Source organism: Paucilactobacillus oligofermentans DSM 15707 = LMG 22743 (assembly GCF_001434315.1).
GTDB classification, from domain to species: Bacteria; Bacillota; Bacilli; order Lactobacillales; family Lactobacillaceae; genus Paucilactobacillus; species Paucilactobacillus oligofermentans.
In genome coordinates this window covers 1-57671 of record NZ_AZFE01000002.1, presented here as the reverse complement: position 1 = coordinate 57671, position 57671 = coordinate 1, and the positions used below count along the sequence as shown (strand labels likewise).

Annotated in this window: 58 protein-coding genes, 2 tRNA genes and 1 pseudogene (1 of these 61 running past the window's edge); 52 read left to right on the top strand and 9 right to left on the bottom strand. The window is 35.8% G+C overall.

The features are described 5' to 3' along the window. The 8 genes from rsmG to guaB all read left to right on the top strand — a co-directional run. Positions 1 to 593, top strand: the 3' portion of a protein-coding gene (gene rsmG / locus FC70_RS00600; RefSeq protein WP_057889105.1) for a 16S rRNA (guanine(527)-N(7))-methyltransferase RsmG. Its footprint begins 142 nt before the window's first position; only the last 593 of its 735 coding nucleotides appear in the window; its start codon lies off the left edge, out of view; the stop codon is at positions 591 to 593. Between the two features lie 9 nt (positions 594 to 602). Then, complete coding sequence (gene noc / locus FC70_RS00595; protein ID WP_057889104.1) at positions 603 to 1532, top strand: nucleoid occlusion protein; 930 nt, start codon at positions 603 to 605, stop codon at positions 1530 to 1532. Between the two features lie 17 nt (positions 1533 to 1549). Beyond that, the gene (locus FC70_RS00590; protein WP_057889103.1) at positions 1550 to 2317 is read left to right on the top strand and encodes a ParA family protein; all 768 of its coding nucleotides are present in this window, start codon (positions 1550 to 1552) and stop codon (positions 2315 to 2317) included. Then, entirely contained in the window at positions 2307 to 3185 is an 879-nt protein-coding gene (locus FC70_RS00585; RefSeq protein WP_057889102.1) for a ParB/RepB/Spo0J family partition protein, read from the top strand. The genes FC70_RS00590 and FC70_RS00585 overlap by 11 nt, the downstream gene beginning before the upstream one ends. A gap of 14 nt (positions 3186 to 3199) precedes the next feature. After that, a complete protein-coding gene (locus FC70_RS00580) occupies positions 3200 to 3385 on the top strand; it encodes a DUF951 domain-containing protein (protein ID WP_057889101.1) in 186 nt (61 codons plus the stop codon). 40 nt (positions 3386 to 3425) lie between these two features. Then, complete coding sequence (ychF, locus tag FC70_RS00575; RefSeq protein WP_057889100.1) at positions 3426 to 4526, top strand: redox-regulated ATPase YchF; 1101 nt, start codon at positions 3426 to 3428, stop codon at positions 4524 to 4526. Positions 4527 to 4589: 63 nt separating this feature from the next. Continuing rightward, positions 4590 to 5363, top strand: coding sequence for a DUF1129 domain-containing protein (locus tag FC70_RS00570; protein WP_057889099.1), 774 nt, complete (start codon positions 4590 to 4592; stop codon positions 5361 to 5363). A gap of 186 nt (positions 5364 to 5549) precedes the next feature. Further along, the gene (guaB, locus tag FC70_RS00565; RefSeq protein WP_057889098.1) at positions 5550 to 6692 is read left to right on the top strand and encodes an IMP dehydrogenase; all 1143 of its coding nucleotides are present in this window, start codon (positions 5550 to 5552) and stop codon (positions 6690 to 6692) included. Between the two features lie 229 nt (positions 6693 to 6921). On the opposite strand, the gene FC70_RS00560 is transcribed toward guaB, so the two are convergent. Next, positions 6922 to 7752 carry a DegV family protein gene (locus FC70_RS00560; protein WP_057889097.1) on the bottom strand — a complete coding sequence of 277 codons (831 nt, stop codon included), beginning with the start codon at positions 7750 to 7752 and terminating at the stop codon, positions 6922 to 6924. Between the two features lie 164 nt (positions 7753 to 7916). Here FC70_RS00560 and FC70_RS00555 point away from each other — a divergent pair, with 164 nt between their 5' ends. Then, the gene (locus FC70_RS00555) at positions 7917 to 8399 is read left to right on the top strand and encodes a DUF1836 domain-containing protein (protein ID WP_112278708.1); all 483 of its coding nucleotides are present in this window, start codon (positions 7917 to 7919) and stop codon (positions 8397 to 8399) included. A gap of 36 nt (positions 8400 to 8435) precedes the next feature. Here the strand turns inward: FC70_RS00555 and FC70_RS09200 are convergent. Continuing rightward, a pseudogene (locus tag FC70_RS09200) lies at positions 8436 to 8605 on the bottom strand (IS3 family transposase); the annotation flags it as partial. Positions 8606 to 8778: 173 nt separating this feature from the next. Next, a complete protein-coding gene (locus tag FC70_RS00550; RefSeq protein WP_057889096.1) occupies positions 8779 to 9345 on the bottom strand; it encodes a sigma-70 family RNA polymerase sigma factor in 567 nt (188 codons plus the stop codon). A 221-nt stretch (positions 9346 to 9566) separates the two neighbouring features. Here FC70_RS00550 and FC70_RS00545 point away from each other — a divergent pair, with 221 nt between their 5' ends. The 27 genes from FC70_RS00545 (at position 9567) to FC70_RS00415 (ending at position 34306) form a co-directional block, all read left to right on the top strand. After that, the gene (locus FC70_RS00545; protein WP_057889095.1) at positions 9567 to 10301 is read left to right on the top strand and encodes a hypothetical protein; all 735 of its coding nucleotides are present in this window, start codon (positions 9567 to 9569) and stop codon (positions 10299 to 10301) included. A 209-nt stretch (positions 10302 to 10510) separates the two neighbouring features. Next, positions 10511 to 11509, top strand: coding sequence for an LCP family protein (locus FC70_RS00540; protein ID WP_057889094.1), 999 nt, complete (start codon positions 10511 to 10513; stop codon positions 11507 to 11509). A gap of 187 nt (positions 11510 to 11696) precedes the next feature. Beyond that, complete coding sequence (locus FC70_RS00535; RefSeq protein WP_057889093.1) at positions 11697 to 12566, top strand: YveK family protein; 870 nt, start codon at positions 11697 to 11699, stop codon at positions 12564 to 12566. 12 nt (positions 12567 to 12578) lie between these two features. Continuing rightward, positions 12579 to 13328, top strand: a complete 750-nt coding sequence (locus FC70_RS00530; RefSeq protein WP_057889092.1) for a CpsD/CapB family tyrosine-protein kinase — start codon at positions 12579 to 12581, stop codon at positions 13326 to 13328. A gap of 42 nt (positions 13329 to 13370) precedes the next feature. Further along, positions 13371 to 14147 (top strand): tyrosine-protein phosphatase, encoded by a 777-nt coding sequence (locus FC70_RS00525; RefSeq protein WP_057889091.1) that lies wholly within the window; start codon positions 13371 to 13373, stop codon positions 14145 to 14147. Between the two features lie 34 nt (positions 14148 to 14181). After that, positions 14182 to 14835, top strand: coding sequence for a sugar transferase (locus FC70_RS00520; protein WP_057889090.1), 654 nt, complete (start codon positions 14182 to 14184; stop codon positions 14833 to 14835). A 30-nt stretch (positions 14836 to 14865) separates the two neighbouring features. Next, a complete protein-coding gene (locus FC70_RS00515) occupies positions 14866 to 15690 on the top strand; it encodes a glycosyltransferase (protein WP_057889089.1) in 825 nt (274 codons plus the stop codon). Positions 15691 to 15740: 50 nt separating this feature from the next. After that, positions 15741 to 16817, top strand: coding sequence for an EpsG family protein (locus FC70_RS00510; protein ID WP_057889088.1), 1077 nt, complete (start codon positions 15741 to 15743; stop codon positions 16815 to 16817). Positions 16818 to 16833: 16 nt separating this feature from the next. Further along, positions 16834 to 17817, top strand: a complete 984-nt coding sequence (locus tag FC70_RS00505) for a glycosyltransferase family 2 protein (protein WP_123827744.1) — start codon at positions 16834 to 16836, stop codon at positions 17815 to 17817. A gap of 15 nt (positions 17818 to 17832) precedes the next feature. Beyond that, positions 17833 to 18912 (top strand): glycosyltransferase, encoded by a 1080-nt coding sequence (locus tag FC70_RS00500; protein ID WP_057889086.1) that lies wholly within the window; start codon positions 17833 to 17835, stop codon positions 18910 to 18912. A gap of 169 nt (positions 18913 to 19081) precedes the next feature. Beyond that, positions 19082 to 19906, top strand: coding sequence for a LicD family protein (locus FC70_RS00495; protein WP_057889085.1), 825 nt, complete (start codon positions 19082 to 19084; stop codon positions 19904 to 19906). A gap of 16 nt (positions 19907 to 19922) precedes the next feature. After that, complete coding sequence (locus FC70_RS00490) at positions 19923 to 21317, top strand: lipopolysaccharide biosynthesis protein (protein WP_083478582.1); 1395 nt, start codon at positions 19923 to 19925, stop codon at positions 21315 to 21317. A 13-nt stretch (positions 21318 to 21330) separates the two neighbouring features. Then, positions 21331 to 22041 carry an IspD/TarI family cytidylyltransferase gene (locus FC70_RS00485; protein WP_057889083.1) on the top strand — a complete coding sequence of 237 codons (711 nt, stop codon included), beginning with the start codon at positions 21331 to 21333 and terminating at the stop codon, positions 22039 to 22041. Further along, a complete protein-coding gene (locus tag FC70_RS00480; protein WP_057889082.1) occupies positions 22041 to 23093 on the top strand; it encodes an NAD-dependent epimerase/dehydratase family protein in 1053 nt (350 codons plus the stop codon). Before FC70_RS00485 ends, FC70_RS00480 begins: the two co-directional genes overlap by 1 nt. 199 nt (positions 23094 to 23292) lie before the next feature. Then, positions 23293 to 24354, top strand: a complete 1062-nt coding sequence (locus FC70_RS00475; protein ID WP_057889081.1) for an acyltransferase family protein — start codon at positions 23293 to 23295, stop codon at positions 24352 to 24354. A 148-nt stretch (positions 24355 to 24502) separates the two neighbouring features. Beyond that, on the top strand, positions 24503 to 25378 hold the full coding sequence (gene rfbA / locus FC70_RS00470; protein WP_057889080.1) for a glucose-1-phosphate thymidylyltransferase RfbA: 876 nt from the start codon (positions 24503 to 24505) through the stop codon (positions 25376 to 25378). A gap of 1 nt (position 25379) precedes the next feature. Further along, positions 25380 to 25961 (top strand): dTDP-4-dehydrorhamnose 3,5-epimerase, encoded by a 582-nt coding sequence (gene rfbC, locus FC70_RS00465; protein WP_057889079.1) that lies wholly within the window; start codon positions 25380 to 25382, stop codon positions 25959 to 25961. 10 nt (positions 25962 to 25971) lie between these two features. Beyond that, the gene (gene rfbB, locus FC70_RS00460) at positions 25972 to 27000 is read left to right on the top strand and encodes a dTDP-glucose 4,6-dehydratase (RefSeq protein ID WP_057889078.1); all 1029 of its coding nucleotides are present in this window, start codon (positions 25972 to 25974) and stop codon (positions 26998 to 27000) included. Positions 27001 to 27142: 142 nt separating this feature from the next. Beyond that, complete coding sequence (rfbD, locus tag FC70_RS00455) at positions 27143 to 27988, top strand: dTDP-4-dehydrorhamnose reductase (RefSeq protein WP_057889077.1); 846 nt, start codon at positions 27143 to 27145, stop codon at positions 27986 to 27988. 210 nt (positions 27989 to 28198) lie between these two features. Next, positions 28199 to 29032, top strand: a complete 834-nt coding sequence (locus FC70_RS00450) for a hypothetical protein (RefSeq protein ID WP_057889076.1) — start codon at positions 28199 to 28201, stop codon at positions 29030 to 29032. A gap of 125 nt (positions 29033 to 29157) precedes the next feature. After that, positions 29158 to 29847, top strand: a complete 690-nt coding sequence (croR, locus tag FC70_RS00445; RefSeq protein ID WP_057889075.1) for a response regulator transcription factor CroR — start codon at positions 29158 to 29160, stop codon at positions 29845 to 29847. Positions 29848 to 30112: 265 nt separating this feature from the next. Beyond that, positions 30113 to 31252 (top strand): sensor histidine kinase, encoded by a 1140-nt coding sequence (locus tag FC70_RS00440; RefSeq protein ID WP_057889074.1) that lies wholly within the window; start codon positions 30113 to 30115, stop codon positions 31250 to 31252. Positions 31253 to 31318: 66 nt separating this feature from the next. Continuing rightward, positions 31319 to 32551, top strand: coding sequence for a serine hydrolase (locus FC70_RS00435; RefSeq protein WP_057889073.1), 1233 nt, complete (start codon positions 31319 to 31321; stop codon positions 32549 to 32551). 336 nt (positions 32552 to 32887) lie between these two features. Continuing rightward, positions 32888 to 33619: an AzlC family ABC transporter permease gene (locus FC70_RS00430; protein ID WP_235804058.1), complete on the top strand. Its 732-nt coding sequence runs from the start codon at positions 32888 to 32890 to the stop codon at positions 33617 to 33619. A 65-nt stretch (positions 33620 to 33684) separates the two neighbouring features. Continuing rightward, positions 33685 to 34014 carry an AzlD domain-containing protein gene (locus tag FC70_RS00425; protein ID WP_235804057.1) on the top strand — a complete coding sequence of 110 codons (330 nt, stop codon included), beginning with the start codon at positions 33685 to 33687 and terminating at the stop codon, positions 34012 to 34014. A 91-nt stretch (positions 34015 to 34105) separates the two neighbouring features. After that, positions 34106 to 34176, top strand: a tRNA-Gly gene (locus FC70_RS00420). Positions 34177 to 34218: 42 nt separating this feature from the next. Then, positions 34219 to 34306: transfer RNA gene (locus tag FC70_RS00415), tRNA-Ser, on the top strand. A 167-nt stretch (positions 34307 to 34473) separates the two neighbouring features. Here the strand turns inward: FC70_RS00415 and FC70_RS00410 are convergent. Continuing rightward, positions 34474 to 35931 (bottom strand): sugar porter family MFS transporter, encoded by a 1458-nt coding sequence (locus tag FC70_RS00410; RefSeq protein ID WP_057889070.1) that lies wholly within the window; start codon positions 35929 to 35931, stop codon positions 34474 to 34476. A gap of 305 nt (positions 35932 to 36236) precedes the next feature. Then, positions 36237 to 37424, bottom strand: a complete 1188-nt coding sequence (locus FC70_RS00405; RefSeq protein WP_057889069.1) for an SAM-dependent methyltransferase — start codon at positions 37422 to 37424, stop codon at positions 36237 to 36239. 210 nt (positions 37425 to 37634) lie between these two features. Between FC70_RS00405 and FC70_RS00400 the strand changes: the two genes are divergently transcribed. From FC70_RS00400 to FC70_RS00390, 3 genes are all read left to right on the top strand, one after another. Then, the gene (locus tag FC70_RS00400; RefSeq protein ID WP_057889068.1) at positions 37635 to 38675 is read left to right on the top strand and encodes an AI-2E family transporter; all 1041 of its coding nucleotides are present in this window, start codon (positions 37635 to 37637) and stop codon (positions 38673 to 38675) included. Positions 38676 to 38794: 119 nt separating this feature from the next. Further along, positions 38795 to 39991 carry a hypothetical protein gene (locus FC70_RS00395; RefSeq protein WP_057889067.1) on the top strand — a complete coding sequence of 399 codons (1197 nt, stop codon included), beginning with the start codon at positions 38795 to 38797 and terminating at the stop codon, positions 39989 to 39991. A 170-nt stretch (positions 39992 to 40161) separates the two neighbouring features. Then, complete coding sequence (locus tag FC70_RS00390) at positions 40162 to 40848, top strand: 2,3-diphosphoglycerate-dependent phosphoglycerate mutase (protein WP_057889066.1); 687 nt, start codon at positions 40162 to 40164, stop codon at positions 40846 to 40848. A 61-nt stretch (positions 40849 to 40909) separates the two neighbouring features. Here FC70_RS00390 and FC70_RS00385 read toward each other — a convergent pair whose 3' ends face one another. Continuing rightward, entirely contained in the window at positions 40910 to 41389 is a 480-nt protein-coding gene (locus tag FC70_RS00385; RefSeq protein ID WP_057889065.1) for a DUF3955 domain-containing protein, read from the bottom strand. 163 nt (positions 41390 to 41552) lie between these two features. On the opposite strand from FC70_RS00385, the gene FC70_RS00380 reads away from it, so the two are divergent. From FC70_RS00380 to ndk, 3 genes are all read left to right on the top strand, one after another. Next, positions 41553 to 42332 carry a TraX family protein gene (locus FC70_RS00380; RefSeq protein WP_057889064.1) on the top strand — a complete coding sequence of 260 codons (780 nt, stop codon included), beginning with the start codon at positions 41553 to 41555 and terminating at the stop codon, positions 42330 to 42332. 9 nt (positions 42333 to 42341) lie between these two features. Continuing rightward, on the top strand, positions 42342 to 43391 hold the full coding sequence (locus FC70_RS00375; RefSeq protein ID WP_057889063.1) for a YdcF family protein: 1050 nt from the start codon (positions 42342 to 42344) through the stop codon (positions 43389 to 43391). A 109-nt stretch (positions 43392 to 43500) separates the two neighbouring features. Further along, a complete protein-coding gene (ndk, locus tag FC70_RS00370; RefSeq protein ID WP_057889062.1) occupies positions 43501 to 43926 on the top strand; it encodes a nucleoside-diphosphate kinase in 426 nt (141 codons plus the stop codon). A 40-nt stretch (positions 43927 to 43966) separates the two neighbouring features. Here the strand turns inward: ndk and FC70_RS00365 are convergent, their stop codons facing one another. Then, on the bottom strand, positions 43967 to 45112 hold the full coding sequence (locus FC70_RS00365) for a VanZ family protein (protein ID WP_057889061.1): 1146 nt from the start codon (positions 45110 to 45112) through the stop codon (positions 43967 to 43969). A 344-nt stretch (positions 45113 to 45456) separates the two neighbouring features. Here FC70_RS00365 and FC70_RS00360 point away from each other — a divergent pair, with 344 nt between their 5' ends. From FC70_RS00360 to FC70_RS00325, 8 genes are all read left to right on the top strand, one after another. Next, positions 45457 to 46107 (top strand): MIP/aquaporin family protein, encoded by a 651-nt coding sequence (locus FC70_RS00360; protein ID WP_057889060.1) that lies wholly within the window; start codon positions 45457 to 45459, stop codon positions 46105 to 46107. A gap of 146 nt (positions 46108 to 46253) precedes the next feature. Beyond that, the gene (gene deoC / locus FC70_RS00355) at positions 46254 to 46925 is read left to right on the top strand and encodes a deoxyribose-phosphate aldolase (protein ID WP_057889146.1); all 672 of its coding nucleotides are present in this window, start codon (positions 46254 to 46256) and stop codon (positions 46923 to 46925) included. Positions 46926 to 46964: 39 nt separating this feature from the next. Further along, positions 46965 to 48152 (top strand): phosphopentomutase, encoded by a 1188-nt coding sequence (locus tag FC70_RS00350; protein WP_057889059.1) that lies wholly within the window; start codon positions 46965 to 46967, stop codon positions 48150 to 48152. A gap of 18 nt (positions 48153 to 48170) precedes the next feature. After that, positions 48171 to 48878, top strand: a complete 708-nt coding sequence (deoD, locus tag FC70_RS00345; protein WP_057889058.1) for a purine-nucleoside phosphorylase — start codon at positions 48171 to 48173, stop codon at positions 48876 to 48878. Between the two features lie 92 nt (positions 48879 to 48970). Next, entirely contained in the window at positions 48971 to 49924 is a 954-nt protein-coding gene (locus tag FC70_RS00340; protein WP_057889057.1) for a sugar-binding transcriptional regulator, read from the top strand. A gap of 109 nt (positions 49925 to 50033) precedes the next feature. Further along, entirely contained in the window at positions 50034 to 51335 is a 1302-nt protein-coding gene (locus FC70_RS00335; RefSeq protein ID WP_057889056.1) for a pyrimidine-nucleoside phosphorylase, read from the top strand. A 216-nt stretch (positions 51336 to 51551) separates the two neighbouring features. Then, entirely contained in the window at positions 51552 to 52499 is a 948-nt protein-coding gene (locus tag FC70_RS00330; protein WP_057889055.1) for a hypothetical protein, read from the top strand. A gap of 560 nt (positions 52500 to 53059) precedes the next feature. Beyond that, positions 53060 to 53809 carry a hypothetical protein gene (locus FC70_RS00325; RefSeq protein ID WP_057889054.1) on the top strand — a complete coding sequence of 250 codons (750 nt, stop codon included), beginning with the start codon at positions 53060 to 53062 and terminating at the stop codon, positions 53807 to 53809. Between the two features lie 90 nt (positions 53810 to 53899). On the opposite strand, the gene srtB is transcribed toward FC70_RS00325, so the two are convergent. Beyond that, positions 53900 to 54709: a class B sortase gene (gene srtB / locus FC70_RS00320; RefSeq protein WP_057889053.1), complete on the bottom strand. Its 810-nt coding sequence runs from the start codon at positions 54707 to 54709 to the stop codon at positions 53900 to 53902. Positions 54710 to 54842: 133 nt separating this feature from the next. Next, positions 54843 to 55319, bottom strand: a complete 477-nt coding sequence (locus tag FC70_RS00315) for a nucleoside 2-deoxyribosyltransferase (protein WP_057889052.1) — start codon at positions 55317 to 55319, stop codon at positions 54843 to 54845. Between the two features lie 212 nt (positions 55320 to 55531). Here FC70_RS00315 and FC70_RS00310 point away from each other — a divergent pair, with 212 nt between their 5' ends. Beyond that, positions 55532 to 55780, top strand: a complete 249-nt coding sequence (locus FC70_RS00310) for a hypothetical protein (RefSeq protein WP_057889051.1) — start codon at positions 55532 to 55534, stop codon at positions 55778 to 55780. 309 nt (positions 55781 to 56089) lie between these two features. Beyond that, the gene (gene tyrS / locus FC70_RS00305) at positions 56090 to 57343 is read left to right on the top strand and encodes a tyrosine--tRNA ligase (RefSeq protein WP_057889050.1); all 1254 of its coding nucleotides are present in this window, start codon (positions 56090 to 56092) and stop codon (positions 57341 to 57343) included. The last annotated feature ends 328 nt before the right edge of the window (positions 57344 to 57671 follow it).

Genomic DNA, 57671 nt, shown 5'->3' with positions numbered 1-57671 from the left:
AAGAAGTGTATTTAAAACATTTCTATGATTCGATTTTACCGGCGTTAAGTTTTGTACCATTACAAACACAATCATTAACATTGTGTGATGTTGGTGCAGGCGCTGGGTTTCCATCACTGCCAATGAAAATTGCTTTTCCACAGCTAAAAATTACGATTATTGATTCTCTGAATAAACGGATTAATTTTTTAACCGGACTAGTGGAACAACTCGGCTTAACGGACGTTACTTTAATTCATGATCGAGCTGAAACTTTTGGGGGATTAACTAGTCAATATCGTGAGTCATTTGATGTTGTCACGGCCCGAGCAGTCGCTAGGTTGTCAGTATTAAGCGAATTTTGTCTACCGTTGGTTAAGCTGGATGGTCATTTTATGGCATTAAAGGCAAGCCAGTCGTCAGACGAGTTAGAAGAAGGCCAATTTGCGATTGATACTTTAGGTGGTCAGGTTGAGTCAGTAAAACAAGCTGAGTTGCCAATTAGTAATGAGCCACGGACAATGATTCTAATTAAGAAAACAATGGCGACACCGGACAAATATCCACGACGCCCAGGGGTTCCGCTAAAGAAACCAATTCAAGCAAAGAAGTAGGTGAAGAGGATGGCATCATTTTCAATTTTTGGGAACTCTGGTAATAAGAAACGTAAGGCAACTAATCAAGTGATTGAAGTTAATCGAGAAGACATTACGCCGAACCGGTTCCAACCACGTAAAGTGTTTGATCAAGACTCAATTAAAGAATTAGCCGAGACTATTCAAGAACATGGCTTATTACAACCAATTATTATTCGTGAATATGAAGCTGGTAAGTATGAAATCATCGCCGGTGAACGACGTTTCCGTGCAATGACCGAACTTCAGTGGGAAAAGGTTCCAGCAATTGTTGAGAAGTTAAATGACAAAGAAACAGCCAGCTTAGCGTTGATTGAAAATCTTCAACGCGAACAATTAACTTCAATTGAAGAGGCGCAAGCTTATCGTAATTTGATGGAATTAAATGGCTTAACGCAAGCTACGTTAGCTAAAGGAATGGGTAAAAGCCAATCTGCAGTTGCTAATAAAATTCGCTTATTGAAATTAATTGCTCCCGTTCAAAATGCCATTTTAGATCATCGAATCTCAGAACGGCATGGCCGGGCGTTGTTAGAATTATCTGAAGATCAACAACGTGAAAGCTTAATGGAAATTGTAAATCGTCATTTGACGGTTAAACAAACCGAAGAGCTAGTTGCGGTGCTGACTGGTAAAGTGCTCGCTGATGAAGAACCGGTATTTACCAAAAAAACAACTCCAGTGGCAAAACCAAGTCGTAAAAAGTCATCAACTAAAGGGTTAACTGCTGACACGCGAGTTGCCGTTAATACGATTAAGCAATCAGTTAAGCTGATTAAAGATAATGGTATGAAGATTAAGACCCATGAAGAAGACATGGGCGATCATTATCAAATTGTGATTGAAATTCCTAAAAATCCAGTTGATATCAAAAAAGCAAAACCAACTAAAAAAGTAACTAAAAAAGCGAATAAATAAAAGGGAGGCATAAGAAAATGGGATATGTGATTGCGTTAGCTAATCAAAAAGGTGGTGTCGGTAAAACAACCACTAGTGTTAATTTAGGCGCATGTTTGGCCGAAATGCATCAAAAAGTATTATTAATTGATCTAGATCCACAAGGAAATGCAACGAGTGGAACGGGGATTGAAAAACCCACGATTGAAGAAGATATTTACGATGTGTTAGTTAATGATGCTGAACTTAAAAATGTTATTTTAGAATCTGCTCATCCAGGTCTTGATATCGCCCCAACGACGATTCAATTGTCAGGTGCCGAGATGGAATTAACCTCCATGATGGCTCGTGAAACTCGTTTGAATGATGCCATTAAAACCGTTAGTGATCAATACGATTACATTTTAATTGATTGTCCACCATCGCTTGGTTTACTTACAATTAATGCCTTTACTGCCAGTGATTCAATCTTAATTCCCGTTCAAAGTGAATACTATGCTTTGGAAGGCTTGAGTCAATTATTGAATACCATTAAGTTAGTCCAAAAACACTTTAATCCCGATTTGAAAATTGAAGGGGTTTTACTCACCATGTATGATGAACGGACTAATTTAGGTCAACAAGTTAAAGAAGAAGTTCAAAAATTCTTTGGTGATAAAGTCTATGAAACTATCATTCCACGAAATGTTCGGTTAGCTGAAGCACCAAGTCATGGCCTACCAATCATTGATTATGACCCACGATCAAAGGGTTCTCTAGTATATGTAGAATTAGCTAAGGAGGTCGTTGCAGCTCATGGCAAGTAATAAAAAAGGTCTTGGACGTGGTTTGTCAGCACTGTTTGAAGAAAATGATGTTTCGGCCAATGAAGAAAATGTTCAAGAATTAAAATTAAACAATATTCGTCCGAATCCTTATCAACCACGGAAAATTTTTGATTCTAAAGGAATCGATGAATTAGCCGCTTCGATTAAAAAATCAGGGGTCTTCCAACCAATTATTGTGCGCCAACCCGACGCTAAGATGCACCGTTATGAAATCATTGCGGGTGAACGGCGTTATCGTGCATCAAAATCAATTGAGAATGCGACAATCCCAGCCATTATCCGTAACATGACGGATGAAGAAATGATGGAAGTAGCAGTGTTGGAAAATCTTCAACGTGAAGATTTAACTCCGCTTGAAGAAGCGCAAGCCTATCAAACCTTGATGGATAAATTATCATTAACGCAAGCCCAAGTTTCTGAACGTCTAGGTAAGAGTCGTCCATATATTGCTAATTACTTACGACTCTTAGGTTTACCTAAGATGGTTAAAGAAATGTTGCAAAAAGAACAACTTTCAATGGGACAAGCACGAACATTGTTAGGTTTAAAAGATAAAGATAAGTTAGTTGCACTAGCTCGACGGGTGGTTGAACAAAACTTAACGGTTCGTCAGTTAGAACAACTAGTCAGTCAAATGAATGGTACGAGTAAAAAGCCAGCTAAGAAGGCTGAGAAAAAGTCAGTTTACTTGAAGGCAGCTGAAAGCTCATTACAATCACACTTTGGAACGAAGGTTTCATTGGCACAATCAAGTGCGAAAAAAGGTGCTGGTAAGATTGAAATACCATATGTTTCAGACGATGACTTAACCCGAATTTTAGAAATATTAGATATCAACTTAGACTAGTTGAGGTGAAAATTATGTATGATTTAGGCGACGTTGTAATGATGAAAAAACAACATCCATGTGGAACTAATGAATGGGAAATCATTCGAATGGGTGCTGACATTAAAATTAAATGTTTGGGTTGTGGTCACATCGTGATGTTATCACGCCGAGATTTTGAAAAACGCTTCAAAAAAATGTTACAGAAAAAAGCAGATTAACAGTTTCCTAAAAATTAATTAAAGAAAGAGTGACTAACAAATGGCTTTAACAGCTGGAATTGTTGGTTTGCCAAACGTTGGTAAATCAACGCTATTTAACGCAATTACAAAGGCAGGAGCCGAAATGGCAAATTACCCATTTGCCACAATTGATCCTAATGTGGGGATGGTTGAAGTTCCTGATGCTCGTTTGGCACGGATTCAAGAATTGATTCCAGCCAAAAAAGTTGTCCCAACGACGTTTGAATTTACTGATATCGCCGGAATCGTTAAAGGCGCAAGTAAAGGTGAGGGACTTGGTAACAAGTTCTTGGAAAATATTCGTCAAGTTGATGCCATTGTGCACGTGGTTCGTGCGTTTGAAGATGACAACATTACCCATGTTAACAACAAGGTTGATCCGCTTGATGATATCGAGACGATTAACCTAGAATTAGGCCTAGCTGATTTAGAAACGATTGATAAGCGCTTGGCTAAAGTTGAAAAAGCGGCTAAGGGTAGTGATAAAGAAGCTAAAGCTGAACTATCAGTGCTTGAAAAAATCAAACCAGTGCTTGAAGCCGGTAAAGGTGTTCGGACGATTGAATTTGATGAAGATGAAATGCCAATTGTGAAGGGACTTTTCTTATTAACTTCGAAGCCAGTGCTGTACGTAGCTAATGTTGGTGAAGATGAAATGGGCGATCCTGAAAGCAATCAATTCATCAACCAAATTCGTGATTACGTTAAGGATGAAGGCGCTGAAGTGATTGGCGTTGCCGCTGCTAGTGAAGAAGAAATTGCCTCAATGGAAGAAGCTGATAAAGCCGAATTCCTTGAAATGGAAGGCGTGGAAGAACCTGGATTGAATCGCTTAATTCGGGCTTCATATAAACTTCTAGGATTAGAAACCTTCTTTACTGCTGGTGGGAAAGAAACCAAAGCTTGGACGTATCATAAGGGTACCAAAGCACCGCAAGCAGCCGGAATTATTCATTCTGACTTTGAACGAGGTTTCATTCGCGCTGAAATTATGGGCTTTAATGATTTGGATAAGTATGAAACCCATGCAGCTGTTCGTGAAGCTGGTCGCCTTCGTCAAGAAGGTAAAGAATACGTCATGGAAGATGGCGATATCGTTGAATTTAGATTCAATGTTTAATCGTTACTAAAATAGGTTTAAAAGACAGCATTACAAACATAGGAGTCGGAAGGGGCAATATTCGTGAGTGAAGAAAACCAATCAAGAAACGCACAAGCAGGACAGAAACAACGCGAACAAATGCAAAAAGAGAGCGTTGCAACACATCACGAACTAAGTGATCAAGGATTAACTAAGCGAAATGAAGAATTTATGTTCCAATTAGGTAAACAATTAGATGCTTTGAATGCTAAGGCTGACAAGAAAGCTCAAGTGATCGAAGAAACGATGACAGCGCTGGTTGAAGGCCAAAAAAAGGGTACAACGGCCAAGCAATTATTTGGGACACCAACCGCTTATGCTGCTGAAATTGTTAATGGACCAGTTCGTCGGGGACCTCAACCACAAAGTAGTTATAAACTATTGGCCTTAGATAATGGTCTAATGTTCTTTAATATCTTTGCCTTTATGTTTGGTTTGATGTCAGTCTTCTCACCCAAATCAATGGCTGCTGATCAAACAGGTACATCAGGGATTCTAGCAATTATCTTAGTTGCTATTTCGGGTGGATTATTGTTCGCCTGGGTTACTAAGGTCTTGTCACCAGCTAAAAAGGGTGAAGAAAAGAAGCCAGTTTGGTATAAAATTTTATCAGTTGTTGCTGCACTAGTTGCTTGGATTGCAATTTACTTTGCCGCAAGTTTACTACCAGGAATGATTAATCCAACGCTTCCTGGAATTGCTTATATTGTTTTAGCAGTTCTTGGATTCTTAGCCGACATGTATGTTCGTCGTCGTTATAATATTGTTGGTGGTGCCTTTGCTGGTGGCCAAAATCAACAAGCACGTAAAAAATAATATCTATCAAAAGTTCATTCAGAAGAATGAGCTTTTTATTTACCAGAAAAAGGTAATTTCACAAGATAATGTTCGGGTTTTACGCTTTAATATTAGAATTTGATTACAGTTTGTGAGAAACATTTGACGTGCGTCTTAAAGGCTAGTAAAGTGATACCAACTTACAATTAATAGGAGGAATTATTCGTGTCAGAATGGGAAACAAAGTTCGCTAAAAAGGGATTTACTTTTGATGATGTTTTGCTGATTCCAGCAGAAAGTGATGTATTGCCCAATGAGGTTGATTTGGGTGTCGATTTAACTGATAAAATTCATTTGAACTTACCGTTCCTAAGTGCCGGAATGGATACAGTGACTGAAAGCCAAATGGCAATCGCCATGGCTTTACAAGGTGGAATGGGTGTTATCCATAAGAACATGACTAGTGCCGAACAAGCCGCTGAAGTGGCGAATGTTAAGGGTGTTGAATTAGGTGGTAACTTTGATAAAGCTGCCGTTGATGAAAACAACCATTTACTAGTTGCGGCTGCCGTTGGGGTTACTTCTGATACATTTGATCGTGCCAAAGCGTTACTTGATGCTGGGGTTGATGCAATTGTGATTGATACTGCGCATGGTCATTCAGCAGGTGTTCTTCGTAAAATTTCTGAAATTCGTGAACATTTCCCAACTGCTACGTTGATTGCTGGTAATATTGCCACAGCTGAAGGTACCCGGGCTTTGTATGAAGCAGGGGTTGATGTTGTTAAAGTGGGAATTGGACCTGGTTCAATCTGTACGACGCGAGTAGTTGCGGGCGTTGGAGTTCCTCAATTAACAGCAATCTATGATTCAGCTAGTGTGGCTCGTGAATATGGTAAAACGATTATTGCTGATGGCGGTATCAAGTATTCTGGTGATATCGTTAAAGCTCTTGCTGCTGGTGGAAATGCAGTGATGCTTGGTAGTATGTTCTCAGGAACCACTGAAGCACCTGGACAAGTCTTTGAAGATGCCGGTGTTAAATATAAGTCATACCGTGGGATGGGTTCAGTTGCTGCCATGTCTCAATCACATGGTTCATCTGATCGTTACTTCCAAGGTGGCGTTAATGAAGCTAACAAGCTAGTTCCTGAAGGAATTGAAGCCCGTGTTGAATATAAGGGTGATGTTTCGGATATTATCTTCCAACTAGTTGGTGGTCTTCGTTCAGGAATGGGCTATACTGGAGCCGGAACAATTAAAGACTTAATTGAAAAAGCTCAATTTGTCCAAATTTCTGGAGCCGGCTTGATTGAATCTCATCCACATGATGTTCAAATTACTAAGGAAGCACCTAATTACAAATAAATCAATTTGACGGAATCAGAAGTGTTTAACTTCTGGTTCTTTTTTTTGTAAAAATAGCCATCCAAACCTGAATTGGGATCGCTAAGAGTACGTTTTGATAAATGATTATAATTTTTATAGAATTAAAATAAAGTTGGGCTATAAAAGTCCGGTTAAATCCCGAATTTTTATAACCCAAAAAGTCGCTTAAAGTTTCGTCCAATATTGTGGGGGCTTACTTCAATGGTGTTTATTGTATTTCAAATCCTAACATAATACCGCCATCTTCGGCATAATAACTACATAACGCTGTCGTTGCTACAATTTGAATTTCCTTTGTATTAAATCGCTCCATAATCAATTGCTTTAACTTCTCAGCGCCATCCAAATGATCGTGATGAGCAATTTGAACTTTTCCACTTGAATAGCCTGATTTTGCCATTTCGTTCAATATATCTTTAAACGCTTTTTTCTCACCACGATGCTTTGCAATCATTTCAAATTCACCCGCAGTGCTTGAGCGTCCAACGACACGAATCCCCATCATACCTGTTACTTTTGCAAGCAATGGGCTAACTCTACCATTTTTAGCTAAATTGGTTAGTGATGAAAGCACAAAAAGGAGTTCAGTTTTTCGTTTTGCCTTCTCAATCTCCGTGGCAATCGCCTGAGGGTCCATTCCATCAGCAATTAATGCTGTAACTTTTTCAACAAGCAATGCCATCTTTGGACCAGCTGATTTTGAATCAATGACATAAACTTGACGATTAGGATAAGTCTCCTCATATGTTTCTTTTGCAAGCATTGCACTTGCGTAATTACCTGATAAGGCACCGGTTATTGTAATGCAAAAAACGGTCTCGGCATCTCCAAATGCTGCCATCCAATCCATGACGCTTGCACAAGCCGTTCCGGATTTTTCACACTGTTGTAATTTCACCTTGAACTGATCTAAATTAAGCGTGGCATCGTCCACATAATCGACACCATCAATAATCATGTGTAACGGAACGCTACTGCTATTTTCAATAGCGGGTTTTATAACATTGGCAGCTGAATCATAGACAATTTTATAAGTCATAATATCTCCTTTTATAAAAAGCTTAGTAAAAACTGTTCTTCGGTTTTTGTAAAACCGATAACTTTAATTTACACAGCCAGGTTATCCTTGTCAAGCGTTTTTCAAAAATCTTATTGACGATTATAAAAAGCTTTTGTAAACTTAAAAAAAAGGAGTCGTCTCTTATGGCACATACATTATTTAAGTTTCACATTCCTAGATATCAGGAAATACCAGATATCGGGCTTTATCTTGAGCAAACTACTAAATATATCAATGGCTTCCTAATGCCCTTAGGCTGTCTAGAAATCACTTCATCAATGATCAGCAACTATGTTAAAAAAGGGTATATTAAAAGCCCAGTAAAAAAACAATATAACGCTGAACAAATTGCTTCATTATTTTTCATTACACTCGTTAAAAAAGTACTCTCGATGGAAAATATCGAGAAGTTGTTTAGAATTCAAGAAGAAACGGCTGATAAACAAACCGCATATAATTCCTTTTGTGAAGAATTTGAAGTGACACTTTCAGCACTTTTTGATACACATATAATCGAACCCACTTTTATTGACCAAGGTGACGATGGAAAAAAAATTTTGCATAGTACTGTTACGGCGGTTGCACATGTCATTTATCTCAATCAATGGTTTGATGATGATAAATAGCATAATTCTTAGTAAATAAAATACCAACCTTTCAGTGGCTTTTTGGGTTGTAAAAATTCGGGATTCAACCGGACTTTTATAACCCAGTTTTTTTTAATTCTAGAAAAATTATAATTATTTATCTAAACCGATATTTATGAAACTAACGTTTCATAGGTATCGGTTTCTTTTTGATAGAAAGTTTTAACTTTCATAATATGAAAAAAGAGAAATCTGTACAGAATAATTGGGACGACAAAATAAACGATAGGTGCCAAAATTTAATATCTATGAAAGCAACATAAAAACCCCTAGTAATTTAAATTACTAGGAGAAAAAATATTTTTTCTGTCTACTTGACAGGGAGTGGTTTATAAATCAGAGTTGGCTAGTTATTTCACTAATCTAGTTGGGATAGTAATTTTGCTTTTTGAGTGACTTGTTGTTTCCATTTATTGACCGCTTGTCGGCTAACATTATAGTAGTTTGCGATTTCGGCACCATTAAGGCCTTTTAAAAAAGTACCGGTCAGGTAACGGCGTTCCTGCTGATTACAAATTGTGAATAATTGATTGAAAAAATCATTGGTTAGTACTTGAGTAACGTGATTACTATGATCGTTGTGATCAATCAAAATTTCATCAATGACTTCACGAGAAATTAATTCGTTATTTAGTGAGAAGTCAACGTATGATTTTTGTTTAGTTTGGCGATTTAATAAGTCATTCAGTTGCCATTTGACGCGTTGATAGGCATAGGCTTGGAAGTTGTCATAATCTTTACTGGGTTTATCGACAAAGCGACAATAGGCATCAACAAAGGCTAACTTGCCTTCTTGTGCGAGATCATCATAATTAGGGTTTAAAGGATTAATATGGAAATGTTTTAGTACTCCAAAAATTATTTTTTCGTTCTCATCAGTTGTTAATAATTCAAATCCACGTTGGATATTTTCGACGTTATTCATGTGAATCTCCAGTAATCATAATTTCGAAGGCCTTCGATAGACATATGATATGTAATATACAAATGGATTGCTAACTCCATAAATGGATAGATTAAAACCAAATGAGCAAGTTTGTGATTATTTTGGCATAGTAACGGTAGTAGTTTGTAGTAGTAATTGAAATTTGGTAGATAGTAAGTTAGTTTAGTTATCAGTAAAAAAATTATTATTAGGGGATGACTATGTTAAAAGAGACAATCAATCTAGAACTGTTAGATCAAATGGTATTAAAGGATGTCATGGATTCAACGACTATTTCATGGGAGCAAACATTAGTAATCTCTCAATTAGAATTGGCAGGAATAACATATTCATGGGTTTTAAATATTGACGGTAGTCAGTTAATTATTCGTAAAAGCACTCGTGAATTAGTGAGCGAATTTGCGGAACAAATGGGTATTTTGGATTATGAGATGCGCGTTTTTGCAGACTTATATAATTTTGATCATGGGATTCCTTGTGTGGCGGGCGAATATCAATTAGTGCCAACTCGAAATAAACGTAGTAAAAATACAACTTGGGTGATGGCGCATCATGTATCAGTTTATGGTGTGTGTCCGAATGATCAGTTATTGCGGATTATATTCAAGGGTGGCTTATCAATTAAATTGGATATTGCTGATTCAAAATTAAAAACTAATATTAATCGTTCACGAAATATTGGTGCAATTCAAATTGCGGAAGATCGTCAATTCAATATTTTTCATGGGGCGTATGAAGCCGTTAAATCACAATGGGGTGTGCCTAACTTAGATGAAAGTGGCCACCATACGGATGAACATAATAAAACACGGGTTGCAATGGCGATGCGACAAGCGGAATTAAAAATATATTATAAGGAATTATTTGATGAAGAAATTTCAATGGCTGACATGGACCGATGCATGAAAGTTATTTTTAAACCATTTCACGGATAAAATGGAAAATAGTTATTAAAGATTATAAGATTATTAGTATTTAGTTTATAAAAATATTGCTTGATGTTGCTATTATTTAGTTTCAATAGGTTAATCAATTTATATCAAACATGTTACAAATTGGTTGACATCTTGAAAATTTAAGTTTTATGTGTGAAAATTATTTATTGATGAACTAAAAAATTAAACATTTTTATGTGGGGTAAGAAATGGCAGACAAAGGTAGTAATCATTCTGAACATCAGCGTCATCACCACCATCATCATGGACGCAGAAAGCATCTAGTTCGGAATATAATTTTGGTAGTTATAGGAATATTAGTATTAACGGGTGCCGCCTTTGCGGCAGTAGCATTTAATAATATGAATAAAGCTACAACTAATATGTATGAAAAAACAGGGGCTACTAAAACGCGGAGTGCCGCAAGTGCGCTGGGTTCCAAAAAGCCAATTTCAATTCTCTTAATGGGAACTGATACTGGGGCCCTAGGCCGTAATTATAAAGGTCGGACAGATACGATGATTGTCATGACCATCAATCCAAAGACCAAGAAAACGACTATGACGAGTTTACCTCGTGATATGGAAGTTAACTTGCCTGACTACCCTGAATATTCACCAGCTAAGATTAATGCTGCGTATGCTTACGGTAGTTCAAAAGAAGCCATTAATACAGTTCAAAATTACTTAAAAATTCCAATCGACTATTATGTCTTAGTTAATATGGGTGGCTTGGAAAAAGCCATTGATCAAGTTGGTGGTGTAACAGTTACTTCACCTTTGACCTTTAATTATGATGGTCATAGCTTTGTATCTGGTCAATCAAAAACTATGGATGGTGAAACAGCATTAGCCTTTTCACGGATGCGTCACGAAGATCCACAAGGTGATTATGGTCGTCAGACTCGTCAACGGTTAATTATTGCGGCGTTATTGAAGAAATCAGCCAGCTATAAAACGGTGCTTAATCGTACGTTCTTGAACTCAATTTCCAGTGAATTAAAAACTGATTTAACGTTTAATGATATGACGAAGTTAGCTTTGAATTATCGCAATGCATCAGTAACAGTTAAGTCAGATCATGCGCAAGGAACTAGTGAATCAATTGGTGGTCAAAGTTTTGAAGTGGTTTCTAAAACGGAACTACAACGAGTATCGAATATTATTCGAGATAATCTTGGACTTGAACGGGCCAATTTTGGTGAATAACCAGAATTGGTTTTTCCTTGTTTAAAGGCCAGAGAAAGTGTCGGATATTTGTTCAAAAGATGTTAGTTATAATACAAAATCGGTTATTTATATTTCGATTCAAATACAAAATCGATTAATCGGTTGCGTGATAGATTAATTGCATGAATAATAAAAGAATTAATAGGTAATATTCTCGGAGGAAGAAATGGATAATATGTTAGATATTCGTCGGTTGTTTTCGATTTTTAGGAAACATTTGACACTCATTATTTTAAGTATGGTTGGTTGCGCCGTGGTTGCCTTTGGCGTAGCTGAATTTGTAGTAACACCACAATATACATCAACGACCCAAATTTTAGTTAATCAGAAAACCAGTGAAAGCAATGCAGCCACCGCTTATGCAACCCAACAAGCAGATGTTCAAATGATTAGTACGTATAAAGATATTATTACGAACCAAGTGGTCTTAACAGCCGTAAAAAATGATTTAAAGAATCCTACGGTAGTAGTCACACCTGCTCAAAAAGCAAAATATCGAACTGACGCCTATGGTGACAAAGAGTTAGTTAGTGCGGCTAAACCGGCTGTAACTAAAAATTCTGGTCAAGGATATGATATTAGTGTGGCTGAATTACAAGATGCCATTTCAGTTAGTAACCAACAAAATTCACAAGTGTTTGCCTTAGCGGTGAAGACAGATGATCCTGCTAAATCTGCAGCCGTTGCGAATGCCGTTGCGAAAGAATTTAAAAACAAAATTAAAGACATCATGGAAGTTAATAACGTAACCATTGTCTCAAAGGCAGTTGCCAATAATCACAAGACTTCGCCTAAAACAATTATGTTTATTGCAGCGGGTGTGATTACCGGATTTATCTTGAGTGTTGGTTATGCATTATTAGTTGAATTAACGAATACCAGTGTTCGTGATGATGAATTCTTACAGGAACTTGGATTAGCTAATTTGGGTCAAGTTAACCGCATTAATATGGATAGTAAAATTCGTCGTGCTAATAACGCTACTAATACACACGATAATGATTCATTCGGACATCGATCTAGAGCAAGGGTATAGGGGGAAGATAAAATGGCTATTTTTAAAAAACAAAAAAGTAAAAATGATCTTTCCACGGATACGATGGAAAATGGAGTAATGTTAATTACCGAAGTAACCCCGAAAGATGTGGTTTCTGAACAATTTCGGACCATTCGAACTAACGTTGAATTTTCTGCAGTTGATAAGGAATATAAAACGTTGATCTTTACGTCTTCAAATGTTAGTGAAGGTAAATCAACCGTGGCTGCTAATACTGCAGTTACATGGGCTCAACAAGGTAAAAAAGTATTGTTTATTGATGCAGATTTACGTCGCCCTACCTTGCATGCAACGTTTGGGTTACCTAATAATCAGGGATTAACAAATGTCTTAACGAATAAAGAATTAGATTATCATGATGTGATCAAAACAACTCGAGTTGAAAACTTGAGTGTATTGACGAGTGGGCCAGTCCCACCTAATCCATCAGAATTATTAAATTCTGATCGGATGAAAAATTATATTGAACTTTTAAAAGGTGAATATGATTTAATTATTTTTGATGTTCCACCAATGTTACAAGTAACTGATACCCAAATTATGGCAGCCTATGTTGATGGGGTTATCTTGGTAGTTCGTCAAGGAGTTGCGCAACAAAAAGCAGTTACACGTTCAATTGAGTTATTAGAGATGGTACATGCTAATCTCTTGGGATATGTCATGAATGATGTCGCTAGTCGTAATGGTTACGGCTATGGATATGGTTACGGCTATGGATATGGTTATGGCGAAACTAAGTAAATAACTAACATAGAAAATATAAGTTAAAAAGGAGGAACGCAGATGATTGATTTACATTGTCACTTATTGCCAGGAATTGATGACGGTTCTAAAAATATGGATATTTCATTAAGATTGGCACAAGAAGCTGTTGATAATGGTGTCACTCATGCGCTCCTTACCCCCCATCATATGAATGGGGCTTACATAAATCATAAGACTGATGTTTTACGGATGACGGAAGATTTCCAAGCTGCAATTACGGCGGCGGGTATTCCATTAACCGTTTTTCCTGGTCAAGAAGTGAGAATTAATGGTGATTTATTAGATGCGTTAGATAATGATGATATTTTATTTGCAGATGCAGATAATCAGTATATGTTACTCGAATTTCCAGATGATGATGTACCGACTTATACGACGGACATGGTGTATCAATTGCAGATGCGAGGAATTATTCCAATTATTGTGCATCCAGAGCGGAATACGAAAATTATGCGACATCCGGAAATTATATTGCAGTTATTGGAAAAAGGCTGTTTATCACAGGTTACGGCTAGTAGTTTTGTGGGCACATTTGGCGAAAAGGTCGAGACCTTCAGTCGTCAGTTAATAGCAGCTGGGCAAGCGTATGTATTTGCTTCTGATACGCATGATTTACCAGGCCGTAAGTATGAGATGCGACAAGCGTTTGATAAGCTTTCCAAAGAATTCGGGCAAGACGTAGCAGCTGAATTTAAAGCAAATGCGAAGTCGATTATTAATGGTGATCGGGTTGCACCACATGTGTTGAAACCAATACAAATTAAACAAAAAAAGAAGTTATTCGGGTTATTTTAAGGTTTTTGGTATTTTATAAGTTAGGGGTAAACTTATGTATGTTCATTTTTTTAAGAGATTATTTGATGTAATTATTGCAATTATTGCGCTAATTATATTATGTATCCCTTTTATAATTATTGCTATTTTAATTAAGTTAGAGTCAAAGGGTCCAGTAATGTTTAAGCAAAACCGGGTTGGCATTAATGGCAAGACTTTTAAAATATATAAATTTAGAAGTATGTATATTACGGCACCACATGATGCATCTACGAATAGTTTAGAACATGCTGATGATATGATTACTAAAATTGGTAAAGGGTTACGAAAGTCAAGCATTGATGAATTACCCCAATTTATCAATGTGCTTAAAGGTGAAATGAGTGTTATTGGACCACGGCCAGTAATTTGTGCGGAAACGGAATTAATTATGATGCGACATAAGAACGGGACCGAAACGGTATTACCTGGGTTAACGGGATTAGCTCAAGTTCATGGACGTGATCATGTTCCTAATTTGCAAAAGGCCCAGTATGATGGCATATATGCAGCTTCAGTTTCATTTATGACAGATTTTAAGTTAGTGATCAGAACCATGTGGTACGTATTCTTACATATAGGAATACATGAAGGTAAACATAAACCAGAAAATGTTCAACTTACAAAAAAATCAAATGTACTAACTGTGGAAAATACAAAATCTGAATGAAATAATATATTAATTAGAAGGTAGTGCCTAATGGAATTTCCAAAATTTTCAGTTTTAATGTCTGTTTATATAAATGATACTGAACAACAACTATTTCAATCTTTACAAAGTATTTTTAATCAAACATTGCTGCCTAATGAATTAGTAATTGTTCAAGATGGACCAGTTTCAGCTGAAATTATTGATTGCATTAAAACTTTTGAGAATATGAATCTTATAACTATAGTCAATGTAGTTTTAATTAAAAACGTTGGGCTTGGGGAAGCTTTAAGGGTGGGTTCTGAAAGGGTAACTAATAATTGGATAGCCCGAATGGACTCTGATGATATAAACAAACTGCAAAGATTTGAAAAACAAATGTTGTATATTTATGATCATCCAGATATCTCTGTATTAGGCACACAGTTAGATGAATTTTCAGGTAATACGAGTAATTTGATTGGGAAAAGAAATGTTCCATGTGAAAATAATGATATAAAAATTTTTGCTAAAATTCGGAGTCCATTCAATCATCCAACAGTCATATTGAAAAAGAGCACATTATTAGCAGTTGGAGGGTATCTTCCTTTTGCTGGTATGGAGGATTATCATTTATGGACCAGGATAATCACTTCACGATACAAAGTTCATAATTTACCTGAATCTTTGTTGTATATGCGTACAGATCAAGGGATGTATAGTCGGCGGGGCGGGTTCAAATATCTTGTGTCCTATTTTAAATTAAAAAATTTGCAAAAAAAATTGGGACTAATTAATTATTTTGAATTATTATATTGTAGTTTATTAATGACAGTTAGTTCGATCATACCAACTTTTTTAAGACAGTTTGTCTATAAAAAAATACTGCATAAATAATAATATTGATCTAAATAAATTGAAATTTTTCAGATTGGATGAGCAAGTTGATGCTAAATATATATATTTATATACTCATTATTTTAGTCATAGTGGGTATCTTGCAATACCTATTATCATTAAAAAAGCTTGTAATTATTCCGGTATTTTTGTTAACTGTGGTTGCCGGATTACGAGCGTCCAACATTGGACCAGATACAATAAACTATGTAAATGATTATAATTCTATACTATGGGGATATGGATCATACAAACATTTCGAGTTGGGATATACTTGGTTAGAGAAAATATTTTCATTTTTTGGAGCTCAAGTATCAGTCTTTCTTTGTTTTATTTCGTTAATTAGTCTCACTATTATTGCAAGTCGATATGGTAAGTATACACGTTACTCGGTAGTTGCAATGTTGTATTATTATGTTCGATTTTTCTTAAATAGAGATATGAACCAAATTAGGGCAGCATTGGCTGCTGCCATTTTGTTATTTTCAATTAAATATATTGGGGAAAGAAGGATAATTCCAACAATTGGAATTATCCTATTGGCAAGTTCTATACATTCAGCATCATTAATAGCGTTAGCAGTATATCCGTTATACTGGATAATATGGATAAAAATTAATTCAAAAAAGAAAATATTGTTAATATACTTGATTGCAGTATTTTTATTAGTTCCTCTGTCTTACGCAGTTGCGCCGTATGTTGAAACAGTTTTTAGTGGAACAGAAATTGGCAATACATATATAACAACTAGCAGTGGTTATGTTTCTGATAATGGGAATGGATTATTAAATCCAGTTATTTTGATGCAAGTGATAATAAGTGTAATTGGTCTTAGCTTTGTTGATATTGGTGAAAAAAGGCCTTATTTTAAAGTGTTACTTTCATTTTATATGCTCTCGACATTAATATTAATTTTTTTCAATCAATATTATGTTTTAGCAGGAAGACTATCAACAATGCTAGCAACAATTGAACCTTTGATAGTGATTACTGTTTCAGAGAAGATAACTCCTAAATTTATTTCCAGAGCATCATTAATATTTTTGTGTATTTTAGTGTTTTACTTAATCAATATTTCCACAGGTAGTATACAAAATTATTATTTGCCATATTCATTTATGCATTAATTTAAATTGGAATATTTTGGCTGAAGGTATCTTACAAACTGAAGGAGTAAGTATGTTAATTTCAATCATTGTACCTGTATTTAATGGTGATAAGTTCATTAAAACATGTTTAGATTCAGTATACTCTGAATCTAACTCAAACTTTGAATATATCATTGTAAATGACGGTTCAACAGACGATACAGGTGACATTTTAAGAGAATTTAAAGATACGCATGATAATGTTTATATCATCACTCAAAAAAATCAAGGATTATCTGTAGCCAGAAACTCAGGATTAAAAGTAGCTAAAGGTGATTGGATGTATTTTGTGGATTCTGACGATTTTCTTGATTCTGGATTTATAGAATATATATATAGTTCGATTCGAGAAATACCTAATGATATAAAATTGTTAAGTTTGCCAGTTGCAGAAATTAATAGAGGCACAAAAAAAATTCTTCAAAATCCAATTATAAGTACAACAATTACAACAGAAGAATTTGCCAAATTGTTAATACAAGGAAAACGTCAGTTCGGTGTTTGGTCATTTGTTTTTAAAAAAGAATTTCTAGATGAGATTGATTTACTTTTTTTACCAGGCAAAATTTGTGAAGATCAGTACTTTGTGCCTATTGCTCTTACAAACACAAGTTTTATCTATTGTCTTTCATCAAATGGCAATTTTTTTTACAATTATTCTTTTAACCCAAAGTCAATAACGAGATCAAAAAGAACCAACGATAAAATTAAGCAACAGTATGAGGCTGAGCAAACAAGAAATAAAATTTTTTACAATAATTTTTCTGAATTATCTACTATTATCAGGAATAATATGTTGACGGTTGATTTTGGAGCACTGAGGGGATTTTATAAACTTAATAATGTGATAATGGTGCGAAAACTTAAAATGAAAATTAGAAAAGAGAATAGCATAGCTAGCTTAATTTTTGATTATAAGTTATTGATAAAATACATCTTCTCACAGATGCCATTTATGCTGAAAATTTTCGATAGATAATGATGGAGGTAGTTAATGAAAATTTTATTAGTTGTTCCGTCCCTTAGAAAAACAGGCTTAACAGAGGTTGTTAAATCACTAGTTGAATCTATTGATAGAGAACAGGTGGACTTTACTTTAGTTGCTCTTACGAAAAGTAATGACACATTAAATGAAAGTATTTTTAAAAAATTATGTGATGTTGAAATAATTAATTATCAATATTTAGGTATACCATCAATTATAAAATTTTTGAAAATAGTTAATTATACGAAACCAGCAATCATTCATTTTCACGGCTTTAAGGCAGATTTATATAGCATATTTATTAATAAAAATAAAATTAAGCTAATGAGTACTTCCCATAATATTGGTAATGAAGATTTTATTTATAATTATGGACATTTTTGTGGATATTTAATGAATAAAGTTCAAATTTTTATTTTTAAAAGAATGAACGAAGTTTGTGGTGTTTCTCAATATGTAACTAATAATTTAATAAATCAAGGCGTTGTTAAAGCAAGAAAAGTTTTAAATGGTGTAAAGATGAACAAATTAAATAATAACTTTGTGATTAACCAACCGATTGTTAGACCAGTAGGTATTTACGTTGGGAATATCGATAATAGAAAAAATGTATTAAATGTTCTTGATGGTTTTAGTAAACAAAATGAAAAGAAACAAGGAACTTTACTTATTCTAGGGGATGGGCCAGAGTATAGAGACTTGAAAAGAAAATTCGAATCAGAACGAATATTTTTTTTAGGAAGAGTTAATAACGTCGATGACTTTTTAAATATATCTAATTATTTCATTTCAGCCTCCAAATCAGAAGGGTTACCAATGGCTTCCATCGAAGCAATGGGAAATGGATTGGATTTAATTTTGAGTGACATCCAGCAACATAAAGAGCTAAGGATAAGTAATTCACAAAAAATTTATTTCTTTGCTAATAGCGTTAAAAATGATATTCAAATTACTTTAGCTAATTATTTAAGTGAATTTCAAGCTAAATCTGTTAAAGAAAACGAAAATAGTAAAATATTTAGTGAATATTTTACTTCAACTGTTATGGCTTCTAAGTACACTGAAGTTTATAATAATCTGAAAAATTAATAATATGCAGACAGCTTTTTTTAAGTTGATAATTGATTTGCTTCTTTAATGAAATAGTTTTTTTCAAATTATTTTTGTTAATTTGAAAAGGTGTGTACCCCATGGATAAAGTATTGTAATTAATAGATCCTAGAGCTCTATTAAAAAACTATAGAAAATAGGTAAAGTGATGGGTAGAATAAACGACGTCGATTCAAAAAAAATCATATTAGGATTACTACGTGAATTTGATTCAATTTGTAGAAACAATAATATAGAATATTCGCTTTCAGGTGGCACGTTGTTAGGTGCTATTAGACACAAGGGCTTTATACCTTGGGACGATGACGGTGACGTAATGTTAACCAGGAAAAACTATGAAAAAATTAAATACATCTTAAATAATCGTCATTTGGAAAATATGGAATTTTTAAGTGAAGAAAATGTTGGCTATTATTATTTGTTTTCTAAACTAAGTGATTCAAGAACTAGATTGGAAGTACAGTTGCCACAAGATATGCAAATACAAAGCATGGGTATATTTATTGATATTTTTCCAATAGATAAGATTCCTGTTGAACAAAAAGAGTTAAAAGAATACAGCTTTCAACTTATTCAAATGCATAACGATATGAAATTTTCTATTCCTGGCTATTATTATTTTAATTCTAATCCATTCAAACAGTTTGTGAAGTACATTTTAAGATTCAATAAATATAGTAAGTTGACAAAAAAAAATACTAAAGATATTCAAAATAGATTAAAGAATATGTTAACGAAGTACGATACTACAAATGCACTAAATGCCGGTTTTTTATTATCTGAATATCATGAAAAAGAAATAGTTCCATATTCGACATTCTTGAACTATAAAGATGTTACTTTTGAGGGAACAACTTTGAGAATAATAACAGCGTATGATATATATTTACATGCACTATACGGAGACTATATGCAATTACCATCTAAAAAGCAAAGGGATGTAAAACACGCATATAGAAGTTTTTGGAAATGAAAATTAAGGAAATATTATGAAAGATATTGTAAACTTTTTAAAAACTACAGGGATCTATTTAATAGGTAATGTACTAACAAAAGCTATTTCTTTTTTTATGCTACCTATCTACACAAGATACTTGAATCCATCTGATTATGGAACGTATGATGTTAATATTGCATACATCACTTTTTTAAGTTCAGTTCTCTTTTTGGATATTTGGAGCGGAATAATGAGATTCATGTTTGACTACTCTGATGATTCGAAAAAATATGTTCCAATTTTTAGTGGGATAATAATTTTTTGCTGCTCGTCAATTGCATATATTATTTTTACTTTTATCCTAGGTACTTCCATGCATATAGAATATTTATTTTGGGTGTTATTGTATGGATTGATGATTAATTTTCAATCACTATTTGCATATATTGTACGCGGATTCGGTAAAAATTCATTATTTGCGATTTCTGGAATTGTTGGGACTATTGTCACTGTATTGTTTAATGTTATATTTATTGTTTTTAAACATGGAGGATATGAGTATCTTTATGTTTCTAGCATAATTGGAATGGTTATTGCCTGTGTTATTTTAGGGTTTGGAATTAATTTTAAGAAGTTGTCGACTAGTAAAAATTATAATCCTCAAAACATTAAAGAATTGTTTGTTTTTTCCTTGCCATTGATGGTTAACTCAGTGTCGTGGTGGTTCTTAACTGCATTTAATCGTGTGGCAATTTCGAAAGAATTATCTCTAGCTGATAACGGTCTGTATGCGGTTGCGAATAAGTTTTCTGCCATTGTACAGATTGTTGATCAAGCATTTCAAATGGCTTGGCAAGAAATATCATTTATGAAAAGTGGTAATAAAAAAAATAATGATGATTTTTTTTCCGTGTCAATTAATGAATATATTAAATTCATGGTATTGGGTATTAGTTTGTTAATACCAATATTAAAAATTGTATTTCCGTATATTGTAGATGATTCATATGCAGAAGCCATGAATGTAATACCTCTTGCCTTAATTGCCACACTAATGTCATCGATTAGCAGTTTTTTGGGATCTACCTTAACATCTTTAAAAAAAAATAAATATCTTTTTACAACTACTATTACTGGGACAGCTGTAAATGTAATAATCATAGTATTGACAATTAATATTTTTAAAATACAGGCAGCTAGTTTAGCTTTGACTATTGGCTTCCTTATTGTGGATATTCGTCGTTTCATGTTGTTAAAGCGGTATATTAATGTTAAATTTGAGATGAGAAAAAATGGGTATACTTTCTTGATGCTGGCCTTTTCAGTATTTAGCTTTTTAGCTTTTCCTACTGCAGTAAATGCCATTTTATTCTTAATTTTGTTTTTCATTTTTATTTATTCGTATAAAAATATTATAAATCAGTTGTTACGAAGAAATAATAAATAAAGGGGGTTATTATATGAATATTGGATTAATTATAGCGGGTGGTTCTGGGCAACGTATGGGACAAAATGTTCCAAAACAATTTTTAAATGTTAATGATGTACCAATAATAATATACACATTACAGGCATTTCAAAAAAATGAAGATGTTGATGTTATTGCTGTTGTATGCAAAGAAGGTTGGGAACACGTTCTTTCAGCATATGCAAAACAATTCAATATTAATAAATTAAAGCATATTTTTAAAGCTGGTAGTAATGGACAAGAATCTATTAAGAATGGTATTTTTGGCCTTAATGATTACTATTCAAGAAAAGATATTGTTCTTGTTCATGATGCTATTAGGCCAATGGTTTCTCAAAAAATTATTTCTGATTGTTTAAAAGTAACCAAAAAATTTGGTAATGGAATTGCTTCAATCCCTACTATGGAAGCTGTTTTACAAACTAAAGACGGAATTCAATCAAGTATTAGTGTACCTCGAGAGGAGCTAAAGCGTACTCAAACTCCTCAAGGATTTTCATTAGGAACAATTATTGATATGCATAAAGAGGCGCATAAATGTGGAATTACAAACTCCGTTGCCTCATGTACGCTTGCTGTAGAGCTTGGTAAACCAGTTTATATGTCAATGGGATCTGAAAAAAATTTGAAGATAACGACCGTTGATGATTTGGATATTTTTAAGGCCCTACTCGCTACAAAAAGACTCGATTGGATTAAATAATGAGAAATGAATTTATAAATAATCTATACCAATCTGATTTAACTAAAACAGCATCGAATATAAAAAATGTAAATTATTACTTAAATAAGTCAGTTTTAGTAACTGGAGCGACTGGATTGGTCGGATCTTATACTGTTGAAACGCTTGTTAAATTAAATGATTTATTTAATTTGAATATTAATATTTTTGCCGTGGGACGAAACATGAAACGGCTAAGGCATCGATTTGAAAATTTAAAGGAATCTCAGGTAAATTTTATTGAATTTGATATAAATAGCAAAGTTCTAGAATTACCAGATATCAATATTGACGTAATAATACATGCGGCAAGTGCAGCAAATCCTAAAATGTTCGAGAAAGATCCAGTGGGAACTTTGTTAACAAATGTTGAAAGTACAAGTAAATTACTTTTTTGGGCACATCAAAGAAATGTTGAAAAGTTTATTTTTATTTCTAGTGGGGAAGTGTACGGTCAGTTACAGTCAAAATATGTTCCTTTTGAAGAAAGTACATTAGGGTTTATAGATACAATGAATTCAAGATCAAGTTATCCAGTTGCTAAGAGAACGGCAGAAACTCTTTGTGTTTCTTTTATGAAACAGTATGGTCTGGAAACTATGATAGTAAGACCATCGCATTTGTTTGGACCAAATTTTACAAAAGAAGACAATCGGGTAAGTGCTCAATTTTTTAGAGATGTAATTCGACACGAAAATATTTTGATTAAAAGTTCAGGTGGCCAATTAAGGTCGTATTGTTACATATCTGACGCAGTATCTGGTCTATTAACAGTAGTATCTTCTGGAAACACTGGAGAAGCATATAACATTACAAATACAGAAAATGCAATAAGTATGTTAGATTTTGCTAAAAAAATTGCTAGTGAGGCCGGACAGATTGTGGAAAGTGAAGGCAGGCGGCAAAACGTTGGTAATGAAACACCAATTACTTTGGCAGTGTTAAGTGATAATAAATTGAAGTCATTGGGTTGGAAACCCTTGTACGACATTGATAAAGGTATCAATCATACTTATTTGATAATGAATAGCTAAAGGTAATCTTTAAATTTTGATGTGTAAAAAATATAAAAATGCAAAAGTACATATTAAAAATATGTACTTTTGCATTTTTATAAAACGTGGATTCAATTATTGTTAGATTGAAAAATGTAATTTTACTTAGAGGATGATGTAGATAAATATATTTTTCAAAAGTTGTACCTTAATAATTATGCTTAGGATGGTATTAATTGTGGATAATAAACGAAATAGTAGTATAGAGCTTTTAAGAATTTTTGCAATTTTTATGATAGTTATTTCTCATCTGTCATTGTACGGAAACTGGAATGTGAATAATTTAAGCGTAATAAAGAAAACTGAGTTGTTAATGTTTGAACCGCTAGGATCAATTGGAGCAGCAATTTTTTTTATTATAACAGGTTATTTTAGTTATTCTAACCACCAAATAATTAGTTTAAAAATTCAAAAAAGTTTACAGAAAGTTTTAACTATATGGACTGAAGTTATATTTTATTCATTGATCATATGTTTTATTGCAATTTTTTTACTACAGATAAAACCTAATCTGTTATTGATCGCTAAGGCGATATTTCCAATTTGTTTAAATGAGTATTGGTTTGTAACGGCTTATGTATTACTAATGATATTAGAACCATTCATTGTTGAAACTTTAATTACTATTGATAAACGTATTTTTTTGTATTTAATAATCATACTATACTTGTGTTTATTTCTTGGATTAGCCAATAATGATATGATATCTCGATTTTCAATTACAATAGCAAGTTTTTTGATTGGTGCGTACATACGAAAGTATAGTATAAAGATTGACATTTTAAAAACAAAATTTTTATTTTTATTTGTTTGTGTTTTGTACTTGTTTGAACTATTGATACTGTATGTAATGAATTATATTGGTATATCGTTTTTGAATTCGCTATATTTTACTAATTTTGTACTACCTGTATTTATTGCCAGTTTTATTTTTATATTGTCAATTAGGCAAAAAGAATTTAATAAAGCTTCAATAAATTCAATTTCAAAGTGTGTGTTTGCAGTTTATTTGATAACGGAACATCCAATGCTTAGGAATATACTTTGGAATGATGTCGTTAATCCTAGACGGTTTCAAAATTCTTTGTGGTTTCCAATTTTTAGTCTAATAATTACAATATCTATTTTTTTGGTATGCTGTGCTATTGATATGGTTAGACAAAGCATGTTTAAATTGTTTAAAATTAATAAAGTACGAGAAATTATTGTTGCAAGGGTTCTTAAACTAATTTTTAAATAGTTTTAAAATATTTATGAATTATATGTTTATCTAAATTTTTTATAATACTATCCTAATTACAATTAAAACAGTATATAATTAATTTGTATGTATATCTGAAAAAATTGTGTTTGTAAAAAAAATTTATTAGTTCATTGGAGGTATTTTTATGAAGGGTATTATTTTAGCTGGTGGTTCAGGTACACGTTTGTACCCAATCACCAAATCAACAAGTAAACAATTGGTTCCTATTTTTGATAAGCCAATGATTTATTATCCATTATCGACGCTGATGTTGGCAGGGATTAAAGAATTTTTGTTAATTTCAACGCCTGAATATTTAGGCCAATTTAAAGAATTATTGGGTGATGGTACTCAATACGGCATTTCAATTGAATATGCGGTTCAAGATCAACCTAATGGATTGGCTGAAGCATTTATTATTGGTGAAGACTTCATCGGTGATGGCTCAGTGGCGTTGGTGCTAGGAGACAATATCTTTTATGGTGCCGGTCTATCTAAATTATTACAACAATCAGCTCAAAAAGAACATGGTGCTACGGTCTTTGGTTATCAAGTTAAAGATCCAGAGCGTTTTGGTGTTGTTGAATTTGATGAAAATAAAAAGGCAGTTTCAATTGTCGAAAAGCCTGAGTCTCCAAAGAGCGACTTTGCGGTGACTGGTTTGTACTTCTATGATAATGATGTCGTAGATATTGCTAAAAATATCAAACCATCTCCACGTGGTGAATTAGAGATTTCAGATATTAATGCAGAATACTTAAAGCGTGAAACTTTGGACGTAGAAGTGATGGGTCGTGGTTACGCATGGCTTGATACTGGGACGCATGATTCACTTTTGGAAGCCTCAAGCTTTATTTCAACCATTCAAAAGCAACAAAACTTAAAGGTCGCATGTTTAGAAGAAATTTCTTACCGCATGGGATATATTACTCGAGAACAACTTGTAGAATTAGCACAACCACTAAAGAAAAATGATTATGGTCAATATTTATTACGTTTAGCTAAAGAGGATGAAGAATAAAATGGGAAAATTACTAGTTAAAGAAACCAAGTTACAAGATGTTAAGTTGATTACACCAGCCGTCTTTGGTGATAATCGTGGATTCTTCATGGAATCATATTCAGATCAAGATTTTAAGGATGCTGGCATTGATTTTGATTTCATTCAAGATAACCATTCATTGTCTACTCAAGCTGGAGTACTTCGTGGACTTCATTTCCAACGTGGAAAAGCTGCACAAACTAAATTAATTCGGGTCGTAACTGGTGCTGTTTTAGATGTTATTGTTGATGTTCGTGCCGGTTCACCTACGTATGGTCAATGGGAAGGCTACATCTTGTCAGCTAGTAACCATCGTCAATTACTTGTACCCAAGGGATATGCACATGGATTCGTGACGTTAACTGATGACGTTAACTTCCTTTACAAGTGTGATAATCCTTATAATGCGGAAGCTGATGGTGGTATTTCATTCAAAACACCAGAATTAAACATCGACTGGCCAATTGATTTTGATAAAGCCATTACTTCAGAAAAAGATGCTGCACAACCAACCTTTACTGAATTTGAAAAGAACAATCCTTTCAAATATGGTGAAATTTAAGGAGATACTCATGAAAAATATTATTGTAACTGGTGGAGCTGGATTTATCGGTTCTAACTTCGTACATTATGTGGTTAAACATCATCCAGAAGTCCATGTAACGGTGTTAGATAAATTAACGTATGCTGGAAATCGTGAAAACTTGGCAGGTCTACCTGCTGATCGAGTTGAATTAGTGGTTGGTGATATCTGTGATGAAAAACTGGTTGATTCATTAGTTAAAGATACTGATGCAGTGGTTCATTATGCCGCTGAAAGTCACAATGATAATTCATTAAAAGATCCATCACCATTTATCCAAACTAACATTGTTGGTACATCAGTTTTGATTACTGCTGCTGTTAAATATAACAAACGTTTCCATCATGTTTCAACGGATGAAGTATATGGTGATTTACCATTACGTGAAGATTTACCTGGTCATGGTGAAGGTGTCGGCGAGAAGTTTACCCCGGATTCGCAATACAAACCAAGTAGTCCTTACTCATCATCAAAAGCAGCCTCAGATTTGCTTGTTCGTGCATGGGTACGTTCGTTTGGACTTAAAGCAACCATTTCAAATTGTTCAAATAACTACGGTCCATACCAACATATCGAGAAATTTATTCCTCGTCAGATTACTAATATTCTTAGTGGTATCAAGCCTAAATTATATGGTGAAGGTAAGAACGTTCGTGACTGGATCCATACTAACGATCATTCAAGTGCCGTTTGGAAGATTCTAACTGAAGGTAAGTTAGGAGAAACCTACTTGATTGGTGCTGATGGCGAACAAGATAATAAGCATGTGCTTGAATTTATCTTAGAAGCAATGGGTCAACCAAAAGATGCATATGATCACGTGGCTGATCGTCATGGTCATGATTTACGTTATGCAATTGATTCAACTAAACTTCGTGAAGAACTTGGTTGGAAACCAGAATTTACTGATTTCCCAGCTGGTTTGAGGGAAACGATTAAATGGTATACTGAAAATGAAGATTGGTGGAAAGCTGAAAAAGCTGCCACCGAAGCGAAGTATGCCGCTAACAATCAATAAAAGTTAAATCTTAATTAGGGGACCGGTCATTATTTTGTGGCTTGGTCTTTTTTTTAATTAACGCAGGGGTTACAATGTTATGGTGCATAGCGGTTAAAAAGAGTGATTTTGCAAAGATATTGAAGAATATAGGAGAAATTTAATGTCAAAATACATGATTACTGGAATTAAAGGTCAATTAGGTACTGAGTTATCAAAGTTATTAGATGAAAAACAATTACAATATGATGGTTTTGATGCTAAAGATTTAGATATCACGGATCGTGATTGGGTATCAAAGAAAGTTAATGAATTAAAGCCAGAAGTTATTTTCCATTGTGCCGCATATACCGCGGTTGATAATGCTGAAGATGATGGCAAAGATATTAACTGGAAAGTTAATGTTAATGGTACTAAGAACGTGGCTGATGCGGCAGCTGAAGTTGGCGCAACCTTGGTTTACATTAGTACTGATTATGTTTTTGATGGCACGAATGAAGGTCAATATAATGTTGACGATGCGACTAATCCACAAAATGAATATGGCCTTGCCAAATTGGCTGGTGAATTAGCCGTTAAATCAGCTTCAGAAAATTATTACATTATTCGTACTTCATGGGTCTTTGGTGAATTTGGTAAGAACTTTGTCTTTACTATGCAAAACTTAGCTGAAAGCCATGATCAATTAACAGTGGTTAATGACCAAACTGGCCGTCCAACCTGGACTCGGACGTTAGCTGAATTCATGACTTACTTGGTTGAAAATAAAAGTGATCATGGGACTTATCACTTGTCTAATGACAATGAAGCAACTTGGTTCGACTTTGCGACTGAAATCTTAAAGGATACACAAACTAAGGTTGTTCCAGTTGATTCAAGTGCCTTTAAGCAAAAAGCACATCGTCCAGAACATTCAGTTATGAATTTGGATAAAGCCAAAGCAACCGGCTTTAAAATTCCAACTTGGCAACAAGCCTTAGCTGAATTTACGAGCGGTTTAAACAAATAAGTTAATAACATTTTACTTTGATTATTATTTAATAGTGAAGGTAAAATGTTTTTTTGTAAGCTGGACTGTAGAGGTATAAATAATTATAAATATTAAGGATTTATAAATTTTTTATCGTTTGAATAATATATATTATGGTCTGTTGTATGATGTTGAATAATAGGGTAGTAGGGTGTTTCACAAAATCGGAGTATGGGTAGGGTATATATAATGGTAGTTTATTTAATAATTTTAGCAATTTTAGCGTTGGTCTTTTTAGTAATGATGTTTATTAATTATCGACGAGTTGGTCAATCCGGGTTACCAGAACGATTTAGAGTGTTACGAATTGTAGTTAGTTGGGCTTTAGTGTTTGTCATGGTTGGAAGTATTGGTGGGGCAGCCTATGCATCCATACACTCAGGTAATAAAACTGAAACTAAAGTGGTAAAAAAAGCAACCAAATCAAAGAAAAGTAATTCAACTAGTATGAACGAAACACTTGATGTGACATTTAGTAAAAAGAACCCAACACTGGGTGCAGACGGAACAGTAACAATTAAAATGTACGTGCCATCAAAAACCAGTGTCAAAGTTATTGGTCACAATTCGCGAACGGTTTATAAAAAGTTTGCCGCTGGAACGAAGAATAAAACCCAAACCTTTAAATATACTTTTAAGGATGCGGGAACTTATGATGTTGAATTAACTCGTGGTGATACTTCAGTTACTAAGACAATTGAAGTTACTTCAGCAGAATCATCAAGTAGTAGTTCGGAAGAATCATCAGTTACATCTGAAGATTCATCAGTTACTAGTGATGGCGGTGGTAGTGGTACAACCACTACGGGTAATAGTTATAGTGGTGGCACAGTTTATTATGATGATCAAAATGGTTATTATGGTGGAAGTGGTGAAGATCCTGATCCAACACCAACACCTGACCCAACACCAGATCCTGACCCAACGCCAGATCCAGGAGATGGTTCTGAGAGTGGTGAATCTGAATCACCTAGTGCCGGAGCCAGAACATTTAATATGACATCGATATTTGGTTTAATTTAAATATTTTATTAAGTCCGTTACTATTTCGGGCTTTTTTGCTAGTTGTAGTAATATAATATTATTAAGTGATATATAAAAACGCGAGAGTGGATGTTTGGCTCGCAACTGTCGTAAGGAGAAATATTATGCAAGTACTAATCGTCGATGATGATAAAGAAATTGTTCAATTATTAGAGATCTATGTTAAGAACGAAGGGTATGACCCAGTTACCGCTTATGATGGTAAGGAAGCTTTAACTAAGTTAAACACTAATCCTGACATTGCATTAATCATTTTAGATATTATGATGCCTGAAATGGACGGAATTGAAGTTGTTAAACAAGTTCGTAAGGACTCACAGATTCCGATTTTGATTTTATCAGCTAAAACGGCTGATATGGATAAAATCCAAGGATTAATCACGGGAGCAGATGATTATGTAACGAAGCCATTTAATCCATTAGAAGTGATGGCCCGAGTTAAATCATTGTTGCGTCGAAGCGCTAATGATGTAACTAACAGCACACCTGATATATTGGATGTTGGCTCACTAACCATTAATAAAGATTCGCATGAAGTTAAAACTATCAATGGTGATACCATTCAATTGACGGCGCTTGAATTTGGAATCTTATACTTGTTAGCAAGTCATCCAAACCGCGTATTCTCAGCTGATGATATTTTTGAACGGGTTTGGCAACAAGAAAGTATTGTGTCTGCTAAAACAGTAATGGTCCACGTAAGTCATTTACGTGATAAGATTGAAGATGCAACTAACGGTGAAAAGGTAATTGAAACTGTTTGGGGCGTTGGTTATAAAATCGAAAACCATTAAGATATAATAGAGTGCGACACTAATCGTTTTGCTCCAGAGGATTAACCAGACTAACGAAGTAAACGCATTAAGTTTACAAGTTAGTAGCAGTTAAACGTAAGGAGTAGATTAGTGGAGCACGAATAAGGAAAAAGTAGCCCAATCGTTTTGCTCCAGAGGATTAACCAGACTAACGAAGTAACCGCACTAGGTAACATAATTTAATTTGTATAATTGGATGCCAACCTTAAATGGTTGGCATTTTTGATAAAGTGGGAGAAGTAACTTGAAATTAACAGCTGGAGAAAGAAGTTCATTGATATTTGAGGGGATTAGTACTGTAATCCTCTTGTTTTTGTTGAATGTATCATTAGTCGTGATGGCTGATTTTGCGATAAAAAGTAATCCGGGGATGGAAAGTGGTATTTTCATTATCAAACAAGCTTTGCAAATCGGACCTTATCATACGCAAATTTGGAGTTATCAACGATGGGTGGTTGGATTTCTTGTATTGATTGATATTTGGGTAATTGTTTGGCGCTTGCGTCGGCGTTATGCTCAATATCAATTACAACACATCATTCGGGAATTACATTATATTGCTCAAGGTCATTTTGACCACCGCATTTCTTTTAAAGTACGCGGTGAACAGCAACAAGTAATTACGAGTGTTAATTCACTAGTTGATAGTGCAATTCAATCAATGGACGATGAACGTAAAATTGAACAATCTAAGGATGAGCTGATTACTAATGTCAGCCATGATCTCAGAACGCCGTTAACGTCAATTATTGGCTATTTAGGCTTGATTGAAGATGAACAGTATCACAGTCAAGAAGATTTGTTGAAGTACACGCATACGGCCTATGAGAAGGCGACCCAGATGAAGTCGTTAGTTGAAGATTTGTTTGAATATACGAAAGTGCGTCAAACCAGTGCACCACTTAATATCATGAGTGTGAACCTAGATCAGATGCTGGAACAGTTGGCGGCTAGTTTTGAATTGGAAGCAAGTAAGAAGAACATTACAATGTCAGCCGAAACCAAACCCAGTAATCTGATGATTCAGGCCGATGCGGAAAAGCTAGGTCGATTATTTAGTAATTTAATCGCTAATGGACTTAAATATGGGGATGGGGCCACCTACATTAAGTTGACGGCACAACAAAAAAATAATGAAGTGCAAGTTTATGTGTCTAATGATGGAGCTAAAATTCCTGAAAAATCGCAAAATCACTTATTTGAACGCTTTTATCGGGTTGAAGAATCACGATCTAAAGCTACTGGTGGAACCGGTTTGGGATTAGCAATTGTGCAAGGAATTGTTGATTTGCATCATGGAAACGTCAAAGTTGAATCAAATGAAAAAGAAACGAGCTTTGTGGTAACCATTCCAATTGGTTATCAAGCTGATCAAGCAAATTAAATAAGACAATTTGGGGGCTGTAGCAAGAGTATCTTTGCTGCAGCTCTTATAATTAGGAGACGAAAGTTGATAAAAAAATGGTTAATTAGCGTACTAAGCGCATTATTAGTATTGGGCTCGGGAATTGGTGCAATTAATGCACAGGCTGCCGATACAATTACTGGGGTGAATGCTAGTGCAGCGCTGGCAATAGATGCCGATACGGGTCAAATATTGTATCAAAATAATGCCGATCAAGTCTTACCAGTGGCTTCGATTTCAAAACTGCTGGCGGTATTAGTGATTCTGGATGAAATTAAAGCCGGGCAAATTTCCTGGGATACCAAAGTGACAATCAGTGAAGAGATTGCGGCAGTTTCGACGGACACAACGTTATCTAACATTGCGTTAAATGCGGGTCAACAATACACGGTTAAGCAATTAGTGGACGCGGCTTTGATTAAGTCCGCAGACGGTGCAACTTTAGCGTTAAGTACGATGAACGATACGATCAGTTCATTTAACGAAAAAATGCAAACTAAGGCTAAGGCATTAGGAATTAATGATGCTCAAATTTATAATGCCGTAGGTCTTCAAAATAAAGATCTGGGAAGCTTAAAAGTTGCCGAACAGGCTGACGATGTTGAAAATGCAATGTCGGCGAAGGATGTCGCTAAAATCTCCCAAGCAATTGTTGAAAAATATCCTGAAATTTTAAAAATCACAGCTACTAAAACGGCAACGTTTGATACAACTGAAATGACTAATCTTAACGAAATGTTACCAGGTAATGCGTCAGCTGTGGCAGATTACACGACAGATGGCTTGAAAACCGGTACTTCTGATGCCGCCGGGGAATCATTTGCCGGAACCGGAACGTATCAAGGCCACCGAATTATTACGGTGATTTTGCATGCTAACGGAATTAGTCGGTTCACGCAGACGGCTAATATGATCAACGATATTATCGGTAAGTATGATCCCGTTACAATTGATGGAACGACATCATTTGATAAGGCAACGACGGTAACGGTTCCGAATGGTAAATCAGTTAAATTAAGTACCAAATTTGTTGGTAAAACGACTTTGTGGTTACCAAAGGGAACCGGTCTTAAATCGTTAACGCATCAGCTACATTATAAAAATGGAAAGCTTGAAGCACCGATCAAAAAGAATCAAACGATTGGCTCTCTGACGTTAAGTGGGAAACAATTAAGTTTCTTAGACAGCGATAATATTAAAATCGATTTAAAGGCTAAAACCGTCGATGAAAAAGCTAATCTGATTGTAAGAACTTGGCGATCCGTGTTTGGTAGTTAAATTTGTCAGAGATTTAAAATATACGGTTAAATTGAATAAAAGTTCATTTAGTAAATGCCGAATTATTTAGCTATATACCTAGGTATATATTCGTCATTGGCTATATTTATAGAAATATATAGAATTGATTTTTATCAGCGTTCGTATATTGGCTTTGCTCAAATATACACATTGAAGCGAAAAATAATCGTGGCTATTCACATTAAAAAAAACGTGATAAAATGAATGTTGATTGTGTTCCAAAGAATTTGATTAATGTCGCTTAAAACAGACCTCAGTGGGGGAACATTCTTGAAAAGAGAAGAACCGAATTGGTTGGCGGTGTTGAGAGTCTCAATGCCATTGTGTCTTAGTTATCTTCCAATAGGGCTAGCGTGTGGAATTTTACTTCATGCGGCTGGCTTTAATTTCTTTATGACTTTTTTAGTATCCGTCGTCGTTTTTTCAGGTGGTGCACAGTTTTTAATTGCATCACTGTTAACGATTAATGCACCACTATTATCAATTGTGGTGACGTTATTCTTTCTAGAATTACGTTATGCACTCCTCGGATCAAGTCTATCTAAATACATGAGAAATCAGCCACAGCGCTTTATTTGGCTATTTTCCGTGTCATTAAATGATGAAAATTATGCAATTAATTATTTAAAATTTGCTACTGATAAAAACTGGACGCCTCGACAAGCTTTGATGGTTGAACATTATTCGCTAATTTCGTGGGCATTGGCTAATTTAGTTGGTAGTTTAGTTGGTAGTGCCATCTCGATTAATCTAGAAATTGTTGATTTTGCCTTAACTGCACTATTCTTATACATGATTGTGATGCAAGTTAGAAATCGCTTAACATTAATTATTGGACTACTTTCAGCGGTCTTAGCTGCTGTTTGTTTGGTTGCTACTAAGAGTACAATTGGGATTATCATTTCAACCTTGTTAGCATCATTTGTTGGCTTCTTTATTGAGTCACGACTCCGGCATACTAATACGAAAGCTGAAAAGTGGATGTTTGGTAAGGTTCGTGGTCCGGCAATGACTCGTAAAACCATTGAAGAAAAGAATGAAAGTTAGCGGAGGCACTTATGGATAATTTATTACTTAGTGCTCCGGTTATTGCCCAGTCGGTGACGAGCACAATGGATAGCTGGGATCACTTGTTATTAATCGCTTTAGCAGCCGTGGCCGCATTTATTCCACGCTACTTCCCGATGCGATTTTTTACCAAACGTGAAATTCCAGAATGGTTTAATGAATGGATGAAGTATGTGCCAGTTAGTTTGTTCACGGCACTAGTCGTTAAGGGGATCTTTATTGATACTGCGACGTATTCATTCCACTTGTTTGGGCATGTGAACCAAATTATTGCTGCTGTGATTGTGATTATTGTTACTTATATGACACGATCAATGGCCTTATCAGTATTGGCGGGGTTAGCAGCCGTCGCAATTATAACGTTTATGATGTAGGTTTCCGATGTTGGAAACCTTTTTTAGTAAATTGCTTTGACGATTCCGGAAAAGTATTATATGATTTAAGACATGCAAACGTTTTAAATTTGCGGGTGTAGTTCAGTGGTAAAACTATAGCCTTCCAAGCTATTATCGCGAGTTCGATTCTCGTCACCCGCTTCGCTAATATGATCTCGATGTTAGAGTATTACAATGAGTTTTGGGGAAGTACTCAAGTGGCTGAAGAGGCGCCCCTGCTAAGGGTGTAGATGGGTCAAACCGTGCGAGAGTTCGAATCTCTCCTTCTCCGTTAAATATAGATCAAGTTCAGAGGGCCCTAGGAGTAGGTGCTGAACTAACAAAGTCGTAAAGCTGTGCTTAATTACACAGGTTTACGACTTTTGTTTTAAATAATGATAATCATCAATATCAAAAACACACAATCCATGACGGATTGTGTGTTTGTTTGAATTAATATTAGTTTGTATGTGGTTCGCCGTCTTCAGTGTATCCCTTAGCATGTGCTTGAGAACGAAGATCAGCTTCAATTGATTCAAGACTACGGTTACGAGTTTCAATTGTGTATTTGGCAATGAACCAGATAGCAACGAAACATAGTGTTCCATAGATTAAGAATAATTTAGCAATTCCTTGTCCTTCAGCATTAGCTGCGTGTGAAGGTGTAAAGGCGATTAGAAGCATTGGGAATGATTGTGAAACAGCGAAGTTAGCTGTCCAGTTAATCACGGCCCCAAATGAATTACCAAGTCCACGAATGTTAAGTGGGAAGGCTTCACCAATCATAACCCACATTACAGGGCCCCATGTAGCTGAGAAGAAGGCAATGTAAAGGGTAAGTGCAATAACACAGACCCATGAACCAAGGTTACCGTCACCGGCTTTAAGAAGTAACATTGCTGCTGACATAACAAACAATGAAACACCCATTCCAATAGCACCAAAGGTTAACATCTTTTTACGGTCAATCTTATCCATAATCATTACGGCAACTGCAGTAACAATCACGTTGAAGATACCGATGATGATATGTGATTGAAGTGCGAAATGTTCGCTAAAACCAGCAGAGATAAAGATGGTAGGAGCATAATATAGCACGGTATTACATCCCATGACTTGTTGGAAAATTGCTAATCCAAGCGCCATAATTAAAACAGGACGTGACATATGACCGAATAATTCTTTGAAACCACCAGAAGGAATTGAAGCTTGTAACTTAATATCGTGCATTTCTTCTTCAACCATTTTTTCATCAGGGTTGATTTGAAGTAAAACTCGATGAGCTTCTTCCATCTTTCCGTTTTTAACTAAGAAACGTGGTGATTCGGGTAAAGCTAAACCACCAAAGAATAAGATAGCAGCAGGAACAGCAGCTAAACCTAACATCCATCTCCAACCAACAGCTGATGATAGACCGAACATACCTTGTGGTGATAGCCATTCGTTAGAAACGTAAGCTAAGAAGATACCGGTCATAATCATTAATTGGAATAAAGTACCAACCCCACCACGCTTGTCAGCGGGTGAAAGTTCGGCTAAGTAAGTTGGAATTAAGGCTGAAGCAGCCCCAACGGCAACCCCAAGCAAAATCCGTGAACCAACTAAGACGTAATAATCAGGTGCAAAACCTGAACCCATTGCACCAACGAAGAAAATAATAGCAGCAGTCAATAGTAACTTTTTACGTCCGAGCTTATCTGAAAGTGGTCCGATAATTGCAGCACCTAAAATAGCACCTAACAGAACTGAAGCAGTAATAAAACCATTTGCAAAGGAACCAGCTGCGATATCTAGCTCCTTGTTGATAAATAGCATAGCACCTGAGATAACCCCTGTATCATAACCAAACAGTAGCCCACCCAGAGCACCAAAGAAATATATAAACTTAGTTGACATATGTTTCTTAGAATTTGTCATAAGTATTCCCCTTCCATATTACGATCCAAAATAAAAGCTTGAGATGCGGTTCACATTGCGTAACCGCTTTCAGAAATCAGTATAACTCATTTAGTTTGTTCCTTCAACCAACTAAATAAAAAAGATGAAACCGCTGCCAATTAAATTGGACATGTTAGTACAAAAATAAAAATTGTGTATATTATCACAGCTTTTGATTAGTCATTTTATGAAAAATAAATGATGTTTTTGGTCAGTTAATGAACTAAAAAAAGCCAGTTAATCTCAATTAAGAGTTAACTGACGCTTATATAACAGAAGTAAAATTACTTACTTTTAGTTTGGTACATATAATCTCTTGTTGCTGGAAGCACACGACCAGAAGGCCCCTTAGTAATCAAGAATTGAATAACATCAATGTTACCAGATTCAAAGGAAGCGGCACAAGCATTAAGGTATAGGTCCCACATACGAGTGAAATTAATACCTTGCATCTTTTCGATGGCTTCGCGTTTCTCATTGAAGTTTTCATCCCAAATTTCAAGAGTGCGTTGATAATGACGACGTAACGGTTCCATATCAGAAACCTGCATGCCGGCATCAACGATGTGTTGAATATTTTCGGTTAAACCAGGGACATAACCACCGGGGAAGATATATTTATTAATCCAACCATTGTTAGCCCCGCCTTGTTGACGCGTGATCCCGTGAATTAAAGCCACACCATCATCAGTCAAATAGCGATTAACATCATTGAAGTATTCGCCAAGATTCTCTTGGCCAACATGTTCAAACATGCCGACGGAAGTAATGTAGTCCCATTGCCGATCACCAAGTTCTCGATAATCGAGAAGCTTAACTTCTGCGATATGTTCGAGGCCTTTAGATTTAATTTGTTCAGTTACGTAGTCAAATTGTTCTTGGCTAAGGGTTACTCCAGTGACACGCAAACCATATTTTTCGGCAGCCGTCAGCATTAAAGTCCCCCAACCACACCCGATATCAAGGAGGGTATTGCCCGCTTTAGGATTTAATTTTTGTAAGATGTGATCAACTTTATCTTGTTGTGCTTGATATAGATCAGAAGTATTGCCATTTGTGAAGTAGGCACATGAATACGTCATGGTATCATCAAGCCAAAGTCGATAGAAGTCGTTACCAACGTCATAATGACTTTGGACATCTTCTTTACTAGCTTTTTCAGAATGCTTTTGCTTAGGCAAAAACTTGATGAACTTCTTATTATGGAAGAAACTATCCGCATTTTCATAAGCAGCGGTAATTAATGTTTGAATATCGCCCTTAATTTCAATGCGTCCATCCATATATGCTTCGCCAAGTGCGATTGAAGCATTATTAGTGATTTCTTTAATTGGAACAGCTTCTTTGAAAATGATATTAACTTGTGGTGCGCCTTCGCCATAAGTTTCGGATTTTCCATCCCAGTAGGTAACAGTCACTGGAATGTTGAAAGAATTGCTTAAAAATTGTTTATAGAATGTTTTCTCTAACATAATATCCTCCACGTCTCTCTCTTTTAGACGAAAGCAATTATACGCTTATATTATGGAAGTTGCTAACGAATAGTTAGTGAAATTTTAATTAATTTATAAAAGTGGAATTTAAAGCTTCTATAATAGTAAATAAATTATTAAATTAATTTAGAATGTCATAACGGACTGTTATAATGATGATTGATTAGTAAATGACAGGGAGGATTTCTATTGGTAGATGCATGGCATAGTTTTTTAAGTAATAAAAAGTTGAGACGCTTCTCGGTGTTAGTGTTATTGATTGCAGTCTTATTTTTGATTAAATCAATGTTGAGTATGTTACTACTCACGTTTGTCTTTACATATCTAATTGTTCACTTTGTTCGGTTTGTCCATAGATACACCAAGATTCCAAATAGTATTTTGGTGATTATCACATATATTGTGATAGTTTGGGGGATGTACGTTGGGATTGTTAACTACTTACCTCAATTAGTTAATCAAATTATTAAAATGACGAATTCGTTAGTTCAATTTTATAATCAACAAAATACAACCGACTTTTATAAGTTTGTTAATAAGTATGTCAGCATTTCCAGTATTAATGAGCAAGTTAAAAAGGGTGTCAGTTTAGCGTTCAATTACGTTACAAGTATTGGTTCAATGGGCGTGACCTTCTTTTTCTCATTTGTACTAAGTTTCTTTTATGCAGTGGAGTTGAAACAGTTAAATCATTTTGCACAAAATTTCAAAACGGGTGATTTTGCCTGGTTCTTTAATGATATTGAATATTTTGGTCGCAAATTTGTGAATACCTTTGGGGTCGTAATTGGTGCTCAATTTTCAATTGCGATTGCGAACACGATTATTACCACAATTTGTTTGATCTTTATGGATATGCCACAAATTTTAACGCTGTCATTAATGATATTCATTTTTAGTCTAGTTCCAGTAGCTGGGGTGATTGTTTCAAGCATTCCGTTGAGTATCATTGCGTACTCGGATGGGGGTTTTAAGCAAGTTGCCTATATCATTATTATGATTATCATTGTGCATGCCATCGAAACGTACCTCCTAAATCCACAATTCATGGCCAGTCGGACTGAATTGCCAGTCTTTTATACCTTCATTGTATTAATGCTAGGTGAACATTTCTTTGGCGTTTGGGGACTAATTGTTGGGGTACCAATTTTCGTCTTCTTCTTAGATCTACTTGATGTGAAGCGGATTGGTGATAAGAAACAACCGGTGAAAGTGAAAAAATTAGAGTAGATATGTTAATAGCTATTTAAAGAATGTCACATATTGTGTGGCATTTTTATTTTGGTCATATTATGGCCTGCCATTTCTGTAAACTAACTTTACATTAAAATGGAAGAGTAGGTTTGGTTATGGAAAAGTACAAGAAGTATTTAACGAAAAATAATATTATCATCGGGGTGGTAGTATTAGTCGTAATCATTGGTGGTTGGTATTTTATTAGTAATCGCAAGACAGATGTTTTAAAAGGAGATGCGGTGACAGCCACGTTTAAGGGCTATGATGGAAATGGAACAATGACTGTGTCATCAACTAAATCTGATAAGTTGATGACGGATGCCTTAGTTAAAAAGGTTGGAATGAGTGATTCATTGAAAAATAGAATTATCCTTTATAGCAGTGGTAACTTACTATCAGAAGAAAATTTATCATATTATGTTGAACAACGTGGAACGTCCATGACAGATAAAGAGAAACAGCAAGTGGCCCAACTGGAAACGTTTGATCGAGAAATTACACTGACAAAATTAGTTAATGGTAAGGAATATAGTTCAGTCAGTGGGTTATCCAATGGTGATAAAGTTGAATTCAGTGTTAATGTTACGGACGACAAAGATAATCCAATTAAAAATAGTACCAAGACAATTAAGGTCAAAGGGTTAAAAAAAGCCACTGAATATGATGCACAAAAATTATTGAAACATGTTACTTTTAAGGTTAGTGGATTAAATGGTGCGGGTGGTGTTTATGGAAATGTTAGTGTAAAGCTAGATTCGTATTTAAAAAATAAATTTGGTAATGTAAAACCAGAATTAAAAATTAATAGCTCTACTAAATATAAAAATGGCGATCAAGTTACTGTGAACGTTAAAAATTGGATTAACAGACTAGAAGACAAAAGTGATAAAAATAAGTTTACTAATGTTAAGAATACTAAAGTTAAAATTGATGGTTTAACTGATGTTAGTAATGTTGATTCGAGTGATTTAGTTAAGCAAGTCACGGATCTAGTAGCGACTAAAGAGGGTAATTTAACCAAAGCGACCTTCTATCATGCATATTTAAGTTATGTTAGTGGTGGTAAATATTATTTAGAAGTTTACTATACAATTGACGCATCTGATTTGACGGGGATCTTTGCTGCTATTAACAATGCTAAAGGGACTCAATATCTATCAGTGTTTAATAAATCCGTGAAAATAGCTGATGGTAAGTTGGTCTTGGATACTAGTAATGGAGCTGCTGATACAGTTGAACTTTCTAATAACTTATCAGCCGTTGCCGAAGATCCAAGCAAAGGTGACAATGGCTTAGTTGTTTTAAAATAGAGCAAAGCCAGATTAATTTAGCAAAATGGGTTCCGATTTATCGCATTTCAGAGTAAAATGTTAAGTGTATAAAAATGAAACTGCACCTCGTTGTTAATCTTTGCACATGAATGTCGTGTTTAGATGATGCGTTGAAATGTCGGTTAAAAGAAGAAAGAGGAATTTATCTCATGGCTAAACTTGTATTAATTCGTCACGGACAAAGTGAATGGAACTTATCTAACCAATTTACTGGTTGGGTTGATGTTGATTTGAGTGAAGAAGGCGTTAAGCAAGCACAAAACGCTGGTCGCGAAATCAAAAAAGCAGGAATCGAATTTGACTTTGCATATACTTCAGTTTTGAAGCGTGCTATCAAAACTTTGCATTATGCTTTAGAAGAATCAGACCAAATCTGGGTTTCAGAAACTAAGACATGGCGTTTGAATGAACGTCATTACGGTGCACTTCAAGGCCAAAACAAGCAAGAAGCTGCTGATCAATTTGGTGCTGACCAAGTTCATATCTGGCGTCGTTCATATGATGTTCTACCTCCATTGTTGGATGCCAATGATGAAGGTTCTGCAGCTAACGACCGTCGTTACGCTAACTTAGATCCTAAGTTGATTCCTGGTGGTGAAAACCTTAAAGTTACACTTGATCGTGTAATGCCTCTTTGGGAAGATGAAATTGCTCCTAAGTTGCTTGATGGTAAGAACATTATCATCGCAGCTCATGGTAACTCATTGCGTGCCCTTAGCAAGTATATCGAAGAAATTTCTGATGAAGATATTATCGACTTGGAAATGGCTACTGGCCAACCAGTTGTTTATGACTTTGATAAAAAGCTAAACGTATTATCAAAATCAAAACTATAAACTTAATCTAAAAGCCGCAACTATCGAAATTTGATAGTTACGGTTTTTTTGCTGCCAGTAATTAATGTTTATTTTTAATGATGCGGTACAAATATTGGCTTCCGGTGATGATAAATAAAATGATCCCAGCGAATAAGAATAAGAAACCAATTGGTAGTAAATAAAAATTTTCATGTAAAGTTCCGGCGGCATCGATATATTCAACTGAGGTAGCTTTAATTAAAAAACAAGTTAAGCCCAGGATTAATAATAAGGTGCCTAGTAGTGCAGTTATCAGATTAAAACGCGCACGTCTGGTTTCACTACCGTCTTTAATTAATTTATCCGTCATATTATTCACGTCCGTTCCACCTAAAATTAAGGTATCTAATGAAATCTGAAACTGCTGAGAAATGGTAATTAACATTTCGAGGTCGGGAAGGTTGCGATTGTTTTCCCAGTTGGAAACGGCTTGTCTAGTTACATTTAATTGATTCGCAAATTTTTCTTGGGTTAACTGATTGGTTTGCCGAATAGTTTTAATGGCTTCTCCAAATTCCATGAGCAGTCTCCTTTCGTTAAGATAGCTCTATCATATAAAAAAGGTGGCAATTTTCCAAGCAAGGATTACTTGCGGGCAATCAATGGCTAGGTACATAGGTTTTATTAACTAGGTTCACTTAATTTCATGGTAAAATATATTTATTAAGTAACTTGGAGGATTTATGAAGATATTAAAGCAAGGTCTCTCGACGTTTGACCTTAAAGTGATTGGGATTACATTGATGGTCATTGATCATATTCATCAGATGTTTGTACCCATGGGAGCACCTGGTTGGCTCGATTGGTTTGGTCGCCCCGTGGCCACAATCTTTTTCTTTGTCAGTGTGGTTGGGTTTAGCCATACCCATAATAAATTTCAATACATGCTGCGGTTGTATTTAGGAATGGTGTTTATGGCCGTGATGACCACGGCACTACAAGATTGGGTTTCCTATGACCAAGTCGTGTTGATGAATAATATTTTTCGTGATTTGTTTATTGGGACCATGTTTATGTATGCCATTGATGAAGTTCGCAAGGGTTTCAAGACGCAACATTTAATGCCAGTGGTCACCGGGGTGTTGGTATTTTTATTACCATTTATTTGTTCAGTAGTGATGGGGATGTATATGGGCACGATTAATCCCAATTTAATGGTAGTTAGAGCAATGTTGGCATTATTGCCAGGCATCCTAATTGCTGAAAATTCGGTGATGGTGTTATTAATTCCGTTACTATATTTGTTTAAAGATAAGAAATGGATTCAAGCGGGTTTGATTGCGTTAGTAGCGATTGGTTACTTTGCACTGGGATCAACTCAGTGGATGATGATTTTTGCCCTCTTACCAATTATGTTATATAACGGGCAAAAAGGTCGTAGCCTGAAGTCGTTTTTCTATATATTTTATCCCGCCCACATTGCGGTGCTGTACTTACTGGCCGCCGTTATTTATCATCATTAAGGAGAACTCATGACAGACAAAGTATTGGTGTTACCATTTTGGGGTTTGTTTGCGATTGTGTTAATCATGTTAATACTGAGCTTTCGGTCGAACCGGGCCCGCTTATTGAACGGAATTTTAGGTAATTTGGCCGTGATTATTTTTATCGTGGCGTTATTTGTTACCCAAACACAAGTTAACAATAGTTATATATTGCGTTTTTTAATCATTGTCGTAGCTGGTTTGGCAATTGTTGGTTTGGTGGTATATTCACTTGCAGGGATTTTGTTGTTGTGGAATGCACTGCTGGTTTGGCGCCGGGAAAGTCATCAACTAGCGAATATGCTGACCTTAATTTTAGGAATTGCACTATTGAGTAGCTCGACAATCTTTTCGTTAATTAATCATTATTTTCCAAATCGATTGGCATCAATGATTGCCAATGTATCAGCGGTCGTCGTGATGTATATGGTCGTGTGGTTCGCGAACTTTGCGATGTCATACCTGTTGTCCCGAATGGTGCACCATAAGTTGAACAAACAATTCATTATTATTTTAGGTGCGGGATTGATGGGTGAGAAAGTTAGCCCACTGCTGGCTGGTCGTTTGGATCGTGCAATCAAGTTTCGAAATAAACAGTTAGCTAAGACGGGAAATGCGCCAGTCTTGATTCCTTCTGGCGGGCAAGGCGGTGACGAGGTGGTTCCCGAGGGGGTAGCCATGCGAAATTATCTCCTTGAACAAGGGATTCCGGCCAGTGAAATTCATGCCGAAACTAAATCCAAGAATACCTATGAAAATATGGAATTTTCAAAACAGATTGTTGATGAACTAGGCTTTGATCGCAACTTAGGATTATTTGCCACCAGTGATTATCATACTTTCCGGGCCGCAGGATTTGCGCGCTATGTCGGGATGCCAATTGATGGTCTCGGTGCTAAAACAAGTCGGTTCTTTGTACCGAATGCTTTTTTACGTGAATATGTAGCGATTTTAATGGCTCATAAAAAGTTTCATGCGATTGTCTTATCACTCTTGGTGATTGCGGCTATTGCGGTATCTTTTATCCCAACTAATTAACTTGTAAAGACTTGTCGAATTATCGATGAGTCTTTTTGTGTGGATATGAATTGCTTTAGCCTGATAAAACGTATTATAATCAGGGTATTAAATGATTGGGGATGACGAAATGACAGAAGAACGGACACTAGTATTAGTTAAACCAGATGGTGTGAAGCAACGTCATATTGGCCAAGTAATTACACGGCTGGAGCAACGAGGATATACAATTGAAGCGCTAAAAATTGTAAACGCTACCATGGATCAATTAAAGGATCACTATGTAGAGTTGGCTGAGAAACCTTTCTTCCCAGAAATTACGACTTACATGCAAGAAGGTCCTATTACTGCCATTGTAGCCCAAGGAACTAATATTGTAGAAGTCTTTCATCGAATGGCGGGCGGAACTAATCCTACCCAAGCCGAATTAGGTACGATTCGTGGCGATTATGGTCGTGAATGGGCGGATGGCCTAATTCGAAACGTTGTTCACAGCTCTGATAGTGCGGAGAGTGCCGAACGTGAAATTAAAGTTTGGTTCCCTGAATTAAAATAATTAAGCCAAAAACGTCATTATCTAAAAAGATAATGACGTTTTATTTACGTTTTTTCAAAGTGTTTTGTTGTTTGGTGTGAACCAGTAAATCATAAAATAATCGATCGCGGCGGGTTACTAGCGCTGCAAAGAAATCGAGCACAAAACCTAGGACAATAATACTCAGGATAACCATCACAAAAGCATTTAGTTTAGTTCGTGAAGCATCAACGGTTAATAATAATTTAGCTTGTTTTACCCAAGCTAAACAAATTGGCAGGGTGAAGTAATAGATCATACTTTGTCGTAAGGCGATTTTTAGGCGCGACAACGGTCCGGTTTCGTAATTGGTAATTTTAATATGCACAATTGATTTCCCAAAGGTTTGCCCATCGGTAATCACCGGCACTAAGATTAAGGCGATCGCAATCGGCAGGATGTAATTAAAGAAGGGGTTATGGGCAATTTGTTGGTGACCAATTAGATAAAAAACAGTTTCGATAATCAAGCTACAAATCGTTGAGACAATCATATAATCAATAAACAAAGCAACTAGCCGCCGTAACCAACCAATGTGTTTTGCCTGCCGATAACTAGCAGAATCTAACTTCTCACGGTTCGGGAATATTTTAGCGATGAGGGGCGTGATTAACCACCCCAACGTGCCACCTAAAGTATTCATCATTAAGTCATCCACATCAAACAAGCGGTACGAACGGGGATAAAGCCAGTACAGGCCAGATAATTGCGTCAGTTCAAAGAAGAGACTGAGGAAAAAAGAAAGCATAATGGTTTGTTTAAATGATAAGCGGAAGTAATATCGCAGATAAAATCCAAACGGAATGATCAACAAAATATTGAAAACGGGTTGTAGAAACGCAATCGTTTTAAGCGAGCCGACCCAAGTTGCGGGGCGGAATAGTGCAAAACCGGATTCAGTTAAAAAATCGTGCACAAAATTAAAGGGAATTAATTGGGCTTTGGCAGAAGTCAGTTTAATCACTGATTCAAAGGATGGTAATGGTAAAATCACCATTAAGTAGGCCGCGAGTAAGTAAAAGATCATCGTATATAAGACGAAGGCACGCTTAAAAGTGAAACTTCCATAGTGGCGATACTCAATAATTAGTAATGGAATGGTTAGTAAAATTGCTAAAACAGGGAAAATAATAATGGCTGATTTGATGTTGCTGATATAAAGTGACATAGGATTCCCAGATTCTAAAATTATTTATTAGCCTTAATGTAACAAACAATTGACTACTAATTCAACTAAGAAACATCGAATAAATAATGACAAAAGTGTGATAATTATCATTAGTTATCAATAAATTTAAATTTTTTAAGTTGGTAAAACCTCTAAATTTAATCCACACAATCACGATATCTGTGGATTATGATTGAAATCATAGTCATAAATAAAGCTTTCAAAGTGGATGTACGTATTTTTTAAAAATATCAATAAAATTCAAACAACCATGGTCCTTGCACGTCTAGCAACGGTTATGTACAATTATAAGGTGCTATAAAAACAGGGAGGATTTAGATATTATGAAGAAGTATTTTGCAGAATTTTTAGGAACATTTATGTTGGTATTTTTAGGTACATCCGCAGTTGTGATTGCTAAAGGAAATGTATTAGCAATTGGATTGGCTTTTGGGTTAGCAATTACCGTTTCCGCTTATGCCTTTGGAGGGATTTCAGGTGGTCACTTTAATCCAGCTGTTACCACCGCAATGGTGATTAACAAACGGATCGGGATTGGGGATGCAATTTTTTACATCATCGCGCAAGTAATCGGGGCAGCCGCTGCTAGTGCCTTTGTACTTTACTTTGTTGATGCATTAAAGTTATCAACAACGGCACTTGGTCAAACCGATTTTCCAAAGATTCCAACCGTAACCGCAATCGTCGTTGAAACGTTGGCTACGTTCTTATTCTTGATGGTTATCTTAAATGTTACGAGTGAAAATCATGGTAACAGTGATTTTGCTGGTTTAACGATTGGATTGACCTTAGCGTTCTTAATTATTGCAACCTTGAACTTAACTGGTGGCTCATTAAATCCAGCTCGTTCATTCGGACCAGCTATTTTTGCTGGTGGTAGTGGTTTATCACACCTTTGGGTTTATATTTTAGCTCCGGAATTAGGTGCAATCTTAGCTGCCATTTGCTCACGCTTTATGGGAACTGAAAAATAATTAATCACAATCATGACATCATTTCTTAATTGAAATGGTGTTTTTTTGTGCTTAAAAACAATCTGAACATAATTTCAATAAAACGTTTTACATTTGCTCAAAAATTTGTTAGACTGGAGCCATCAACAATGAAAGGGGTTTCAAAAATGAAACTTACAAACGAAAAACTAGCAAAATATATGGATCACACAATTTTAACTGCCGACTCTACTCAAGCAGATGTTGAAAAAACACTGGCTGAGGCTAAAAAATATAATACAGCTTCAATCTGTGTTAATCCTTACTGGGTTGAATTAGCTGCTAAAGAATTAAAAGGCACCACGGTTGAAGTATGTACTGTGATTGGTTTCCCTCTCGGGGCCAACACAACTGCAACGAAAGTCTTTGAAGTTAATGATGCCATCGATAAGGGTGCCGATGAAGTTGATATGGTTATCAACATTGGTGAATTAAAACAACATCATGATGCTGAAGTTGAAGCTGATATTAAAGCTCTTGCAGATGCTGCTCATGCTAAAAAAGCTATTTTGAAAGTCATTATTGAAACCGCTTTATTAAACGATGAAGAAAAAGTTCGTGCATGTAAACTATCTGTTGCTGCCGGTGCTGACTTTGTTAAAACCTCAACTGGTTTCTCAACTGCTGGTGCTAAAGCTGCTGACATTAAGCTAATGCGTGAAACAGTTGGTCCAGACTTAGGTGTTAAAGCTTCTGGTGGTATTCATAGTGCTAAAGAAGCCTATGACATGATTGATGCTGGAGCAAGTCGTTTGGGCGTTAGTGCAAGTATTCAAATTTTAAAGGAAAATGAAGGCTAAAAAGTCTGGTTTGAAATAATAAATAAAGGGAGTGCAATAATGAAGTACAATCGTGTATTTGGAATTGTCTTAGATTCAGTTGGAACGGGTGCTGCCCCCGATGCTGAAAAGTTTGGTGATGTTGGCTCTGATACTTTGGGTCATGTCGGTGCCTTTTATGAAGGCGAATTGAAGATTCCTAACTTGCAAAAGCTTGGAATTTCTAACCTGCGTGAAACACCAATTGAAGGTGTTGCTCCTGCTGAAAAGCCATTAGCTTATTTTGGTAAAATGCAGGAAGTTTCAGCCGGTAAAGATAGTATGGATGGTCACTGGGAGATGATGGGCTTGCCTGTTACTCACGCACTATCGCTATTTCCTAAGGGCTTTCCAGCTGACTTGCTCGACAAGCTAAAGAAATTTTCAAATCGCGAGATCATCGTTAATAAACCATATTCAGGAACCGATGTGATTCATGATTATGGTGAAGAACAAATGAAGACCGGGGCATTAATTGTCTACACTTCAGGTGATTCAGTCCTTCAAATTGCTGCTCATGAAGATATTATTCCACTAGAAGAGCTATATAAAATTTGTGAATATGCTCGTAGCTTAGTCAATGAACCACCATATGTGATTGGTCGGATTATTGCTCGTCCATACGTTGGTCCAGATAAGGATCACTTTGAACGGACAGCCAACCGTCGTGATTTCACGCTCGAACCAACTGGTGAAACCGACTTGAACCGTCTCCAAAATGCTAACTATGAAGTCATCGGAATTGGTAAGATTAATGATATCTTCTCAAATCATGGAATTACACGTGGCTATCATAATGAAAGCAATCATAACGGAATGGAACATGTGTTAGAAACAATGGGCCAAGATTTCACTGGTTTCTCATTTACTAACTTAGTTGATTTTGATGCAATGTATGGTCACCGCCGTAATCCTAAAGGTTTCGGGGCCGCACTAATGGAATTTGATCAACAATTGGGTGAAGTCTTAGCTCAAATGAAAGATGACGATTTATTAATGTTAACGGCTGACCATGGTAACGATCCTGGTTTCCGTGGAACCGACCATACGCGTGAATTAGTACCAGTCCTAGCTTATTCACCTAGTTTCAAACAAACTGGTGAATCATTAGGGGTCCGCGCAACATTCGCTGACTTTGGTGCCACTGTTTTAGATAATTTTGATGTTGCTAACGTGAACGGTACTAGTTTCTTGTCGAGTCTTAAATAAGCCACGAGGTGAAAAATTATGAGTACACATATTGGTGCGAAAAATGGTGAGATTGCTGAAACGGTTTTATTTCCTGGTGATCCATTACGAGCAAAGTTTATTGCTGAAAATTTCTTAGAAGATGTTGTTCAATATAGTTCGGTTCGAAATATGTTTGGTTTTACTGGTACCTATAAAGGTCACCGGATTTCAGTGCAAGGTAGTGGGATGGGAATTCCATCACTATCAATCTATGCGACTGAACTAATCAAGTTTTATGGGGTCAAGACCATTATTCGGGTTGGAACGGCTGGTGGAATGCGTGAAGATGTTAAAATCGGTGACGTTATTTTAGGCCAAGGATCAACCACTGATTCTGCAGTAACTGCTAATACTTTCGGTGCCGGTGTGCATTATGCACCCATTTCTGATTTTGAATTACTTGATCGGGCCTATCATGTTGCACAAGACATGTCAGTGCCAGTTCGGGTTGGGAATATCTTTGCCGCCGATCGTTTTTATAATGACGAATTAGACATGAAGAAGTTAGCCGACTATGGTTGTGTTGCTACTGAAATGGAATCTGCGGGACTCTTCTTAATCGGCGCTAAGTATAATATCAAAACTTTGAGTATCTTAACTTGTAGCGATAACTTAGTGACTGGTGAATCAGCATCTTCCAAGGAACGTGAACAATCATTTACCGATATGATGAAGGTTTCTTTGGAAACTGGCATTCGCGGCTAAATCATTAATCGGAACCGAATTAGATTCTCGGTTTGAACTGCACTATAATAGAAGCTTGAAAGTTAAAACCAAGATAAGATGAGGACCGACTAGTGGATACTGATAAAGATAAAATGCAACAAGATATCATGGTAGCAAGGATGTACTATGAGCAAGAGCTCAGCCAAAACCAAATTGCTGATCAATTAGGAATCTCGCGACCAACAGTTTCGCGGTTACTACAAGCAGCAAAGAAAAATGGATTGGTCCGGATTCAAATTATGGATCCAGTGCAAAGTTCAGAAACCTTAGCCACCCGATTGAAAGATCGTTATCAGTTAAAGGAAGCGTATGTGGTTCCAGTTCAAACGGTTAGTGCGGGTTCATCATTAGATGCGATTGGTCAATATGCCGCTAACTATTTGAGTGAGTTGATTGGCGATCATGACACCATCGGAATTGGTTGGGGCAAAACGATTCATTCGATTGCGAATCATTTAAACTTAAATGAAGAAGTGTCTGATGTTTCGGTCGTGCAATTAAAGGGTAGTGTGTCGTATTCAAAACAACATACCTATGCGTTTGAAAGTATTAATGCTTTTGCCGCCGCCTTCCATACCGTGCCCCAGTATCTGCCATTGCCAGTGATTTTTGATCAGAAAATGACCAAGGACTTGGTGGAAAAAGAACGCCATATTCAACATTTAATTCAACTGGGTAAGCAAGCCAACGTTGCGGTCTTTACCGTAGGAACTGTTCGTGATAGTGCACTCGTCTTGAATCTTAATTATTTTTCAGAAGAAGAGATTAGTTATCTACAAGAACATGCGGTTGGTGATATCTTCTCACGTTTCATTGATGAAAATGGTCAAGTAGTCTGTGATGAGATTAATCAACGAACGATTGGAATTGACCTACCCGATTTAAGAACCAAGGATCATTCAATTATGGTCGTCACTGGGGATGCGAAAGCTGCCGCCATTGATGGTGCGCTGAATGGTCACTATGCGAATACGTTAATCATTGACCAACATACTGCACAAACTTTGATTAACTATCGTGATTAATTGAAAACTATAAAGATGAGACGTTAGCTAAATGATTATTACCAGCGCGTCTCTCTTTTTTATCAATCGAAATGTAACCGATTACAAAAAATAACGGAGGATATATATAATGAGAATGCTAGATGTAATTGACGCCAAACGAAATGGTGGCGTCCTAACTGATGAACAAATTCAATTCTTTGTCGATGGGGTGGTTGATGGCTCGATTCCAGATTATCAAATTAGTGCGCTACTAATGGCGATTTACTTCCAAAAGATGACGGCACCAGAACAAACTAAATTAACGATGGCAATGCTAGAATCTGGGGATCAACTCGACTTGTCTAAAATTGAAGGCATTAAAGTTGATAAGCATTCAACTGGTGGGGTTGGTGACAAGACCAGCTTGCCACTTGCCGCTATGGTGGCAGCGGTTGGAATTCCAGTACCAATGATTTCTGGTCGTGGCCTTGGTCATACTGGTGGAACATTGGATAAGTTGGAAGCAATTCCAGGTTTCCGCGTGGAATTAACAGAAGCTGAATTTATTGAACAAGTTAAAACAATTGGGTTAGCGATTGTTAGTGCCACCGGACAAATTGCGCCGGCTGATGCCCGCATTTATGGCTTGCGTGATGTAACCGACACGGTTGATTCAATTCCATTGATTGCCAGTTCAATCTTGAGTAAAAAGTTAGCTTCGGGTACGGATGCCTTAGTGATTGATGTTAAAACTGGTAGTGGTGCCTTTATGAAGGCTGAAGAAGACGCTCAAAAGCTCGCTCATGCATTAGTTGAAATTGCTAATGGTGCCGGTGTCAAGAGTATGGCGATTATCTCAGATATGAACCAACCACTTGGTGATAAGATTGGTAATTCACTTGAAATTGAAGAATCAATTGATGTCTTAAAGGGTAAAGGACCAGCTGATTTAGTTGAATTGATTATGACTCTAGGTTCACAGATGGTGGTCTTGGGTAACAAGGCTGCTAATCTTGATGAAGCTCGTCAAAAATTACAAGCAACGATTGATGATGGTTCCGCTTTGGACAAGTTCAAACAAATGATTGCATCTCAAGGTGGCGATACAAACGTGATTGATGATTATTCAATCATGCCCCAAGCTAAGTATCAAATTCCAATCAAAGCAGAAAGTGATGGCGTGGTTACCCAAATCACCGCTGATGAAATTGGGGTTGCTAGTATGCTCCTTGGTGGTGGTCGTGCCGCCAAAGAAGACCAACTGGATTATGCGGTTGGAATTGTGTTGAACCATAAAGTTGGGGATGCAGTTAAAAAGGGTGATACCTTATTAACGGTTTATAGTAACCAAGAAGATATTACCAAGGTTGAACAATTGATTCGTGATAACTACTTAATTGGTGACCATGCAGAAACACTAAATTTAATTCATGAAATTATTACGGACTAATGATTTCTATTAAAACCGTCATCGTGACTTATCGATGATGGTTTTTTTCTATTAATGAATCAATAAGTGAATAATTAATAACTATTATTTGAAGATTCTGTAAAAATTGGAATTGAGGTTTTGATGTGTGTTACAATCTTCGTATTGTTAATTTCGGAGTATCTGGAATTGGGAAACTAAGATGATCAGCATAAGATCAGGAATATGGGTGGATTGATGGAAACGAGTAGTAAAGTAACAATTAAAAGTTTTATTTCAAAATTAAGAGATGTTGTTAAAACTAAGTATCGCGAATCAGTAATTAGCTTAGTTAGTTTTATCGTTATTGCATTGGTAGTGATGTTATTAGTAGCCTTTGCTGCTTATGAAGCCTTTGCTTACGTAATGCAAAAGATGGTTATGTTAATGTATACCGTTATGTATGGTATGACCGGTGCCGTGTCATCAAGCTCAATCTTAATTGGGGTTTTGTTGTTCTTATTGGCATTGGTAGTCTTGTTTGCAGCTATGTACTTCATTCAATTTTTCGTGGTGGCAATTCAATACGAATTCCAAGACGCAATTAAAGATGATAGTAAAAAGATTTCACTTAAAGGAATCTGGGCTCAATTCAAATTAATGAGCAAAAACCAAATGTGGCGTTTATTCCTATATACATCATTGTTCAGTGCCCTTTGGACATTACCAACTAATATTTTAGGAATGGTCTTTAGTAGTAACGGGATTTTATACGCTATCTTTGGAATTTTAACAGTAATTATTGCCGTTTGGAAAAGTTTGGAATATGCACAAGGTATCTTCTTATATCGTGAACAACGTCCTAAGTTCCTTGGTCAATCAATGCGTCATGCATTAACCGCTAGCCGTCGTTTTATGTCACACAAGAAGTTACAATTCCTATTGATTTTGATTGTTACAATCTTGCCATTGATCATTGGTGAAGTAATCTTAGGGTTAATTGCCTTTTATGGTACTTATACGGCAACTTACTTCTTCTTATATTTAGGCATTGTTTTAATGATTGTCTTCTTATGTGCTTACTTGCCAGTCTTGTATTTCTCAAAGCCTTTGTACTTTGAAATGACTCGTTCATCAGTATCAATTGATGAAACATTTGAAAAGACTTTTAAGTCAGTTGAAAAGTTAACTGGTACTGCTAAATAATAATTAATAACGCAAGCCATTAAATCTGGTAATCAGGTTTAATGGCTTTTTTTGTTAAAAAATGAAAAAAGTTTTTTATTTAGTTACTTTGGCCAAATTATGGTTAGTCGTTATATTAGGATGTTATTGGAAGTTTACAGTAATGGAATTCACAGCGTTGTGGATGTTTGTTTTGAAGCTAGCAACCTTGGGGAAGTGTTGTTATCTTCAGTAACTAAATCATTGATACTATGACGTTAACGTCAATTTAATGATAGTAATAAAAACATATTTAATCCGAAATGATTTTTAAATTGGGGTTCGGATTTAATAGGTTATTTATTATTGACATCGGTATCAAGCCATTTAATGAACTTCTAATTAAAAATACTCGGTAAACGAACCCGCTACTTTCAACAATTTGTAGGCGGTTTGTTTACTGGGTATTTATTTTTTTAAAAATTAAATAAAAAAAGTTTTTTATCTGATGGTTTTGGCCAAATTATGGCCAACCATTATATTAGAATGTTTTTGCTAGGGAACTAGGATAATAGTAAACAAAACTTTGGAGGATATAGAATATGACAATTTCTAGAACAGGACTAAAAGGTTCATCGAAAAAGAAGCTTTATACATTAATGGCAACTGTTGCCTTAACCACGATGGGTGGCGCTGCAGCTATGAACGCTGCTAGTCCAGTAGTTCATGCTGAAGCTACATCAACAAGTGTTGGTACACAAGTCGATCAAGGTACTGGTGGATGGATGTATGTTGATAAAGGCGGCGTGGGTACCGATATGTACTTTAGTAATGGACCTACTGTTATTGGGCAATCAGCTATTGTACAAGTACCACAATTTGACGGTTATACATCTAATTATCAAACTATTGAATTAGTTTTTAATGGTGATGACGAAAATGTTGGAGATTTACTATATGGACAACGTTTATATTACTACGCAGATGATAGCATGGAAGATTTGATTTATACCGCAACTGATGGTTCAGGTTCAACTACAACTGACCCAACTACACCGGGTGCAGGGTCATCATCAAATGAAAATGGCTCTTCGTCAACTGGAACTGATACTACTGGTTCAAGTTCTTCATCAAACGCATCAACTTCAACCGACAAAAATAATGCTAAGGATTCAAGTAGTAAGGCCGATTCAAAGACCCCTGCTGCTTCAACAACTGCATCTGCAACTAAGACTAGTTCAGCTAAAGCTGATGTTCAAACTGGCGTAGCTGATGGGATGTTACCAACGATTGCTGCTGGTGCTTCATCAGTCATTGCAGCCCTTGGTTTAGCAATTCGCAAACATTTCTAATTACCATTAACAATTAACCGAAAAATACCCGGTAAAAGGTCTCCTACCTTCCGAAACATTTAGGAGGCCTTTTACCGGGTATTTTTTGTATTACTTAACTTCTTTGAGTGAGGCACTCACGAAAGTCCGCGTTTTATCTTTTGGAATGGTTTTACCACTATCATCTGGAACCGCACGTTCGGTACAAGTCCAGAGGGTTAAGATTTTATTGACCGAACTGGTTTTAACGTTCGTCGTTTTAACCGCACTTTTACGTTTTAGGTATTTAACATAACTCTTCATGTTTTTATGATTTTTAAAGGTTAAAGTTTGAGCTCGCGAGGGTCCACGGTTAGCTTGGACGGCGAAGATGGTTCCAACATATTTTTTAGTAGGGGTGTAAAGATAAACGTGACGATGAGCTTTGAAGAAATCAGCTTTAAAGTAATGATTGAGATAGCTGAATTTACTAGCGTCATAAACATCGTGACCATATAAAAAAGTATTTTGACTGGTTAGCTTAGCGCTATTACGGTAGTCCATAAAGATTTGACCGGTAACTGAGGGCTTATTATGTTCATTATGATCTAGGTAGTATGAATTATTTTTGGCTTGAAGGACTGGATAATTAATATTGGTTCCCGGAATATAAACCCAAGCTTTGATATTCGGATTAGTTTTCGCTAACTTTTTCCAATTAATTTTGATGTTACCTTCAGACGGCATTGATGTTTTAGTTTTATTCTTAGTAACGACTTTATTAGCTAGTTGAGTAGTTTGTTGGTCGCTTTGTTTAATCGCATGGCGTTGATAAAAATAATGACCAGTCATACCAATTCCAATAATGATAATTAAGATTAAAACCATATCAATAATCCGTGATCTAATCGTTTTTGGTTGGTTATGGTGATGTTTACGCATTTTGGTTCCTCGTGTTTCCATTAATTTAATATGGTTAGTATACTAAAATTTTTGGTCACAATATGCCGGTTACTAACGTCTGTTTAAATTTATGGATAAAAAAACACCTGGCATTAGCCAAGTGATAATTAATTTAAAAGACTTTCATGGTGGTCCAGCTAGTTGGTAGGTTGTTGAAGTCATAAGCTTCAAGACTTGATTCAATCTTATCGCCAGAGAACATTGCGGTATGTGAACGAGCTAACATCAAGTTAAGATCATGATCTTCGGTGAATTGGACCATGATAACTGGAATGTTCCAAGCCCACGCAGCGCCAATTTCAAAAATTGTTCCAGCATCGGGTTCGGGATTATTTTCTTCAGTCTTATAATCAAGGATAGCGACAATCACATCAGCCCGTTTAACTTGGCGCATATCAGTAGCAAAGACAGAATCTTGCCATTGATGAGAACCGAATTCTAATGATTCTTCCTGATGTTCTTGTGGATTGTAGATGGCAGTACCATCAATCGTTTCGTTCTTGCGTAAGGCAGCAACAACCGTTTCGATTCGTTCTTTTTGACCATCTGAAAAGAATGGACTTGCGAGATAAACCTTATTTTTAGGCATGTGTGTGAGCTCCTTTAGTTTTAGTGGCAGCAATTTAATCACTATAGTTATTATGATGGCAATCAAGGAATCTGTAAAGAAACTTAAGTTGTGTAAAATTATATTTCTTTTGGTAACTATAATTTTTAGATTAATATTCACATAAAATTCACATTTGATTAATATAATACTTATAACGAAGATTAGTTAATTGGGAAGAAGAGGATAAAGATATGCTATTTGATAAGGATTGTAACTATAATCGGTTTGAAGTTGAGTGTGAAAGTTGTCCAATGATTATGGGGGGCTTTAATGGACAAGTGTTGAAAGAATATGAAAATACTTACTTAATCGAGTTGGAGATGAAGAGTGTTTGTTCAAAGGATAAAGTAGCTTTATTACGGATTCAAGGGTTTAATGGCCGAGTAGTGGTGGCGAAAAAATATGTTAGCGAATTAAGTGAACAATCTAAATTTGCGTAAGCAAGAATTACTTAAATTGACTTCTCGGTGTGGGCACGCTAAAATAAGTTAATTAATAAATGTGTTGAGACAATTAGTAGATTTTAATGAGGAACGTCAGAAAACTAGTGGCCGATGTAAACTAGTCGATTATTAAAGTTGAAGTACACTTGTTGAGCATTTTGAATTGAACGGTTAGTCGCGATATTGACTATGAGCGGAAGGCAATGGCTTTCTATTCAAGGTGGTACCGCGGAATAAATTCGTCCCTGATTTCTTTATTGAAATCGGGGATTTTTTGTTCAATTCGTAAATTTTAGGAGGATGAACATGAATATTATTGAAGAACTAGAATGGCGTGGCGCAATTAACCAAACCACAGATATTGACGATCTACGCAAATTGACTGATGACAAGAAAATCGGTCTATATTGTGGCGTTGATCCAACTGGTGACAGTTTACACATTGGTCACTTGATTCCCTTTATGATGTTAAAACGATTCCAACTCCAAGGCCATCACCCAGTGATTTTAATTGGTGGGGGAACTGGTGCGATTGGTGATCCTTCTGGTAAAAACTCAGAACGCTCACTCCAAACGATGGATCAAGTTCAACATAACAAGGAAGCTCTCTCCGGCCAGATGGAAAACTTATTTGGAACTGAAAACTTTAAAATTGTTGATAACTATGACTGGCTATCAAAATTATCATTGCTGGATTTCCTTCGTGATTACGGTAAGTTGTTTAACGTTAATACAATGTTAAATAAAGAAGTTGTTTCAAGTCGTTTGGAAGTTGGAATTTCGTTTACTGAATTCACTTATCAAATTCTACAATCAGTTGATTTCCTTCACTTATTCCAATTTGAAGACGTGCAATTACAAATTGGTGGCGCTGATCAATGGGGTAACATTACTGCTGGGATTGATTTGATTCATAAAATCGAAGGTGCTGATGCTCGTGCCCATGCCTTGACGATTCCATTGATGTTAAAAGCTGATGGAACTAAATTTGGTAAAACAGCGGGTGGTGCTATCTGGCTTGATCCAGAAAAGACTTCTCCTTACGAATTCTATCAATTCTGGATTAACCAAGATGATCGTGATGTAATTAAATATATTAAGTACTTCACCTTTATCGATGAAGCTGAAATTAAAGAACTTGAAGAAAAAGTTGCAACCCAACCGGAAAAACGTGAAGCCCAACGTCGTTTAGCTGAAGATGTCACTGAATTTGTTCATGGTAAGCAAGCAGTGATTGAAGCTCAACATATTACCGAAGCACTATTCTCTGGTGAAGTGGCGGACTTAACAACTGCTGAAATCGAACAAGGTTTTAAGAACATGCCTTCGATGGACGCAGCTGCTGATAAGCAAAACATCATTTTATGGTTAGTTGATGAGACTGGAATTGAAAAGTCTCGTCGTCAAGCTCGAGAAGATGTTGAAAATGGTGCCATTCGAATTAATGGTGAAAAGGTCACTGATGTAAATGCGGATGTTGATCCTAGTACTGCCTTTGATGGTAAGTTTGTCATTGTTCGTCGTGGTAAAAAGAAGTATTTCTTAGCGCGAATAAAATAATAATCTACTATATATACTATTTAGGTAATTGTCATTCATAAGAATGGTGATTACCTTTTTTAGTTGGTTGTGAGTTTGTGAAAATAAATTACGACACGCTAGGCGAAAATGAAGTTAATTAAAAAAACTTTTAAAAACGGTTGACGATAGGTATTTGTGAGTGTATAGTTATATCTCGTTGCCACAGAGATTATCTGATTAACAAAGGTAAATTTCACAAAATTATTATTAATTTTTGGTTGACAACGAATTACAGATAATGTAATATATAAAACGTTGCTGCTAACGAAGTTTAGCACCGACAAGTAGAACTTTGAAAACTGAATAA

Coding starts and splice junctions, on each gene's coding strand:
- srtB (WP_057889053.1), bottom strand. CDS start 54,709: ATGCGTAAACATCACCATAACCAACCAAAAACGATTAGATCACGGATT.
- FC70_RS00375 (WP_057889063.1), top strand. CDS start 42,342: ATGACAGACAAAGTATTGGTGTTACCATTTTGGGGTTTGTTTGCGATT.
- FC70_RS00360 (WP_057889060.1), top strand. CDS start 45,457: ATGAAGAAGTATTTTGCAGAATTTTTAGGAACATTTATGTTGGTATTT.
- FC70_RS00380 (WP_057889064.1), top strand. CDS start 41,553: ATGAAGATATTAAAGCAAGGTCTCTCGACGTTTGACCTTAAAGTGATT.
- FC70_RS00520 (WP_057889090.1), top strand. CDS start 14,182: ATGTATGTTCATTTTTTTAAGAGATTATTTGATGTAATTATTGCAATT.
- FC70_RS00425 (WP_235804057.1), top strand. CDS start 33,685: ATGGATAGCTGGGATCACTTGTTATTAATCGCTTTAGCAGCCGTGGCC.
- rfbB (WP_057889078.1), top strand. CDS start 25,972: ATGAAAAATATTATTGTAACTGGTGGAGCTGGATTTATCGGTTCTAAC.
- ychF (WP_057889100.1), top strand. CDS start 3,426: ATGGCTTTAACAGCTGGAATTGTTGGTTTGCCAAACGTTGGTAAATCA.
- FC70_RS00555 (WP_112278708.1), top strand. CDS start 7,917: ATGGCACATACATTATTTAAGTTTCACATTCCTAGATATCAGGAAATA.
- FC70_RS00540 (WP_057889094.1), top strand. CDS start 10,511: ATGGCAGACAAAGGTAGTAATCATTCTGAACATCAGCGTCATCACCAC.
- FC70_RS00395 (WP_057889067.1), top strand. CDS start 38,795: ATGGAAAAGTACAAGAAGTATTTAACGAAAAATAATATTATCATCGGG.
- FC70_RS00545 (WP_057889095.1), top strand. CDS start 9,567: ATGTTAAAAGAGACAATCAATCTAGAACTGTTAGATCAAATGGTATTA.
- FC70_RS00490 (WP_083478582.1), top strand. CDS start 19,923: ATGAAAGATATTGTAAACTTTTTAAAAACTACAGGGATCTATTTAATA.
- rfbA (WP_057889080.1), top strand. CDS start 24,503: ATGAAGGGTATTATTTTAGCTGGTGGTTCAGGTACACGTTTGTACCCA.
- FC70_RS00410 (WP_057889070.1), bottom strand. CDS start 35,931: ATGACAAATTCTAAGAAACATATGTCAACTAAGTTTATATATTTCTTT.
- deoD (WP_057889058.1), top strand. CDS start 48,171: ATGAGTACACATATTGGTGCGAAAAATGGTGAGATTGCTGAAACGGTT.
- FC70_RS00385 (WP_057889065.1), bottom strand. CDS start 41,389: ATGGAATTTGGAGAAGCCATTAAAACTATTCGGCAAACCAATCAGTTA.
- FC70_RS00585 (WP_057889102.1), top strand. CDS start 2,307: ATGGCAAGTAATAAAAAAGGTCTTGGACGTGGTTTGTCAGCACTGTTT.
- FC70_RS00500 (WP_057889086.1), top strand. CDS start 17,833: ATGAAAATTTTATTAGTTGTTCCGTCCCTTAGAAAAACAGGCTTAACA.
- FC70_RS00590 (WP_057889103.1), top strand. CDS start 1,550: ATGGGATATGTGATTGCGTTAGCTAATCAAAAAGGTGGTGTCGGTAAA.
- FC70_RS00450 (WP_057889076.1), top strand. CDS start 28,199: ATGGTAGTTTATTTAATAATTTTAGCAATTTTAGCGTTGGTCTTTTTA.
- FC70_RS00335 (WP_057889056.1), top strand. CDS start 50,034: ATGAGAATGCTAGATGTAATTGACGCCAAACGAAATGGTGGCGTCCTA.
- FC70_RS00315 (WP_057889052.1), bottom strand. CDS start 55,319: ATGCCTAAAAATAAGGTTTATCTCGCAAGTCCATTCTTTTCAGATGGT.
- FC70_RS00405 (WP_057889069.1), bottom strand. CDS start 37,424: ATGTTAGAGAAAACATTCTATAAACAATTTTTAAGCAATTCTTTCAAC.
- FC70_RS00350 (WP_057889059.1), top strand. CDS start 46,965: ATGAAGTACAATCGTGTATTTGGAATTGTCTTAGATTCAGTTGGAACG.
- noc (WP_057889104.1), top strand. CDS start 603: ATGGCATCATTTTCAATTTTTGGGAACTCTGGTAATAAGAAACGTAAG.
- FC70_RS00560 (WP_057889097.1), bottom strand. CDS start 7,752: ATGACTTATAAAATTGTCTATGATTCAGCTGCCAATGTTATAAAACCC.
- FC70_RS00495 (WP_057889085.1), top strand. CDS start 19,082: ATGGGTAGAATAAACGACGTCGATTCAAAAAAAATCATATTAGGATTA.
- ndk (WP_057889062.1), top strand. CDS start 43,501: ATGACAGAAGAACGGACACTAGTATTAGTTAAACCAGATGGTGTGAAG.
- FC70_RS00485 (WP_057889083.1), top strand. CDS start 21,331: ATGAATATTGGATTAATTATAGCGGGTGGTTCTGGGCAACGTATGGGA.
- FC70_RS00530 (WP_057889092.1), top strand. CDS start 12,579: ATGGCTATTTTTAAAAAACAAAAAAGTAAAAATGATCTTTCCACGGAT.
- FC70_RS00510 (WP_057889088.1), top strand. CDS start 15,741: ATGCTAAATATATATATTTATATACTCATTATTTTAGTCATAGTGGGT.
- FC70_RS00515 (WP_057889089.1), top strand. CDS start 14,866: ATGGAATTTCCAAAATTTTCAGTTTTAATGTCTGTTTATATAAATGAT.
- croR (WP_057889075.1), top strand. CDS start 29,158: ATGCAAGTACTAATCGTCGATGATGATAAAGAAATTGTTCAATTATTA.
- rfbC (WP_057889079.1), top strand. CDS start 25,380: ATGGGAAAATTACTAGTTAAAGAAACCAAGTTACAAGATGTTAAGTTG.
- FC70_RS00390 (WP_057889066.1), top strand. CDS start 40,162: ATGGCTAAACTTGTATTAATTCGTCACGGACAAAGTGAATGGAACTTA.
- FC70_RS00535 (WP_057889093.1), top strand. CDS start 11,697: ATGGATAATATGTTAGATATTCGTCGGTTGTTTTCGATTTTTAGGAAA.
- FC70_RS00550 (WP_057889096.1), bottom strand. CDS start 9,345: ATGAATAACGTCGAAAATATCCAACGTGGATTTGAATTATTAACAACT.
- FC70_RS00430 (WP_235804058.1), top strand. CDS start 32,888: ATGCCATTGTGTCTTAGTTATCTTCCAATAGGGCTAGCGTGTGGAATT.
- tyrS (WP_057889050.1), top strand. CDS start 56,090: ATGAATATTATTGAAGAACTAGAATGGCGTGGCGCAATTAACCAAACC.
- FC70_RS00330 (WP_057889055.1), top strand. CDS start 51,552: ATGGAAACGAGTAGTAAAGTAACAATTAAAAGTTTTATTTCAAAATTA.
- FC70_RS00365 (WP_057889061.1), bottom strand. CDS start 45,112: ATGTCACTTTATATCAGCAACATCAAATCAGCCATTATTATTTTCCCT.
- FC70_RS00580 (WP_057889101.1), top strand. CDS start 3,200: ATGTATGATTTAGGCGACGTTGTAATGATGAAAAAACAACATCCATGT.
- FC70_RS00525 (WP_057889091.1), top strand. CDS start 13,371: ATGATTGATTTACATTGTCACTTATTGCCAGGAATTGATGACGGTTCT.
- FC70_RS00310 (WP_057889051.1), top strand. CDS start 55,532: ATGCTATTTGATAAGGATTGTAACTATAATCGGTTTGAAGTTGAGTGT.
- deoC (WP_057889146.1), top strand. CDS start 46,254: ATGAAACTTACAAACGAAAAACTAGCAAAATATATGGATCACACAATT.
- FC70_RS00480 (WP_057889082.1), top strand. CDS start 22,041: ATGAGAAATGAATTTATAAATAATCTATACCAATCTGATTTAACTAAA.
- rfbD (WP_057889077.1), top strand. CDS start 27,143: ATGTCAAAATACATGATTACTGGAATTAAAGGTCAATTAGGTACTGAG.
- FC70_RS00325 (WP_057889054.1), top strand. CDS start 53,060: ATGACAATTTCTAGAACAGGACTAAAAGGTTCATCGAAAAAGAAGCTT.